The sequence below is a fragment of the Gryllotalpicola kribbensis genome (genome assembly GCF_039538245.1).
GTDB classification, from domain to species: domain Bacteria; phylum Actinomycetota; class Actinomycetes; order Actinomycetales; family Microbacteriaceae; genus Gryllotalpicola; species Gryllotalpicola kribbensis.
In genome coordinates, this window is the sequence record NZ_BAABBX010000002.1 from 1 (window position 1) to 54,504 (window position 54,504).

The following is a 54,504-nucleotide window of genomic DNA, read 5'->3' on the forward strand; positions in this document are numbered from 1 at the left end:
GTGCCAGGGAAATTGGCATTGACAATGTGCACGCTGTTGAGTTCTCAAGGACCGTACGCACCCGGCCTAGACCTTGCGGCCGTCGCACCGGGGCAACTTTCCAAAGCTACCACACTCGATGCTCTTCGCTGGCCGCGTGACGCGGTCGGGAGCCGGTGTGGGCTTCCCATCTTAGGCACTCAACTCAGGTCAGACAAGTGACCTTCGAAGTGCTGTGATGAGGTCCCGCTTGAGGCCGGCGAGCTGAGCAGCTCAGCCGCACCTTTGGGGTGACAAGTAAGTAATTTACGTGGATGCGGGCGACTGCTCAAATCAGGCCCGCATCCCGGGCGTGTCGTCCGCTACCCGGGGACGACCACGCCCGCGAGGGTCTTCTTTCCACGCCGAAGAACAGCCAGACGACCGGCGATCAGCCGGGCGCCGATCGTCGCCTGGTCGTCATCGATCTTCACGTTGTTCACGTAGACGCCGCCCTGCGCGATGGCACGTCGCGACTCGGACAGACTCGTGGTGAGCCCCGTGTCGACGAGCAGCTGCGCGACGAGGGAGGACGGCTGGGCGGCAGCGGTCGGCAGCTCGCGGAGCGCCGCTTCGAGCGTGGCGAGGTCGAGAGCGCCGAGATCGCCGTTGCCGAAGAGAGCCTGGGAGGCGAGGATCGCGGCGTTCGCGGCATCCGGACCGTGCACCAGCGTCGTCACCTCGAGGGCGAGCGCTCGCTGGGCTTCGCGGCGGAACGGCGCATCGGCGACCGCCTGCTCCAGCCGCTCGATCTCGGCGCGCGACAGGAACGTGAAGATCTTCAGCCGCTCGATCACGTCGGCATCCTCGGTGTTGAGCCAGAACTGGTAGAACGCGTAAGGGCTCGTGAGATTCTCGTCGAGCCAGATCGCGTTGCCCTCGCTCTTGCCGAACTTGGTGCCGTCGCTGTTGGTGATCAGGGGCGTGCCGATGGCATGCGCGGCCACTCCCTCGACACGGCGGATCAAATCGGTGCCGCTCGTGAGGTTGCCCCACTGGTCGCTGCCCCCGGTCTGCAGGACGCACCCGTACTGCCGGTAGAGCTCGAGGAAGTCCAGCCCCTGGAGGATCTGGTAGCTGAACTCGGTGTACGAGATGCCGGCGTCCGAATTGAGCCGAGCCGCCACGGCGTCCTTCTTGAGCATCGCGCCGACGCGGTAGTGCTTTCCGATGTCGCGCAGGAAGTCGATGGCGCTCAGCTGCCCGAACCAGTCGAGGTTGTTCACCAGGCTCGCGGCGTTGTCGCCCTCGAAGCTCAGGAATTTGGAGACCTGCGCCTGGAGGTAGCCGACCCATTCGGCCACGGTCTCTTTGGTGTTCAGCGTGCGCTCGGCCGTCGGGCGCGGGTCGCCGATCAGCCCCGTTGATCCGCCGACGAGGCCGAGTGGCCTGTGGCCTGCGAGCTGCAGGCGGCGCAGCAGCAGGAGCTGAACCAGGTTCCCGAGATGTAGGCTCGGCGCCGTGGGATCGAAGCCGCAGTAATACGTGATCGGTTCGCCTGACAGCAGCTGCTTCAGCTCGCTCTGGTCGGTGGAGACATGAATGAGCCCGCGCCAGACGATCTCGTCCCAAATGGTTTCGAACGACGGATCGTTGTGCTGCGCGGCCAGGATCTCAGGCGTTGACACGCGGTCAACGGTACCAGCGGCATGCCGGAGGAATTCCGGCCTGAGCCTAGATTCGCACTTGGTTAAGGATATAGGCTTTATGCAATATCGATTAGGCCTGTGGCCTTAAGGGGTGCGATGTTCGTGATCACCGCGGATCAAGTGGATTCCCGCACCAGTGACGACCTCGTACGCGCCGCGCGTGAGCGCATCGACGCCGTCTACGGCGAGCGCCTTGCGCTGCCGGCCGATCGGACCGCCGGGGACGAGCTGCAGGTGCTGACGGCGGACGCGGATGCGGCGCTCGCGATCACCCTCGACCTCACGCGGTCGCGCGAGTTCCACGTCGGGATCGGGATCGGGCCGGTGCGCACGCCCCTGCCCGAGGCCACTCGTGAGGCGAGCGGGCCGGCGTTCTTCGCGGCGCGGGATGCCGCGACGAGGGCGAAGCGGGCAGGCATCCGGCTCGCCGTCCAATCGCAGCGCGAGCCGAGCGGCGACAGCGAGCGGGCCGACGACGCCGAGGCGCTGCTCGGCCTGCTGCTCATCGTTCGCGAGCGTCGCTCGGAGGCCGGGTGGGAGCTCTTCGACCTTCTCGCGGCCGGACTGAACCAAGCGGAGGCCGCGGCGAAGCTCGGGATCTCGGCGCCCGCGGCGAGCGCGCGAGCCAAAGCGGCCAACATCAAGGCCGAGCTGGCGGCGATTCCTGCGCTCACTAGGCTCTTGGAGCAGACCGACCTCATGACGAGACAGGAGCCGTGAGCAGTGAGCTACGCCGGACCGGGACTCATTCTGACCGTGCTGTTCTGGGCGGTTCTCACCCTCGTCGTCGCCGGCGGCGTCGTCTTCTCGGCGCTCGCCGTCAAGGGCAGCCGTTGGGCCGTGATCGCCGCGGCCGCGTTCCTCCTGGTGGCGGTCGTGATGGTCGGACTGCCGCACCCGCACGGGCCGTCGCTGCTCGGCGCCGTGATCGCGCTCGGCGCCGTGGCCATCTCGGCATTCGGCGGGTCGCCCGCGGTCAAGACCGTGCTGGCGCTCGCGACCCGTCAGGTCGAGGGCGAGGCCGGCGGCATCCTGATCTCTCCGCGCGACGCGGCGGCCGGCGAGGGGAAGCGCGAGGTCCTGCGCGGCGGCCTCACCATCGGCATCCTCGAAAGGGTCGCCACGACGGCCGCGCTGCTCGCCGGGGTGCCAGAGGCGATCGCCGTCGTGATCGCGATCAAGGGCGTCGGCCGATTCAGCGAGCTCGGCGCCTCGGAGGCGCAGGAGCGCTTCATCATCGGAACGTTCGTCAGCCTCGGCTGGGCGGCGGTGTGCGGGGCGCTCGCCCATCTCGTCTGGTAACCGGACGTCGCTGCGCGGCTCGGTAGACCGAGACGCTCGGATCGCCGGCCACCCAGAAGCGCCACGGGTACGCCTCTCCGCCGCCATCGCCGGAGACACCGACGCGCGGCCCGGCGAGAGAGGCCGGCGGATGCGGCTCGAGCTCGAGGCCGAAGGGCGGTGCCAGAGCGTCCGAGCCGTTCTCGTCGAGCCGGATGCCTGCCGCGACGGTGAGCCGGGCCGGCCCGCGGGCGAGATCCCGCGGAGGGACCGTGCCACGTCTCGCCTGCGCCAGGGGCTCGCCTTCGACGACCTCGGCCGCGCGCAGGAGGACCGCTGACGCGGAGCCTTCCGGCGAGCACACGATGTTCGCGCACACGTGCATGCCGTAGGTGAAGTACACGTACACGAAGCCGGGAGGCCCGTACATGACGCCGTTGCGGCGGGTGCGGCCGCGGAAAGCGTGCGAGCCGGGGTCGGCCTCGTCGCCGAGGTACGCCTCGACCTCGGTGAGGCGAAGCACCACCTTCCCGGCATCCGATTCGTGTGTCAGCCGTGCACCCAGCAGCAGGGGCGCGATCTCGGTCGCGGGGCGCGCGAAGAAGTCGCGGTCGGGCGCGAATCGGCCTGCGTCCACCACGTCAGAAGACGCTGCCGCCGACGGCATAGGTCACGATGACCCCCGCGACGATGATCGCGACGGCGACGCTGAGGATCGTGTACCAGAGCCACGGCCGCATGGCCTTCTTGGGGCGCGGGGTGTTGTCGAGCGTGAAGCGGGCCATCACAGCGCCTCCTGCGTCGCCCCGATGCGCGCGGTGACCTGACGCACCCGGTCGGCGAGCAGCGCGCGCTGCTCGGCGACGCGCGCCGGCGCCGTGCCGGCGATGCCGTCACGGCTCGCGACCGAGCCCTCGACCGTCAGCACCTCGCGCACCGCGGGGGTGAGGTGCGGCGAGATGCGGGCGAGCGCGTCGTCGTCGACCTCTTCCAGGCCGATGCCGCGCGACTCCGCGAAGGAGACCAGCAGCCCCGTGATCTCGTGGGCGTCACGGAACGGCACGTGCTGCTTCACGAGCCATTCGGCGACATCGGTCGCGAGCGAGTACCCCTCGGGGGCGAGCTCGCGCATGCGGTCGGTGTGGAAGTGCAGCGTCGCCACCATGCCGGTGAACGCGGGCAGAAGGATCTCGAGGGTCTCGATCGAGTCGAAGACGGGCTCCTTGTCCTCCTGCAGGTCGCGGTTGTAGGCGAGCGGCAGGCCCTTCAGCGTCGTGAGCAGCCCCGCCAGGTTGCCGATGAGCCGCCCCGCCTTGCCGCGCGCGAGCTCGGCGATGTCGGGGTTCTTCTTCTGCGGCATGATCGACGAGCCGGTCGAATAGCCGTCGTCGAGCGTGACGAAACCGAACTCGCGCGTGTTCCAGAGGATGATCTCCTCGGCAATGCGGGAGAGGTCGATGCCGACCTGCGCCGTGACGAAGGCGAACTCGGCCACGATGTCGCGTGCTGCCGTCGCATCGATGGAGTTCGGCGCGACGGCCGCGAAGCCCAGCTCGTCGGCGATGAGCTTCGCGTCGAGCCCCAGGGTGTTGCCCGCGAGGGCGCCGGAGCCGTAGGGCGAGGCGTCCGCACGCCTGCGCCAATCGTCGAGACGCTCGAGGTCGCGCACCAGCGGCCAGCAGTGGGCCAGCAGGTGGTGCGCCAGCAGAACGGGCTGCGCATGCTGCAGGTGCGTGCGCCCCGGCATGATCGCCGTCGAGTTCGCCTCGGCCTGCGCGGCGAGTGCGTCGATGAGGTCGACGAGCAGGCGCGCGAGCTCGGCCGAGTGGTCGCGCAGCAGCATCCTGATCAGCGTCGCGATCTGGTCGTTGCGGCTGCGGCCCGCTCGCAGCTTGCCGCCGAGCTCGGAGCCCGCGATCTCGATCAGGCCGCGCTCGAGCGCCGAATGCACGTCTTCGTCGGATGCCGCCGGCAGGAACTCGCCCGCATCGACGCGGCGCTGCAGCTCGTCGATGGCGGCGATCATGCCGTCGAGCTCGCCGTCGTCGAGGTACCCGGCCCGATGCAGGGCACGTGCGTGCGCCCGGGAGCCGGCCAGGTCGTAGCCCGCGAGCTGCCAGTCGAAGTGCGTCGACCTGCTCAGCCGCGCGAGCTCAGGCGAAGGACCGCCCGCGAATCGGCCGCCCCAGAGCGCGCCGGCCTCCCCCGCGCGGTTGACGTCGTCAGACATCCGCTCGCTCCTTCTCGTTCTGTGCAAGCAGCCAGGCGAGCAGCGCCTTCTGCGCGTGAAGGCGGTTCTCCGCCTCGTCCCAGATGACGGATTGCGGACCGTCGATGACGTCGGCGGTGACCTCGTAGCCGCGGTAGGCCGGCAGGCAGTGCAGGAAGATCGCGTCAGGCTTGGCCGTGGCCATCAGCGCCGCGTCGATCGTGAAACCGGAGAACGCCTCGACGCGTGCTGCCTTCTCGTCCTCCTGCCCCATCGAGACCCAGGTGTCGGTGACCAGCACGTCCGCGCCGCCCGCCGCCGCCGCGGGGTCGTCGGTGACGGCCACGGAGCCGCCCGTCGTCGCGGCAATGCGCTCGGCGTCCGCGAGGATGTCGGCGCGCGGCGGGAAGCCGGCTGGGGTCGCCACGCGCACGTGCATTCCGGCGGTCGCACCGCCGAGCAGGTACGAGTGCGCCATGTTGTTTGCGCCGTCGCCGATGTAGCTCATGGTCAGCCCCGCCAGCGCGCCCTTGTGCTCTCGGATCGTCTGCAGGTCGGCGAGGATCTGGCAGGGGTGGAAGTCATCTGAGAGCGAGTTGATGACGGGAACGCGCGTGCCCTCCGCCATCTCCTCGAGCCCGGACTGGGCGTAGGTGCGCCAGACGATCGCGGCGACCTGGCGCTCGAGAACGCGCGCGGAGTCGGCGATCGACTCCTTCGCGCCGAGCTGCGCCTCGCCGGGATTGATGATGAGCGGATTCCCGCCGAGATCGGCGATGCCGGTGGCGAAGCTGACGCGCGTGCGGGTCGATGTCTTGTCGAAGATCACGGCGACCGTCTGCGGCCCCTCAAGCGGCTTGCGACTGAAGCGGTCGGCCTTGAGCGCCGCGGCGAGGTCGAGCACTTCGGCCTGCTCGGCCGGTGACAGGTCATCGTCGCGGAGGAAGTGGCGGGTCATGCGTTCACCTTCTCGGTCGGGGCGGTGGTCGAGGGCGCGGCGGCGACGTCGGCGAGCGCGGCGCCGAAGCGCTCGCGGAATGCAGTGAGCTCGGCGTCGCCGACGATGAGCGGAGGGGCAAGCCGGATGCTGTCGGGGCGGGTCGCATTGATGAGGAGGCCGTGTTCCCGCGCGGCGCGGACGAGCTGCTCGGCGACGGGCTCTGCGAGCGCGATGCCGACGAGCAGACCGCGCCCCCTGGTGCCTGCGACCAACGGCGAGTCGAGCCCCGCGATGAGCTGCTTCAGCTGCTCGCCGCGAACTCGCGCGTTGCCGACGAGATCGGCGTTCTCGATCTCGCCGAGCACCGCACCGGCTGCCGCGGTCGCCAGCGGGTTGCCGCCGAATGTCGACCCGTGCTGGCCCGTGTGGAAGAGCTGCGACGCTGCTCCGAAGGTGACGAGTGCGCCGATCGGCACGCCGCCGGCCATGCCCTTCGCGAGGGTGATCGCGTCGGGCGTGATGCCCTCGTGCTGGAACGCGAACCAGTCACCCGTGCGGCCCGCACCCGTCTGAACCTCATCGATGATGAGCAGTGCGCCGTGACGCTGTGTCACCTCGCGTGCTCTGCTGAGGAATCCCTCTGGGAGCTCGATCACGCCGGCCTCGCCCTGGATCGGCTCGACGAAGAGCGCCGCGACCGCGTCGTCGATCGCCGCCTCCAGCGCCTCGAGCGTCGCGGGGATGTGCTCGACGCCGGGAACCATCGGCAGGAAGGGCTCGCGCATGTATGCCTTGCCCGTCAGCGCGAGCGCGCCCATCGAGCGGCCGTGGAAGGCGTTCTCCAGCGCGATGATGCGCGACCTCGAGCCGTCGCCGCGGTTGAGGCGGGCGAGCTTGAATGCCGCCTCGTTCGCCTCGGTGCCGGAATTGGCGAAGAAGACGCGCCCGGCGTCGCCTGCGCCCGTCAGTCGCTTGAGCCGTTCGGCGAGCTCGAGCTGGGGCGCGGAGGCGAACAGGTTGGAGATGTGCGCGGCCCGCGACACCTGGCGGGTGACCGCTTCGATGAGCACGGGGTGCGCGTGGCCGAGCGAGTTGACGGCGATACCGCCGAGGAAGTCGAGGTACCTCTCCCCCTCGGCATCCCACACCCAGGCGCCCTCGCCGCGCTCAATGAGCAGCGGAGGCGTCGAGAAGGTGGGAACGAGGTCGTGCTCGTAGCGGCCCTGCCAGGGCTGGGCGGTGGGCGTGGTCGCGTTCTGGTCGCTCACGGGGTGACCTCCGTTCCGATCCCCTGCTGCGTGAAGATCTCGAGCAGGATCGAGTGCGGGATGCGGCCGTCGATGATGGCCGCTTTGGGGACTCCCCCGTCGACCGCGTCCAGGCAGGCCGACATCTTGGGGATCATGCCCGACTCGAGGCCGGGCAGCAGCTCGCGCAGCTCGTCGGCCGGGATGCTCGTGAGCATCGATGACCGATCGGGCCAGTCGCGGTAGAGGCCCGCGACATCGGTGAGGATGACCAGCTTCTCGGCGCCGAGGGCCGCGGCCAGGGCCGCGGCTGCGGCATCCGCGTTCACGTTCAGCGACTGGCCAGGCACGTCGACATCGGGCGCAACGGATGACACGACCGGAATGCGGCCCGCGTCGAGCTGGGTCAGGATCGCCTCGGGGTCGACGGCGATCACATCGCCGACGAGCCCGAGGTCGACCTCGACGCCGTCGACGATCGCTCCGCGCTTGCGGCCGGTGAACAGGCCCGCGTCCTCGCCGGACATGCCGAGCGCAAGGGTCGGATTGAGGTCGTTGATCGAGCGCACGATGCCGCGGTTGATGTGGCCGGTCAGGACCATGCGCACGACTTCCATCGCTTCGGGGGTCGTCACCCGGTAGCCGCCCTTGAACTCGCTCTCGATGCCGAGCCTGTCGAGCATCGCCGAGATCTGCGGGCCGCCGCCGTGCACGACGACCGGGCGCAGGCCCGCGTAGCGCAGGTAGACGAGGTCTTCCGCGAAAGTGCGCTGCAGCTCGGGGCGCACCATCGCATTGCCGCCGAACTTGATGACGACGATCTTGTCGCGGAACTTGCCGAGCCAGGGAAGGGACTCGATGAGGATCGCGGTCTTCTCGAGCGCTTCCTCGCGTGCGGCGACGATCTCGTCGTCGTCTGGATCGATCGTGGTGAGGGTGTCGTCTGCCATGGCCTCAGCTCGAATACGCGCTGTTCTCATGCACATAGTCGTGCGTGAGGTCGTTGGTCAGGATCGTCGCGGCGGCACCGCCGACCTTGAGGTCGATGCGGATGTCGACCTTGCGCGGTGTCAGATCGACGAGATCGCGCGGCTGGTCTGGTTGGCCCGCCGCGCAGACGCGGATGCCGTTGAACCAGACGTCGACGTCGTAGGGGTCGAACTCGGCCGAGGTCGTGCCGACGGCCGCGAGGACGCGGCCCCAATTGGGGTCGTTGCCGAAGACGGCCGCCTTGAAGAGGTTGTTGCGGGCGACTGCACGGCCGACCTGGACCGCGTCGCTCTCGCTGGCCGCGTTCTCGACCCGGATCGCGATGTCGTGGGATGCCCCCTCGGCATCGCTCTGCAGCTGCTCGGCCAGGCTCTGGCAGACCTCGGTGAGCGCCGCGGCGAACTCTGCTTCGTCGGCCTCGACGCCACTCGCGCCCGAGCCGAGCAGGGCGACCGTGTCATTGGTCGACATCGCGCCGTCGGAGTCGAGCCGGTCGAACGTCACGGCGGTCGCCGCGCGCAGGGCGCGGTCGAGCTGGGCGCTCGTGAGCACTGCGTCGGTCGTGATCACGACGAGCATCGTCGCGAGGCCGGGAGCGAGCATGCCGGCTCCCTTGGCCATGCCCCCGATCGTCCAGCCGGCGGGCGAGGTGCGCACGGCCTGCTTGGCGACCGTGTCTGTCGTCATGATCGCCTCGGCCGCAGCCTGACCGCCCTCTGCCGTGCCGGAAAGCGCAGCCGCGGCATCCGTCACACCGGACGTCACCTTCGCGAGGTCGAGCTGCTCGCCGATGAGCCCGGTCGAGCACACGAGCACGTCGCCTGCGGAGACGTCGAGCAGCTCGGCGACGCGTTCGGCCGTGGCATGCGTGGTCTGGAAGCCCTGCGCCCCCGTGTAGCAGTTCGCGCCCCCCGAGTTCAGGACGATCGCCGACACCGTGCCGTCTTTGATCACCTCTTTGCTCCACAGCACGGGGTTCGCGAGGCAGCGGTTGCTCGTGAACACGGTCGCCGCGTTCTGGAGCGGGCCGAGGTTGCGCACGAGCGCGACGTCGGGCTTGCCCGTCGACTTGAGGCCGGCTGGGACGCCCGCGGCGAGGAATCCTGCGGCGGCTGTGACGCTCACGGGGCGACTCCGTTCGTGGTCAGGGCCGTGCCCTCCGGCAGGCCGAGCGCGATGTTGGCGGATTGGATCGCGGCGCCGGCCGTGCCCTTGACGAGGTTGTCGACGGCGATGATCGCGACGACCTTGCCCGCCGCCTCGTCGACGGTGACGCCGATGAGGGCCGTGTTGGCGCCGAGCACGTCGGCGGTGCGCGGCCACACGCCCTCAGGCAGCACCTGTACGAAGGCCTCGCCCGCATATGCGGCTTCCCAGGCTTCGCGCACCTGCGCCGCCGTGACTCCCGGCTTGAGGGGCGCGGTCACGGTCGCGAGGATGCCCCGCGCCATCGGCACGAGCACGGGGGTGAACGACACCCTCGGCTCGGTCGCGCCCGCCAGCTTGAGGTTCTGCACGATCTCGGGAATGTGCCGGTGACCGCCGCCCACGCCATAGGGGTTCGCCGAGCCGAGCAGCTCGCTCGCGAGGTACGGCACCTTGAGGTTCTTGCCCGCGCCGGAAGGGCCGACGGCGAGGACCGCGACCACGTCCTCTTCGACGAGGCCGGCCGTGAAGCCGGGCGCGATGGCGAGGGACACGGCGCTCGCGTTGCAGCCGGGGGCCGCGATCTTCTTCGCGCCGACGAGCCGGTCGCGCAGCTTGCCGTCACCCGCCGCGAGCTCGGGAACGCCGTAGGCCCACGGCTCGTTGAACTCGCCGCCGTAGAACTTCGCCCACGCCGCCTCGTCGGTGAGGCGGTGGTCGGCGCCGCAGTCGATGACGACGACGTCGTCGGGCAGTTGCGCCGTGATCGCGCCGGATGCCCCGTGCGGCAGCGCGAGGAAGACGACGTCGTGGCCCGCGAGGACCTCGGCCGTGGTCTCCTGCAGGGTGAGGTGCGCATAGGAGCGCAGGTGCGGCTGCAGCTCGACGAGCTTCTTTCCCGCGTTCGAGGAGGCGGTGACGGTCGTCACCTCGAGTTCCGGGTGACCCGCGAGCAGCCGCAGGACCTCCCCGCCGGCGTAGCCGGATGCTCCGGCGACGGCGACCGTGTACGTCATGGTTGGTTCCACCTTGTTCTATCTGGACGGCGACGGAATCGTTGTCACGGCGACGCCTGCGTGGAACCGACAGTGGTGACGGTTACGCGAGCGCCGCCGAGATTCGGCCGGCCAGAAGACGTCGACGCAGCACGCGTCGCGCACCCTGAGGCGCAACGGCGGTGCGGCGGACGGAAGTCATGCGGTCAGCATATCGGGCGCCCGGGCTCACTCGCGAACCGTCGCCCCGAAGCGCTCCCCCGCGAGGGCCGCGCCGTCGAGCTTCGCCTCGCTCGCCTCGGCCGCCGTGAGGGTGCGGTCGGCTGCACGGAAGCGCAGCGCGAAGGTGAGGCTCTTCGCGTCGGCCGGTACGCCCTGGCCGCGGTAGTCGTCGACCAGCTGGGCGTGCTCGAGCAGCGCGCCCGCGCCCTCGACGACGGCTCGCAGCACATCGGCCGCGGGCAGATCGCGGGGCACGACGAGCGACAGGTCCTGCGTCGCCGCCGGGAACGACGAGATGGGGGCGACCTCGAGCTGCTCGGGCGACGCCGCGATCAGCTTGCCGAGATCGGCCTCGAAGACCGCGACCACGCGCGGCAGGTCGAGCTCGGCTGCGAGCGCGGGCAGCAGTTCGCCGGCGTAGCCGACGTTCTCCTCGCCCCCGGCCGTCTGCACGAAGAGCTCTGCGGTGCGGCCCGGGTGCAGGCTCGCGTGCGCACCCTGGCGCACGTGGATCTCGACGCCGACCGAGGCGCCGAGCGTGCGCACCGCGGCGAGCGCGTCGGACAGTCCGGCCGCAACGGCCGCGTGGCCCGGCTGCTTCGGCGACGCGTTGCCGAGGAACAGGCCGGCGGCGTAACGGGGCTGCGGGGGGATGCTGGCGTTCAGCGCCGCGAGGGTCGCCTCGTCGGGCCGCGCGTTGCCGATGGGCAGGCCGTCGACGCCGTAGCGCACGCCCGCCACCGGCCGGAACACGAGGCCGAGCTCGTAGATCGCGAGGTCGGTGAGGCCGCGCGACAGGTTGCGCTGGGCGATATCGAGCAGCCCCGGCAGCAGCGAGGTGCGCAGGAACGGAACACGCGCGTCGAGCGCATTCGCGAGCTTCACCGCGGGCACCGGCTCGCCCGTCGGCGACCCGAATGCGTTGTTCTGCGCGGCGGTGACGAAGGGCATCGCGACGACCTCGGTGAGCCCGCTGCCCGCAAGTGCCCACGCCGCCTGGCGGCGCAGCTGCTGCTCGCGCGTGAGGCCGCGCCCCGGAGGCGCCACGGGGATGACGCTCGGGATGCGGTCATAGCCGCCGACGCGCGCCACCTCTTCCGCGAGCGTCGCCGCGTCGATCAGGTCGGGGCGCCAGCTCGGCGGAGTCACGGAGAACCCGGCATCCGTCTTCGCCACATCGGCGCCGATCGCGGTCAGCGTGCGCTCGACCTCGGCCTCGCCGTAATCGACGCCGATCAGGCGTGCAACGTAGCCCTCGGCGAGCGCGATCGGCTGCGGCGCGACCTCGTTGTGGATGCGCGCGCCGAGCGGCACCGCGTGGCCGCCGGCGAGCCGCTCGAGCAGCTGCACCACGCGGGCCGCGGCCGCCTCGGCGACAGCCGGGTCGACGCCGCGCTCGAAGCGCCGCGACGCCTCCGACGGCAGCTTGTGCCGGCGCGCCGTGCGGGCGATCGACACGGGGTCGAAATTCGCCGCCTCGACGAGCACGCGCGTCGTCGTTCCCGACATCTCGGTCTCGGCGCCGCCCATCACACCGGCGAGGCCGATGGCACCCGAGTCGTCCGTGATGAGCAGGTCCTCAGGGTGCAGTTCGCGCTCGACCCCGTCGAGCGTCGTCAGCTTCTCGCCCGGCTGGGCGCGGCGCACCGTGATGCCGCCGCTCAGCTTGTCGAGGTCGTAGCCGTGGATCGGCTGGCCGAACTCGAGCATCACGTAGTTCGTGATGTCGACGGGCAGCGAGAGCGAGCGGATGCCGGCGAGCCGCAGCCGCGCCGCCAGCCACGGCGGCGTCGGGCGGGTCGCGTCGACGCCCTCGACGGCACGCGCCACGAACACGGAGGCGCCGACGTTCCCGCGCACCGGGGCGTCGTCGCTGATCACCAGCGGGAAACCGTCGGCCAGGGCATCCGCGTCGACCTGCGAAACCGGGTCGCGGAACGCCGCGCCGGTCGCATGCGCATACTCGCGCGCGATGCCCCGAATCGAGAACGCGTAACCGCGATCGGGCGTGACGTTGACCTCGACGGCCGCGTCGTCGAGCCCGAGCAGCGTGATCGCGTCGGAGCCGACCTCGGGGTCGAGGCCGAGCGTCGACAGCACCAGGATGCCGGCGTGCTCGTCGTTCAGCCCGAGCTCGCGGCCCGAGGCGATCATGCCGTCGCTCACGTGGCCGTAGGTCTTGCGCGCCGCGATGGGGAACGGCCCGGGCAGCACCGCGCCGGGCAGCGTCACGACGACCTTGTCGCCGGGGGCGAAGTTGTGGGCGCCGCAGACGATGCCGCGCACTCCCCCGTTCGCCTCGCCGACGTCGACCTGGCACCAGCGGATGGTCTTGCCGTTGCTCTGCGGCTCTTCGACGAACTCGAGCACCTGGCCGACCACGATCGGGCCGGACAGCTCGAAGCGGTGGATCGCCTCTTCCTCAAGGCCGACCTTGACGAGCGCCGCATGGACGTCTTCAGGGGTAGAGCCGGGAAGCAGATCGACGTACTCGGCGAGCCAGCTGAGTGGGACGCGCATCAGACCACCATTCCGAAAGCGTGCGAGAAGCGGAGGTCGCCCTCGAGGAAGTCGCGCATGTCGCTCAGCTCGTTGCGGAACTGCAGCGTGCGCTCGAGGCCCATGCCGAAGGCGAAGCCGGTGTACACCTCGGGGTCGACGCCGGCGGCGCGCAGCACGTTGGCGTTGATCATGCCGCAGCCGCCCCACTCGATCCAGCGCGCGCCGCCCTTGGCGGACGGGTGCCAGACGTCGAGCTCGGCGGAGGGCTCGGTGAACGGGAAGTAGTTGGGGCGCAGGCGGATCTTCGCCTCGTCGCCGAACATCACGCGCGCGAAGTGCTCGAGCGTTCCCCTGAGGTGCGCCATCGTCAGGCCCTTGTCGACGGCGAGGCCCTCGATCTGGCTGAAGACGGGCAGGTGGGTCGCGTCGATCTCGTCGGTGCGGAACACCCGGCCGGGCGCCACGATGTAGACCGGCAGCTCGCGCTCGAGCAGCGAGCGCACCTGGACGGGGCTCGTGTGCGTGCGCAGCACGAGGTGACTGTCGACGGGCTCGACGAAGAACGTGTCCTGCATGGCACGCGCCGGGTGATCCTCGTCGAAGTTGAGCGCGTCGAAGTTGAACCACTCGTTCTCGAGCTCTGGTCCTTCCGCGATCTCCCACCCCATGCCGATGAAGATGTCGCTCACCTTCTCTTGGATGAGCGAGAGCGGATGCCGCGCGCCGACGCGCCCCGGAACAGCCACAGCCGTCACGTCGACGGCTTCGGCCGCGAGCTGCGCGCGCTCTTCCGCGGCGGAGATCTCGGCCTCCTTCGCGGCGAACGCCTGGTTCACCTGACCGCGGGCTGCGCCGACCAGCTTGCCGAGCGTGGCCTTCTGATCGTTCGGCACACTGCGCAGCTGGCCGTTCAGGCGGGCGAGCGGCGAGTGCTCGCCGAGATGCTGCGCGCGCACGTCTTTCAAGGCGGCGGAGTCGTCGGCTGCGGCAACGGCCGCCAGGGCGGCGGCGACGGCGGCGCGGACGGACTCTTCGTTGAGCTCGGGAGAGTCTGACACGAGTAACAAGCCTACCGGCGCGCTCGAGGCCCCCTGCCCAGTCGGCGAGCGAGCCACGACAGGCTCAGGTTCATCACGAGATAGATGATGACCGTGACGAGCCAGAGCGGGAACAGGAAGCGGCTGCCGTAGTAGGCGTTCATCTGGTTGAGCATCACGCGCAGCAGCTCGGGGTAGCCGACGATGTAGCCGAGCGAGGTGTCCTTGAGCAGCACGACGAGCTGCGCCACGATCACCGGCAGCATCTGCCGGAACGCCTGCGGGAACTCGATGAGCAGCCGTGTCTGCAACGGTGGCAGCCCCAGGCTGAGCCCGGCCTCGCGCTGGCCGGCCGGCAGCGCGGCGAGGCCCGAGCGGAGGATCTCGCCGATGAGGGTGCCGTTGTAGAGCGCAAGCGCGGCGACCACCGCCCAGTACTCCCCCGTGCTGCCGGCGAGCAGGATGAACAGCATCAGCAGCAGCACCGGCATGCCGCGGAAGAACTCGATGAAGACGATCGTCGGCACGCGCACCCATGCGGTGCGCGCGCTGCGCAGCAGCGAGAGGGCCATACCCAGTACGACGGCGATCGCCGCGGCGAGGAAGGCGGCACGCAGCGTGTTCCAGACGCCCTGCCCCACCGAGCGCCAGAGCTGCAGATCTCGGAAGATGTCCCAGCGGCTCGCGTCGAACATTCCCGGCTGCGAGACACCGGCGCTCGACTCGCGAGGCAGCGCGAGCGTGTAGATCACCCAGCCGAGCACGGCCGCGATCAGCACGCCGCCCACGATCGACAGCGTCCGAGAGCGGGCCCGCGCCTTGGGGCCGGGGGCGTCGAAGAGCACGTCGGTCATCGGCGGATCGCCCATTTCTTCTCAAGCCGCCCGGCGACGAGGCCGAGCGGCACGGTGATCACGAGATAGCAGACGGCGATGCCGAGGAGCACGGGGATCACCGCATCGCCGCGGGCGTTCGCCAGCTGCTTGCCGAAGGTGAGCAGCTCGGCGACGAAGAACCCGCTCGCCACGGAGGTGTTCTTGACGAGCGCGATCAGCACGTTGAGCACCGGCGGCACCGTCGTGCGGAACGCCTGCGGCAGGATGATCAGCCCGACGGTCTGGCCGAAGCCGAGCCCGAGGCTGCGCGCGGCCTCGGCCTGGCCGACCGGCACACCGTTCACCCCGCTGCGCAGCGCCTCGGCGATGAACGGCGAGGTGTACACGGCGAGGGCAAGGAACGCCGCGACGAGGTACGGCAGCCGGGAGCCGAGGTACGGAAGCACGAAGGCGCAGAACGCGAACACCAGGGGCAGCGGCACGTTGCGGATCAGCTCGGTGTAGACCGTCGCGAAGCCGCGCGCCGATGCCACCGGGCTGATCCGCAGCATGGCGATGATCGTGCCCAGGATGAGGGCGGCGACCCCCGAGACCACGAACAGGAGCAGCGTCTGACCGAAGCCCTGCGCGTAGCCGGGGAGGTTGCCGAAGACCGCGTCCAGGACAGCCCCTAGTACCGGTCGACCGCGGGCGGGTCGACATAGGGCAGCTCTTTGCCCGCCGTGTCCTGCCACGCCTTCTTGTAGCTGCCGTCCTTGTACGAGTCCTCGAGCACGTCGTTGATGAAGTTGCGGAAGTCGGCGTCGTCCTTCTTCACGCCGATGCCGTAGGGCTCCTGGGTGAACGGTTTGCCCACGATCTTGAACTCGCCCTCGTTCTGCGCCGAGAGGCCCGCGAGGATGACGTTGTCGGTCGAGACGGCGACGACCTGCCCGCTGCGCAGCGGCTCGAGGCAGTTCGTGTACTCGTCGGTGAGCTTCGGAACGGCGCCGATCTCGGCAAGCTTCTGCGCCGGGGTCGAGCCGGTGACCGAGCAGACCGGCTTGCCCTTGAGGTCGTCCGAGCTCGTGATGGAGTCGTCATCGGCCTTCACGAGGATCGACTGGCCCGCCATGAAGTACGGGCCGGCGAAGGAGATCACCTTCTTGCGCTCGTCGTTGATCGTGTAGGTCGCGACCACGAGATCGACGGTGCCGTTCTCGATGAACGGCTCTCGGTTCGCGCTCACCGTCTCTTTCCACGTGATACCGGATGCCGGGATGCCGAGCTTGGCCGCGATCAGCTTCCCGATCTCGACATCGAAGCCTTCGGGGTCCCCGGTGCCTTTCAGCCCGAAGAGGGGCTGGTCGAACTTCGTGCCGATGGTGATCTCGCCGGCGTCGTGCAGCTTGGCCATGGTCGAGCCGGCCGGGAAGTCCGCGGACTTCGCGACGGACGGCCCGTCGGAGCTCTGCGTGGCGCTGTCGGTGCAGCCGCTCAGCGTCAGTGCCGCGGCCACGGCTACGGTGAGAACCGCATACCTGATGTGTTTCATTTCACTCTCCTTGTGCGAGGTCGTGTGAATCAGTGCGTCAGGATCTTGGACAGGAAGTCTTTGGCACGCGCGGACCGCGGGTCGTCGAAGAACTCCGCAGGAGGCGCCTGCTCGACGATCGCGCCGTCGGCCATGAAGACGACGCGGTCGGCGGCGCGGCGCGCGAAGCCCATCTCGTGAGTGACGACGATCATCGTCATGCCGTCTTTCGCGAGCCCGACCATGACATCGAGGACCTCGTTGATCATCTCGGGGTCGAGCGCGCTCGTCGGCTCGTCCATGAGGATCAGCTTCGGGCTCATCGCGAGCGACCGCGCGATCGCCACCCGCTGCTGCTGGCCCCCGGAGAGCTGCGCTGGAAGCTTCCGCGCCTGATCGGCCACCCCGACCCGCTGCAGAAGCTCCATCGCCTTCGCCTCCGCGTCTCGGCGGGGCATCCGCTTCACCCGCATCGGCGCCAACGTGACGTTCTCGAGCACGCTCTTGTGCGCGAACAGGTTGAACTGCTGGAAGACCATCCCCACGTCGGCGCGCAGTCTCGCCAGCGCCGCGCCCTCTTCCGGCAGCTGGACGCCGTCGATCGAGATGGTGCCGGAGTCGATGGTCTCGAGCCGGTTGATCGCGCGGCACAGCGTCGACTTGCCCGAGCCGCTCGGCCCGATCACGACCACGACCTCGCCCCGGTTCACCGTCAGTTCGATGTCTTTGAGGACGTGCAGCTCGCCGAAGTGCTTGTCGACGTGGTCGAGCACCACGAGCGGCTCGCCGCGGCGCACTGCGATGTTCGAGGTGACGGGTGCGGCAATGCTGTCGGACGCCATTGCCCCAATGTAGCCATGAGCCAGCTATGTGCCAACCATGGGTCGGGAATGTCAGCTGCGCTGTGCGAAGGCCGATTCGTAGAGGCAGACGGAAGCCGCCGTCGCGAGGTTCATCGACTCGGCGTGGCCGTAGATCGGAACCGTGATGACGCGATCGACGAGCTCGAGATCCTCGTCCGCGAGGCCCCGCGCCTCGTTGCCGAACACCCAGGCCGTCGGCGCCGCGAGCAGGTCGTCGCGGCGCGCGATCAGAAGGTCCTCGCCCTTCACGTCTGCCGCGAGCACCTGCAGGCCTGCTGCGCGAGCACGGGCGACAACGTCGCCGAGGCTCGCGCCCACGGCGACCGGCAGGTGGAAGATCGACCCCGTCGTCGACCGCACGACCTTCGGGTTGTAGAGGTCCACAGTGCGACCGGTGAAGATCACGGCATCCGCCCCGGCCGAGTCGGCCGCGCGCACGATGGTGCCCGCATTGCCAGGATCGCGCACCTCTTCGAGCACGGCGATGAGCTTCGGCTCAGCGGCGAAGATGTCCTTCACCGAGGTCGGGAACTGGTGCACGACGCCCACGAAGCCCTGCGGGGTCACGGTGTCGGACATCGCGTTCAGGACCTCTTCGGTGACGAACTCGACGTCCACCCCCGCGTCCACGGCGGTCTGGGCGATATCGGTGTAGCGCTCGAGCGCGGTCGGGGTCGCGTACAGCTCGACGATCAGTTCGGGCCGGTAGCTGAGCACCTCGCTCGCCGCCTGCGGGCCCTCGAGCAGGAACATGCCCGTCTCCGCACGCGCGGACTTCTTCGCGAGCTTGGCTACGCCGCGCACACGCGGAGAGCGGGGATTGTCGAGCACGGCTTCAAGTCTAGGTACTGCACGAAAAAGGCCCGGTCACCACGTGGGTGACCGGGCCTCTTGTGCGAACGGATGCTTACGCAGCCTTCGGAGCCGACGTGTCGGCCGGGAGCGCCTTCTTGGCAGCCTCGACGAGGCCCGCGAAGGTGGCGGGCTCGTTGACGGCGAGGTCGGCGAGGATGCGGCGGTCGACCTCGATGCCGGCCAGGTTCAGACCCTGGATGAGGCGGTTGTAGGTCAGGCCGTTCTGGCGGGCCGCAGCGTTGATGCGCTGGATCCACAGGCGACGGAACTCGCCCTTGCGAGCGTGACGGTCGCGGTAGGCGTAGACGAGCGAGTGGGTGACCTGCTCCTTCGCCTTGCGGTAGAGGCGCGACCGCTGGCCGCGGTAGCCCTCTGCACGCTCGAGGATGGTCCGACGCTTCTTGTGGGCGTTTACTGCGCGCTTGACACGAGCCATTTCTTTACTTCCTTAGACGTTCGGGCCGGACTCAGCTGGCGAGCAGGCGCTTGATGATCTTGGCGTCGCTCTTCGGGAGGACCTGGTCCTCGTTGAGGCGACGGGTACGGCGGCTCGACTTGAGCTCGAGGTTGTGGCGCATGCCGGCCTGCTGCTTCATGATCTTGCCGCTGCCGGTGACCTTGAAGCGCTTCTTGGCGCCCGAGTGGGACTTCTGCTTGGGCATCTTCTTATTCCTTCTCGTTCGTCGCCTCGGGCTGAGCTGCCTCAGCCGGCGAGTCGTTCGTGTCCTGCGCACGCGATTCGGCTTTCGCCTCTGCGCGACGCGCGTTGGCCTCGGCCTTCGCCTCCGCCTTGTTCTTCAGCGGGCCGATGACCATGACCATGTTTCGACCGTCGATGGTCGGGTTCGATTCGACGGAACCGAACTCGGCGACATCTTCGGCAAATCTCTGGAGCAGACGGACGCCCTGCTCGGGGCGGGACTGCTCGCGACCACGGAAGAGGATCATCGCCTTGACCTTGTCCCCCGCCTGGAGGAAGCCGACGGCGCGCTTCATCTTGGTCTCGTAGTCGTGCTTGTCGATCTTGAGGCGGAAACGAACCTCCTTGAGGATCGTGTTCGCCTGGTTGCGCCTGGCCTCTTTGGCCTTCTGCGCAGCCTCGTACTTGAACTTGCCGTAGTCCATGATCTTCACCACGGGCGGCTTGGAGTTCGGGGCGACCTCAACGAGGTCGAGATCGGCTTCCTGCGCCAGGCGCAGAGCGACCTCGATCTTCACGACACCGATCTGCTCGCCACTGGGGCCGACGAGTCGCACTTCGGGGACGCGGATGCGGTCATTGGTACGGGGATCGCTGATGCGTAGCTCCTCTGTTAGAGAGTTTTCCGGCTGCCTGGGCAACGAGAGGAGAACGACTTTCACCGCGACGCCCGCGCACTCACGCGTGCAATCACTCGGCACACCCCCAAGAGCCCGTGGCCCTGTAACCGGCAAGCCGGCCGACCGGAGAACCGGCGGAGGGTATCGACCCGGTAACCTGATGAGGCGGTCAACGCGGGTGGGAAAGAATTCCACTTTCGTTCCGGCGCACTGAGACACCGGAGCCAGTGAACGAGTCTACCAGACCCCACGGCTCCCATGAAGCACGCACGAAAGCAGGGACATGAGCGACGACGTCGAGGATGCCACCCGGGACATCGCAGAAGTGCCCGCCGCGGAACTGATCACGACGGTCTCGGTTCATCTCATGAGTGCCGCGGCCGTGAAGCTCGGCCTCGCCGAGAACGGCGCGGACGATCTCGATCTCGACGAGGCGCGCAAACTGATCGACGCGCTGGCAGGCCTCGTCACGGCATCCGCCCCGCACATCGGCGATCAGCATGCGCGACCGCTGCGCGACGGACTGCGCACCCTGCAGCTCGCCTTCCGCGAGGCATCCCCGATCCCCGATGAGCCGGGCAAGGGCCCCGGTGAGAAGCTGACCGGTTCGGTCGTCTGAGACTCGCCGGGTTCCCCTGGGCGATATCTAGGCGCTTCGGCGCTCGCGTCCGGGTTCTGCCCAGACGCCGCCATTAGCGTCGGGAACGTGGGTAGGCGGCAGGCATTGGGGTGGCTCGGCGCCGCCGTCTGCTCCGTCGCCCTCGTGATCGCCGGCGGCCTCGTGCTGAGCACTGTCGCGGTCCACCGCTACCTGCAGGCATCCGCTTCGCAGTTGGAGCGCGGCGAGTCCCCCGACGCGGCGGCGACGCCCGTGCCCGGCGAGCTGGCGAGCCTCCAGCGCGTCGTGTCCGCGCTGAACGCCATGCCCGGCGTCGCCACCGCGACCAGCACCGTCGCCACCGAGACCGCACCGAAGACCGTCAGCTACGACGTCGCGGTCGGTATGACCCCGGAGTCCACCGCCGACGAGGGCGCCGACGTCGTCTACGCGATGACCCAGGAGCTGCAGAACGGGCGCGTCAACCTCGAGCTGTCCCTTCCGGCGAACGGCGCCCATGCGGCATCCGTCATCGAGTACCGGAACGCCTTCGATACGCCCGTTCCGCGCTCGACGGTGGAAGCGGTGTCGCATGCGGTGATGGTCGCCTCCTCCGTTCCCGGCGTGACCTCGGTGCGCGTGACCGTGCCCTACACCTGGAATCTCGCGTCGGGCGATCTCGATGTCGTGATGTCGACGGATGACTCGAAGCACAGCGCCGCCCTGAGGCAGGCTCTCGCGCGCACCGCGCTCGCGGGGGTGGACTGGTCCGCGCCGTCGCGCTCCTCCGAGCCGCGATCGTCCGCGCCCGTGCCGTCGCCCTCGAGCGCACCGCGCGCTTTGTCGCCGATTCTGCCGAGCGGCTCCGCCCCGTCGAGCCGCGCGGCGAGCCCGTCCGCCTCCCCCGCACCGACGCTCTCGGCCAGTCCGACCGGCTCACCGAGCTCGCCGACGCCCGCACCGACCACGTCCGCGTCGGCGCACGCACGGCACTAGGCGCACCGACTCAGCCGCGCAGCAGCTGCAGGGCGAGCGAGTCGACCCCGTTGGCGATGGCCTCGGTGGCAGCCCATCGTGCCGAGACCCGAGCGGCCAGCTCCCCCAGCTGCTGCTGGCTCAATCCGTCGCGCAGGCGCAGGCGCACGACGAGTTCGGCGGCGGCAAGACGCTGCGCCGGGTCTCCCGCCACAAGCTCGACGCCCAGGGCGTCGGGCTCTCCGGAAAGCGCCTGTTCGAACGCCTGCCGCACCGCCGGATCGCGGTCGGGCTGCGTCCAGTCACCGCCGCTCGCCAGCGCATAGACGGCGGGGCGGCGCAACACGAACTCGGTCGGGCTCGCCGGATCGATGACGATCAGCTCGGTCTGCTCGCTCGCCGCCGCCAGGGCGATGCGCGGACCGGCCGCGGGCACGGGGCGCGCCTTGGGGTCCCACGCGGCGAGGGTCTGCACCGAGGTGAAGGCGGGCAGCACCTTGCGGCCGTCCGGGCCCGCAACGGTCACGATCGAGAGCTCCTGCGTCTTGTCGACGAGGTGGCCATCGGGCGCCGTGCCGACGTCTCCGGCGTGCGCCAGCAGCGGAATGAGCAGTCGCGCCGAGCGGAAAGCCTCGACGACGGCTTCCGGCCCGGCTGTTCCGCCGCGGAATCCGCTCAACGCGGCCAGGAGCGCCGGGTCTGCGGACCCGTCATCGCCTGCCGCGGTGTTGGGGGTGAAGCTGCGGCCCGCCCACGGCTGGCCCGCGGAGTCAGAGGCGCCGCGCGGTGTGTGCGCCTCAGGCCCCTGCGACACGCAGCGCCTCGGTCAGAGTGAAGCGGCCCGAATACAGCGCCTTGCCCACGATCGCCCCCTCGACGCCATTCGGCACGAGTGCGCGCAGCGCCGCGATGTCGTCCAAACTCGAGATGCCGCCCGACGCGACGACTGGCTTGTCGGTCTTCGCCGCAAGCTCAGCGAGGAGCTCGACGTTCGGCCCGCGCAGAGTGCCGTCCTTGGTGACGTCGGTGACGACATAGCGGCGGCAGCCGGCCGCCTCGAGGCGGTCCAGCACCTCCCACAGATCGCCGCCCTCGCGCGTCCAGCCGCGAGCAGCGAGGGTCGTGCCGCGCACGTCCAGCCCCACCGCGATCGCCTCACCGTATGAGGCGATCACGGAGTCGGCCCACTCCGGGTTCTCGAGAGCGGCCGTGCCGAGGTTCACGCGCGTTGCACCGAGTTCGAGCGCGTGCTCGAGCGAGGCGTCGTCGCGGATGCCGCCCGACAGCTCGATCTTGACCCCGTGGACCTCGCGAAGCACCTCGCGCATGACGCCGCGGTTCTCACCGCGCCCGAAGGCAGCATCCAGATCGACGAGGTGGATCCACTCGGCACCCTGCTGCGCCCAGTCGAGCGCCGCCTCGATCGGGCTGCCGTAACTCGTCTCGCTGCCCGCCGCGCCCTGCGTGAGGCGCACGGCCTGACCGCCGGCCACATCGACGGCTGGTAGAAGGACGAGGGCGGGCGCGGGGGCGGAGTCGGTCATTCAGGGTCTCTCTCGGTGCGGTGCAGAAGATGCGGGCGCGGGTCAGCTGCGCAGCGACTCGACCCAGTTGGCGAGCAGGCGGATGCCCGCCTGACCCGACTTCTCGGGGTGGAACTGCGTCGCGCTCAGCGGACCGTTCTCGACGGCGGCGACGAACCGGGTGCCGTGCTCGGCCCAGGTCACCCGCGGTGCGGGGAACGGGGGCTGGGTCTCAAGCGTCCAGCCCTGCGCGGCGTACGAGTGCACGAAGTAGAAGCGCTCGTCTTCGAGACCTGCGAAGAGCACCGAGCCCTCAGGTGCATCGACGGTGTTCCAGCCGATGTGGGGCAGAACCGGGGCGTCGAGCTCGGTGACCTCGCCCGGCCACTCGCCCAGCCCATCGGTCTCGGTGCCGCGCTCGTCGCCGTGCTCGAACATCACCTGCATGCCGACGCAGATGCCGAGCACGGGGCGGCCGCCCGCGAGTCGCCGCTCGATGAGCTCGTCACCGCGCACCGCCTTCAGCTGCTCGACGACCGCCCGGAATGCACCCACGCCCGGAACGAGCAGCCCGTCGGCATCCATCACGGCCTGTCGCTCACGCGTAACCGTGACCTCGGCGCCGGCAGCCTCGAGTGCCTTCGCCGCGGAGTGGACGTTGCCGCTGCCGTAGTCGAGAACGACGACGGTCGGGCGCCCGCCGGGGCGACTCACAGTGCGCCCTTGGTGGACGGGATGCCCTTCACGGCCGCGTCGAACGCCTTCGCCTGCCGGAAGGCGCGGGCGAACGCCTTGAACTCGGCCTCGGCGATGTGATGAGGGTCGCGCCCGTCGAGGACGCGGACGTGCACGGTCAGCGCTGCGTTGAACGCGATCGCCTCGAAGACGTGGCGCACCATCGACCCGGTGAAGTGGCCGCCGATGAGATGCAGCTCGAACCCGGCGGGCTCGCCGGAGTGGACGAGGTACGGACGGCCGGAAACGTCGACCACCGCCTGCACGAGCGCGTCATCAAGCGGGACGACCGCGTCGCCGAACCGGCCGATGCCGCTCTTGTCGCCCAGCGCCTGTCGAATCGCCTGCCCGAGGACGATGCCGGTGTCTTCGACGGTGTGGTGCACATCGATGTCGGTGTCGCCGCTCGCCCGCACCGTGAGGTCGGTCAGGGAATGCTTCGCGAACGCGGTGAGCAGGTGGTCGTAGAACGGCACCGACGTCTGGATGTCGCTGTGCCCGGAACCGTCGAGATCGAGGCTCAGCTCGATGCGCGACTCGCTCGTCTCGCGTGTGATGGAGGCGGTGCGGGGGCCTGCGGTCATGGCGTCAGCCTACCGGGGACTGCTCGGACGCCGCCGTGTGTGGCCTGCCGTGACGCTCGACGTAGCGCGCCATCGCAGCGAGGAACTCGCCGGTCTCGGCTTCGGTGCCGGCGGAGACGCGCAAGCTGTGCGGGATTCCCATCTCGCGGATGATGATGCCCTCGGCCAGCAGCTCGTCGAACACCTCGCGTGGATTCTCCACCCGGTCGAAGAGCACGAAGTTGCTCCAGGTGCGATAGGGCCGGTAGCCGAGGGCCGACAGCCCGTCGACGATCCGGTCGCGCTGCACCTTGATCTCATCGACCATGGCCAGCATCTCGCCCGAGTGGGCCAGGGCTCCGAGCGCGGCCGCCTGCGTGAGGGCCGACAGGTGGTACGGCAGGCGCACGAGGCGCAGCGCATCGGCGATCGCCGGATCCGCCGCGAGGTAGCCGAGCCGGACGCCCGCGAATGCGAAGGCCTTGCTCATGGTGCGCGAGACCACCAGGCGCTCACGGCCCGGCAACAGCGTCAGAGCGCTCGGCTCGCCGGCCGGGAAGAACTCGGCGTACGCCTCGTCGACGATCACGATCCCGCCGGCGACGTCGTACACCGACTCGATGACGTCGAGCGAGAGCGGAGTCCCGGTCGGGTTGTTCGGCGAGCAGAGAATGACGACGTCGGGCTGCACTCGCCGCACCCAGTCGGCCGCGCGCGCTGCGGACAGTTCGTAATCGGCATCGCGGTCGCCCGCCACCCATTCGGTTCCGGTTCCGGATGCCAGCAGCGGGTACATGGAGTAGGTCGGGGCGAAGCCGAGCGCCCTGCGCCCCGGGCCTCCGAACGCCTGCAGCAGCTGCTGCAGGATCTCGTTCGAGCCGTTCGCCGCCCACAGGTGATCGCGTGTCAGGCCGTGCCCGAGGTAGGCGGCGAGAGCCGACCGCAGCTCGACGAACTCACGGTCGGGGTATCGATTCGCGCCCGCGACCGCCTCGGCCAACCGGGCGAGCACATCTGCCTGGACATCGCCGGGGATCGGGTGGGTGTTCTCGTTCACGTTGAGCTCGACGCGCACGTGCCTCTGCGGCGCACCATAGGGCTCGCGCCCGCGCAGGTCGTCTCGAATCGGCAGCTCGGAGAGTGACGTCACTCATCCATCGTAGGCGGGCGCATCACGCGCTCTGGGTCGCCTGGGCCGCCGGCTGGGGCGCGTTACTTCGAGTACTGCGAGGGAATCGCGAGCGTCTGCCCCGGGGTCAGGACGGAACTCTGCAGGCCGTTCATGTCGACGATCGCCGCGACGACGTCACGCGGATCGTCGTGAGGTGCGACCTCGACCGCGATCTGCCACAGCGACTGCCCTTGCGCCACCGTCACCTGCTCGACCGCTGCGGGACGGGCGGCGGAGTGACCGTCGGCTGCCGCGCCGCCCCCGTTCAGCCCGAACCACACCGTCACGGCAAGCACGGGAGCGGCGACGACAGCGACAAGCAGCGCGCGACCGCGGCGGGTGAGGCGCAGGTGGGAACGGGCGACCCCAGCCGACGGAGCGGGACGGCGCCCTGCCGCGCCGGACATCTGCACAGTGATGGTGCTCATCGTAGACCTCTACCTTCGTCACCAGGTTCGGAACGCATATTCGAGTTTTCGAACCATTCCGAAGCTATCTTCGATCTGTCTATGGCGCAAGTCCCACGTCTCTAGCGAAGTTATCCACCGGTTTCGGCGAGTCGCTCGAACAAATCCCCTATACAGAGGGGGATTGCCGCTAATGTGTGGCTCACTGGTCGAAATGCAACCAGGGACCACCGACATTGGGGATTCACGTGACCACAGATGCAGTCGCCAAAGACACTGGCGCTTCGCCCAAACGGCGCACCAGGCGCCGCAAGAACCTCAGCGACAAGCAGCTCGCCATCCTCGACGTCATCAAAAAGTCGTTGGCTGCCCGCGGGTACCCGCCGAGCATGCGTGAGATCGGCGACGCGGTCGGCCTCGCCTCACTGTCGAGCGTCACGCACCAGCTCAACCAGCTCGAGCTCTCGGGCTATCTGCGCCGTGACCCGAACCGGCCGCGAGCGCTCGAGATCCTGATCGACCCGCCGTCACCGACCGAGCAGACCGACGACTTCGAGACCAAGGCGCTTGTGGGCGACGCGATGCTGGTGCCCCTCGTCGGCCGCATCGCCGCCGGCGTACCGATCACGGCCGACCAGCAGGTCGAAGAGGTCTTCCCGCTCCCGCGCCGGCTCGTCGGCAACGGCGACCTGTTCATGCTCAAGGTCGCGGGCGAGTCGATGATCGACGCAGCGATCTGCGATGGCGACTGGGTGGTCGTGCGCCAGCAGCAGGACGCGGTCAACGGCGACATCGTCGCCGCGATGCTCGACGGCGAAGCCACCGTCAAGGTGTTCCGGCAGCGCGATGGTCACACGTGGCTGCTTCCGCGCAACTCGGCGTTCGAGCCGATCATGGGCGACCAGGCCGTGGTGCTGGGCAAGGTCGTGGCCGTTCTGCGCGCCGTCTGACGCATGGGGCCCGAAGAGTCCGCTCAGGCGGGCTCTTCGACCGGTGTCGCACCGGTGAAATCGGGAGCGATGAGCTGGGCGAAGCGCGCCTCATCGATGAGGCCGACGCGCGCGAGCACCGCCAGCGGCACCTCGTGCATGTTGCGCGTGTAGAGGTGGATTCCCGGCGCGCCGCCGTCGAGCAGCCGGCGCGTCAGGTCCGCGGCGAAGTCCACTCCGATCTCACGACGTCTCGCTTCGTTCTGCTCGGCGGCGAGGGCGGCGGCGAACGCCTCGGGCGCACGCTCGCCTGAGAGCTCGAGATTGCGAGCGAGTCCGGCCGGGGTCGTCACCGGCGTGATCGCTGGAAGGATGGGGAACTCGACGCCGGCGGCACGGGCGGCGTCGACCATGCGGAAGTAGTCGTCGGCATGGAAGATCATCTGCGAGATCCCGAGATTCGCGCCTGCCGCCTGCTTCGCGAGCAGAGTGTCGATGTCCTGCTGCCACGAGCGCGACGACGGATGCCCGTTGGGGAACGCCGCCACGGCGATCGCGATGCGCTCGCGCCCGTCACGATCGAGCATGATGCCCGGCGTGCCGGGGATCGCCACTTCGCGCCAGGGGCGTCGCTCGCTCTGCACGGCGTGGATCAGCTGCACGAGCTCCGCCGCCGAGCGGATGTCGCCGGGGAACGCGTCAGGTGGCGAGCCGGCCGGCAGATCGCCTCGTACGGCGAGGAAGCTGTGCACCCCGGCATCCATGAACGTCCGCACCGTGTCGTGAGCGGCCTGCACCGTCGAGCCCACGCACGTGAGGTGCGCCATCGTGCGCACCTGCGGGTGGTGCTCGATCACGTGCTTGAGAACGTCCAGCGAGGCATCCTGCGACGAGCCGCCCGCGCCGTAGGTGACCGACACGAACTCAGGGCCGGCGGCCACCAGGCGAGCGATGCGGTCGGGCAGCTGCCGGGCGATCTGCGGGGAGCGCGCAGGGTGCAGCTCGAACGAGAACGGCACGCGCCTCACTCGTGGCCCACCGCCTGCAGCCGATACGGCTCGAACGGCGCCAGCCTGCTCGGGTCGATGAGTGCGGAGACACGCGTTCCCTGCTCGGTGTACTCGAGCGCCGTCACCCGGCCATGATCGTGCAGGGCGGCGACGACCTCACCGTGGTCGTAGGGCACGAGGAGTTCGACAGGGACGGAGCGGTCGGGGATGAGGTAGGCGATGCGCGCGAGCACCTCGTCGATGCCCTCCCCTGTGCGAGCGCTCGCGAAGACGGCACCGGGTACGAGGCCACGCAGCACGAGCCGAGTGTCGCCGTCGACGAGGTCGGCCTTGTTGAACACGACGAGCTCGGGGATGTCGCCGGCGCCGACCTCACCGATGACGTCGCGCACCGTCTGGAGCTGGCTTGCGGGATCGGGATGCGATGCGTCGACCACATGGACGATGACGTCGGCGTCCTGCACCTCTTCCAACGTCGACCGGAATGCCTCGACGAGCTGGTGCGGCAGGTTGCGCACGAATCCGACGGTGTCGGCCAGCGTGTAGGGGCGCCCGTCGGCCGTCTGAGAACGACGCACGGTGGAATCGAGCGTCGCGAAGAGCGCGTTCTCGACCAGGACTCCCGCGCGCGTGATGCGGTTGAGCAGGCTCGACTTCCCCGCGTTCGTGTAGCCGGCGATGGCCACGGACGGCACCTCGTTGCGCCGGCGGTTCGCGCGCTTCGCCTCGCGCGCGGGCTTCATCTCCTTGATCTGCCGGCGCAGCTTGGCCATGCGCGAGTGGATGCGCCGCCGATCGAGCTCGATCTTCGTCTCGCCGGGTCCGCGGCTTCCCATGCCGTTGCCCGCGCCGCCGACCTGGCCGCCCGCCTGGCGGCTCATCGACTCGCCCCAGCCGCGCAGTCGGGGCAAGAGGTACTCGAGCTGTGCCAGCTCGACCTGTGCCTTGCCCTCACGGCTCTTGGCATGCTGGCTGAAGATGTCGAGGATGACCGCCGTGCGGTCGATGACCTTGACCTTCACCACGTCCTCGAGCGCACGACGCTGGCTCGGGGCCAGTTCGGTGTCGGCGATCACCGTGTCGGCGCCGAGGTGGGCGACGACCGCGGCGAGCTCCTCAGCCTTGCCACGGCCCAGATACGTGCTGGGGTCGGGGTGCGGGCGCCGCTGCAGGAGCCCGTCGAGCACGACCGCGCCGGCGGTCTCCGCGAGTGCTGCGAGCTCGCGCAACGAGTTCTCGGCGTCTTCGAGCGAACCGCCCGAATAGACGCCGATGAGGACGACGTTCTCGAGCCGCAGCTGACGGTATTCGACCTCGGTGACGTCTTCGAGCTCGGTCGAGAGGCCGCCGACACGGCGCAGCGCCGCGCGCTCGTCGCGGTCGAACTGCTCGCCGTCGGTGTCGCCGAAGCCTGCGGCATCCCCCGTCTGCAATGCCTGCGCTCGCTGGCCGAAGAGGGAGTACCCGGCCGCCTTGGAGTCGGCGTTCGCGAGCACCCGTGCGACGACGTCGTCGTCGGCGTGCGTCTCGGTGCCGGAGGAGGCGGTGTGATCTGAGGTCATATGTGAGGATTAACTCTACTTCTGTCGGTGCTGTACGTTTCTGACATGTCTTCCGGTGACCACTACTTCAGCGCGTCACCGGGAAGCGACCCGAAGCTGAGGCCCATCGAGGTGCGACTCGCCGGGCGCGAGCTGACGGTCACCACCGGCGCCGGGGTGTTCAGCCCCGACCACGTCGACACCGGCACCGCCGTGCTGCTCGCCAACACGCCGACACCGCCGCCGGGGGGCGATCTTCTGGATCTGGGGTGCGGGTGGGGTCCGATCGCGCTGTCACTCGCGCTCGCCTCGCCGCACGCCACGGTCTGGGCCGTGGACGTCAACGAGCGCGCCCTCGACCTGGTGCGCCGCAACGCGGCCGAACTCGGACTCAGCAACGTCAACGCCGTGCGCCCCGAGGATGTTCCCGCAGCAGTGTCGTTCATGACCATCTGGTCGAACCCGCCGATCCGGGTCGGCAAGAACGAGCTGCACAGCCTCCTGCAGACGTGGCTGCCGCGACTCGAGCCGGGGTCGGATGCCTGGCTCGTCGTCGCGCGGAACCTCGGCTCCGACTCTCTGCAGCGCTGGCTCGAGTCGTCGCTCCCCACGCCGTTCGGCACCACCCGCGCAGCCACCAGCAAGGGCTTCCGCGTGCTGCGCGTGCGACATCACGCCGACTGAGCGGTCAGGCGAGCGTCACCTCGCCGTCGAACACGAGCTCGGCCGGACCCGAGAGCGAGGCATGCTCGCCGTCCTCGCCGGGGAACATCCGCACCGCAACCGTGCCGCCCGGAACCGACACGCGCCAGTCGTCAGGGGCGCGGTCGCCTGCCCAGTGCCGGATCGCGAGAGCGGCGGCGACGGTTCCGGTGCCGCACGAGAGCGTCTCGCCCACACCGCGCTCGTGCACCCGCATACTGATGTGCCCCACGCCGTCTCTGATGAGCGGGTCGCCCGGCACCACGAACTCGACGTTCGCCCCGTACACCGGCTCGGGGTCGATGACCGGAACATAGGCCAGGTCGAGGCCGTCGAGCTCGTCGTCGTCGGAGAGCGCCACGACCACGTGCGGGTTCCCCACGTCGATGCTGAGGCCGGGCCGCGGCACCTTGAGCCCCTTCGCGCTGACCAGCGGCTCGTCGTCGTCGGTCGACCAGAGCCCCATGTCGACCTGATAGCCGAGCGCTGAGCGCTGCACGTCGCGCACGCCCGCGCGCGTTCCGATTGCGAGGATCTCGCCATGGGCGAGCTCGGCAAGGCCGCTGCGCGTCAGGAACTCGGTGTACACGCGGATGCCGTTGCCGCACATCTCGGCGACGGAGCCGTCGGCGTTGTAGTAGTCCATGAACCACTCGGCGCCCGGGTTCTCGACCAGTGCGGCAGCGCCGGCGTCGAGGTTCGCGGAGCGAACGGCGCGGATGACACCGTCTGCGCCGATCCCGAAGTGCCGATCGCAGAGCACCCGGATCTGGTCGGTCGTCAGGTCGAGCGAGCCATCGGGGTCGGCGAAGAGGATGAAGTCGTTCCCGGTGCCGTGACCCTTGCTGAAGTGGAGCTTGACCGCCATTCGATCAGCCTATCGACGGCGAGGCGGGCCCTGCTCGCGGCATCCCCCGCCTCGGTGTCGATCCACGTCACGTGCTCGTAGCGCTTGAACCAGCTGACCTGGCGCCTCGCGTAGCGGCGGGTCAGCGCCTGCGTCTGGGCGATCGCCTCGGCCTCGGTGAGCTCGCCGCGCAGCTGCGCGAGCGCCTGTGCATAGCCGATCGCGCGGGATGCCGTCACGCCGCGCTCGATGCCGGCGCTTCGCAGCCGGTCCGCCTCGGCGACGAGGCCCGCGCGCCACATCTGCTCGACGCGGCGGTCGAGCCTGCCGACCAGCAGCTCGCGCGGCGTCGACAGGCCGATCAGGACCGAGGGACGCCACAGCCTCGGCGACGCCGGAAGGGCGGCGCCGTGCCCGCGCTCGGCGAGCTCGAGGATCTCGAGCGCGCGCACGATACGGCGGCCGTTGGCCGGGTCGATCTTCGCCGCGGTTTCGGCGTCGGCGGCCTTGAGCCGTGCGAACAGGAGGCCGGGCCCGTGCTCGTCGAGCTCTGCTTCGAGGCGCGCCCGCAGCTTGCGATCGCGGCCGGGGAAGCGGAAGTCGTAGATCACGCTCGAGACGTAGAGTCCCGAGCCGCCGACGAGGATCGGAACAGCGCCGCGCGCCGCGATCGCCTCGACTTCGGCGCGGGCGTCGCGCTGGTACGCCGCAACACTCGCCTCGTCGGTGACGTCGAGAACGTCGAAGAGGTGGTGTGGGATGCCCCGCCGGTCGGCCTCCGGCACTTTCGCCGTGCCGATGTCCATACCGCGATAGAGCTGCATCGCGTCGGCGTTGACGATCTCGGCCGTCTCGCCGCGTGCGCGCAACAGCTCGGCGGTGCGGATCGCCGATTCGGACTTGCCGGTGCCGGTCGCGCCGACGATGACGAGGAGCGGCGCGCCGGTCACGTTCAGCGCAACTCGTCGTTCGGGTCGTAGATCGGCGAGGTCGCCACTGCGATCGTCGATTCGCCCAGGGGGCGCAGGGTCGGCATGCCGAGGGAGACGGCGCCCGCCGCCCCGCCGTGGCTGTGACCGGAGGGGATGCCGCAGGCCTCGGCCTGATCGCGATCCCACGCGTCGCCGGCCCGCGTGCGGCGGATCGCGAGCGGTGCCCCGCCCGGCGCATCGGCCAGCAGATGGAACGGTGCGGCGTGCGTGATCTCGACCGTCACCACGTCGCCGGGGCGCGGCGTCGGCGAGCCCGCCGGAACCTCGAAGTGCACGAGCCGGCTGTCTTCGGCGCGGCCGCTCATGCGGTGCGTCTCGCCGTCCTTCTTGCCCTCGCCCGTGGAGACGAGCACCTCGACCGTGCGACCGAGCTGCTTCTGGTTCTCCTCCAAAGAGATGCGCTCTTGCAGGGCGACCAGTCGGTCGTAGCGGTCCTGCACGACGGCCTTCGGCACCTGGGCGGCCATGGTCGCGGCCGGGGTACCCGGGCGAATCGAATACTGGAAGGTGAACGCCGACGCGAAACGCGCCTGCTCGACGACGCGCAAGGTCTCTTGGAAGTCCTCTTCGGTCTCGCCGGGGAAGCCGACGATGATGTCGGTGGAGATGGCGGCGTGCGGGATCTTGGCGCGCACCCGGTCGAGGATGCCGAGGAACTTCTCGGACCGGTAGGACCGGCGCATTGCGCGCAGGACACGGTCGGAGCCGGACTGCAGCGGCATGTGGAGCTGCGGCATCACATTCGGGGTCTCGGCCATGGCGTCGATGACGTCGTCGGTGAAGGCAGCCGGGTGCGGGCTCGTGAAACGCACTCGCTCGAGCCCCTCGATCTGCCCGGCAGCACGCAGCAGCTTGCCGAACGCCTGACGGTCGCCGAACTCGACGCCGTAGGAGTTCACGTTCTGACCGAGCAGCGTGACCTCGACCGCGCCCTGGTCGACGAGCGACTGGATCTCGGCGAGGATCTCGCCGGGGCGACGGTCGCGTTCCTTCCCACGCAGAGACGGCACGATGCAGAACGTGCAGGTGTTGTTGCAGCCGACCGAGATCGACACCCAGCCGCTGTAGCTCGAGTCGCGCTTCGTCGGCAGCGTGGACGGGAACGTCTCGAGCGCTTCGAGGATCTCGATCTCTGCGGCGTCGTTCTGCCGGGCCCGCTCGAGCAGGCTGGGCAGCGCCCCCATGTTGTGCGTGCCGAAGACGACGTCGACCCAGGGCGCCTTCTCGAGGATGACGTTCTTGTCCTTCTGGGCGAGGCAGCCACCGACGGCGATCTGCATACCGGCGTGACGGCGCTTGACGGATGCGAGGTGACCCAGGTTCCCGTAGAGCTTGTTGTCGGCGTTCTCGCGCACGGCGCAGGTGTTGATGACGACGATGTCGGCCTCTTCGCCGGCCGCCGGAACATAGCCCGCCGCCTCGAGTGAGCCGGCGAGGCGCTCGGAGTCGTGCACGTTCATCTGGCACCCGTAGGTGCGCACTTCGTAGGTGCGTCGACGCCCCGCTTCGTCGACAGCGGCGTCGGACATTGCGATCACGGTCGGCGCCTCACTCGGCCGACCCGCCTCACGGCTGGGGGTGACGGTGCTCATGGTTCGTCAAGTCTACGTTTTGCGCGGGCGATGTGAGCGCCGCCGCCCAGCGTCGAGCTCAACACGCGCCGACTGATGCGCCGCGCGTCGGAACCAGGGCGCGTCAGCGCCGCGTGGCCATCGCGTCACCGACCGCGATGCCGATCACATCGCCGGAGTAGCCACGACGCTGCAGATAGCCCCACAGGCGCCGCTTGGCAGTCTGGTCGTCGAGCTCACGCAGTTGCGTGACGCGCTTCAATGCGACCTCGGTCGCACGCTCGAGCTCGTCCTCCTGGTCGTAATCGGCCAGTGCCGTCTCGATGGCGCTCTCACCGATGTGCCGCCGCCGCAACTCGCTCTCGATCGCCTGACGCCCCTGCCCCTTGCGGGCACGGGCCGCGTACACGAGCGAGACGGCCAGAGCGGCGTCGTCGAGCAGACCCACGCTCTCGAGCCGGTCGAGCTCGGCAGCCGCGGCGGCCTCATCGACCTCGCGCTTGCGCAGCACCTGCTCGAGTTCCCAGCGGGACATGCCACGACGGGCGAGCTGGTGCAGCGAGACGTTGGCCGCCCGCCTGCCCGCCTTCTCGCGACTCTTCTCGAGGGCGCGCTCGTCGCCATGGCCGGCCGCGGCAGCCGCGTCGGCCTCGGCCACTGACCGGACTGCAGCCACGGCCGCCTGGGCGCGCTCGCTCGGCGCGGCCCCCGGCAGGTAGGCGATCTCTGCCTCGCCTGCCGGGCGCCGTGGCACACGCGGTGCCCCGTTGCGGCGCTCACGACCGGAATCGCCTGAGCGCTCGTTCTCGGACGGGAAGAACCGGACGACCATGGTCGACGCCGCCTGCTAGGCGCCCTTGCGCTGCGGCAGCTTCGCCACGTTCTCGGCTTCGGGGATCTCGGCCACCGCGTTCGGGTCCTTCACGACACCGAGCTTGACCAGGATCTTCTGCTCGATCTCGGCGGCGACTTCGGCGTGCTGGATCAGGAAGTTGCGCGAGTTCTCTTTGCCCTGGCCGAGCTGATCGCCCTCGTAGGTGTACCAGGCGCCGGACTTCTTCACGATGCCGTGCTCGACGCCGAAGTCGAGCAGGCTGCCCTCGCGCGAGATGCCGACACCGTAGAGGATGTCGAACTCGGCCTGCTTGAAGGGCGGCGCCATCTTGTTCTTGACGACCTTGACGCGCGTGCGGTTGCCGACCGCGTCGGCGCCGTCTTTCAGAGTCTCGATACGGCGGATGTCGAGGCGGACGGAGGCGTAGAACTTGAGCGCCTTGCCGCCGGAGGTCGTCTCGGGGCTGCCGAAGAAGACGCCGACCTTCTCGCGCAGCTGGTTGATGAAGATCATCGTGGTGTTGGTCTGGTTGAGCGCACCCGTGAGCTTGCGCAGTGCCTGCGACATGAGGCGCGCCTGAAGCCCGACGTGCGAGTCGCCCATCTCACCCTCGATCTCGGCGCGCGGCACAAGCGCGGCCACCGAGTCGATCACGATCAGGTCGATGGACCCGGAGCGCACCAGCATGTCGGCGATCTCGAGGGCCTGCTCACCGGTGTCGGGCTGCGACACGAGCAGCGAGTCGATGTCGACGCCGAGCTTCTTCGCGTATTCGGGGTCGAGCGCGTGCTCGGCGTCGATGAACGCCGCGATGCCGCCGTTCTTCTGCGCGTTGGCGATCGCGTGCAGCGTGAGGGTCGTCTTACCCGACGACTCGGGGCCGTAGATCTCGATGATGCGGCCACGAGGCAGGCCGCCGATGCCGAGCGCCACATCGAGGGCGATGGAGCCGGTGGGGACGACCTCGACGGGGGCGCGCTCATCGCTTCCGAGGCGCATGACGGAGCCCTTGCCGAACTGGCGATCGATCTGGGCGAGCGCGGTTTCGAGCGCTTTCTCGCGATCGGCTGGAGTAGGCATTTCGTTCCCTTCAAAAAGGACAGCTGCGGTGACGTCTGCGACAGTACGCGCAGCGTCCGACATCGGCCGTCCGTGCACGCGCATCGGTGTGAAACTCGGCACCGCCTCGGCCTGTGCTGACCAAGTCGGCGCTGAACACACGATAGCAACGGTCGAATCCGTGTTCGACATCGACACGGCGTGTCACGGAGCGAATTTCGTATCAGCCCGTGCGCTTAGCCGGATCGACGAGCCCTGCGCCGTGGCGGCGGGCCATCGGCACGTCCATCGCCTCGCAGAGCGCGAACCACGCGTCTCGAGGCGGCACGCCGGCTGCGAGGGCCTGCTCGACCGTGCGTGACCCGAGCTCGACGATGACGAGCTCGCGCACGAGCTGGCCGCCGTACGCCGCGCCGAACTCGTTCTCGACGGCCCGGTTGAATTCACTCAGTCGCATCGCTCTCCAGGGTAGACAGACGGATGCCCCGGGCCGAAGCCCGGGGCATCCGCAACGAAGATGATGAGATCAGCGCTGGCTGACCAGCTCGCCGTCGAGGCCCGCACCGAAGTCGTCGGGCAGAGCGTCGGGCACCATCGACTCGATGCCCTCGAGCACGGCCAAGCGATCGCCGACCTCGCGCATGATGACCGAGATCGGGGTGTCGAGCGCTTCGGCGACGGACGCGAGGATCTCGCTCGACGCCTCCTTCTGGCCGCGCTCGACCTCGCTGAGGTAACCGAGGGCGACACTCGCCTTGCTGGCGACCTGGCGCAGAGTGCGGCCCTTCTGAAGACGGAAGTCCCGAAGAACGTCACCGATCTCCTGACGTACCAGGATCATGGGCGCCCCCTTCTTGATCGGTCGGCCGACCATTCGGCCGTGGGTGGAAGCGCCCGACCGGAGCGCTTCTTGCGTTGCACTGTAGTTCACGTTCCCTGCAATCCGCTGGCTAATCGTATGAAAAGTAACGTGAGCGAAACGGCGGCTATTCCGCGAGCGCCGCAACGAGGCTGCGCACCGCCGCGGCGACCGTCTCGGCGCGGATTCCCGCCCGGTCGCCGCCCAGCTGAAGAGCCTCGACCCGCGTCTCGGGCCCGATGGCGAGACCGACGAAGACGGTGCCCACCGGCTGCCCGCCCTGCGCATCGGGGCCGGCGACACCCGTCGTCGAGACGCCGATGTCGGCTGCCTTGCCGTCGACAGCGAGCACGACGCGCACGCGCTCGGCGAGCTGCCGCGCGACGTCGGGATGCACCGGCCCGTGCTCGCTGAGCAGGGTCTCGTCGACCCCGACGACGCTGTGCTTGAGCTCGGTCGCGTACACGACCACTCCCCCGCTGACGACCGCGGAGGCGCCCGCCGGGCGCGTGAGCTCGCCCGTCAGCTGACCCCCCGTGAGCGACTCGGCGACCGCGACGGTGAGCCCGCGCGCCGCGAGCGTCGCGATGAGCGCCGCGGTCTGATCGACCCCTGCAGCAGCCTGCGCGTCAGGCATCCGTCCCCTCCCCCTGCTGGCGGTGCAGCTTGACCGCATTCCACGCGTAATCGAGCCCCGAGACGATCGTGAGCACGAGCGCGATGCCCATGAAGACCCAGTTGACCCAGTGCACCCAGTCGCCGAGCAGCGCCCACAGCGGCACCAGCGCCAGTGAGATGGCGATCGCCTGCGCGACCGTCTTCAGCTTGCCGCCGCGACTCGCGGGGATGACGCCGCCGCGGATCACGGCGAAGCGGTACACGGTGATGCCGACCTCGCGCACGAGGATCACGATCGTGACCCACCACCACAGCTCGCCGATGATCGACAACCCGATCAGGGCGGCCCCCGTCAGTACCTTGTCCGCGATGGGGTCGAGCAGCTTGCCGAGCTCGGTCACGAGGCCGCGGCTGCGGGCGATGTGCCCGTCGATGCCGTCGGTCGCGATGCCGACGATGAACAGCACCGCCGCCCACCAGCGCAGCGCGCCGTCGGCGCCCCCATCCGCGAGGAGCATCCAGAAGAAGACCGGCGCGAAGAAGATGCGCACGATCGTGATCGCGTTGGGCAGATTCCAGTTGCTGGGCCGTGGTGGCTGCTCGGTCACACCCCAAGCCTAGGCAACAACACGGCGCTCAGTCGCGGCCGGTGAGCCCCCACGCGTCCTCATCGGACGACGCCTCGACCTCTTCGAGCCCGTCGTGGTTCTCGGCGAGCGGGTCGGCGCCGTAGCGGTCGTCGGAGGTGGATCCCCCGTCGGCCGCCGGGGATGCCTGGGCCGCAGCACTCGGCGCAGAAGGCGCCGCCGGCGCATCCTCGCCGCGGATCTTCGCGAGCACTGCAGGCAGCTGCTCGGCCGTGACGAGGACGTCGCGCGCTTTCGAGCCCTCTGAGGGCCCGACGATCTCACGCGACTCGAGCAGGTCCATCAGGCGGCCGGCCTTCGCGAAGCCGACGCGCAGCTTGCGCTGCAGCATCGAGGTCGACCCGAACTGCGTCGAGACCACGAGCTCGGCCGCGGCGAGCAGCAGCTCGAGATCGTCGCCGATGTCGGAGTCGATCTGCTTCTTCTGCTCGACGGGCACGACGTCTTGGCGGTAGTCGGGCCGCGCCTGGCGCGTGACGTGGTCGACGACCTTCTGGATCTCGGACTCGTTCACCCACGCGCCCTGCACCCGCAGCGGCTTGCCCGCGCCCATCGGCAGGAAGAGGGCGTCGCCCTGGCCGATGAGCTTGTCGGCGCCCGGCTGGTCGAGGATGACGCGGGAGTCGGTGACCGATGTCACGGCGAAGGCGAGGCGCGACGGCACGTTCGCCTTGATGAGGCCCGTCACCACGTCGACCGAGGGTCGCTGCGTCGCGAGGACGAGGTGGATGCCCGAGGCGCGCGCCAGCTGCGTGATGCGCACGATCGAGTCCTCGACGTCGCGGGGCGCCACCATCATCAGGTCGGCGAGCTCGTCGACCACGACCAGCAGGTACGGGTACGGCTTGAGCTGGCGCTCGCTGCCAGGGGGCAGCACGATCTCGTTGTTGACGACGGCCTTGTTGAAGTCGTCGATGTGGCGGAAGCCGAACGACGCGAGGTCGTCGTACCGCATGTCCATCTCCTTCACGACCCACTGCAGCGCCTCTGCGGCCTTCTTGGGGTTCGTGATGATGGGGGTGATCAGGTGCGGCACGCCGCCGTAGATCGTGAGCTCGACGCGCTTCGGGTCGATGAGCACCATGCGCACTTCCGAGGGCTTCGCGCGCATCAGCAGCGAGGTGATCATCGAGTTCACGAAGCTCGACTTGCCGGAGCCCGTCGAGCCGGCGACCAGCAGGTGCGGCATCTTGGCGAGGTTGGCGACGACGTAGCCCCCGCCCACGTCCTTGCCGACGCCGATCGTCATCGGGTGCTTGCTGTTGGTGGCGGCGGCGGAGCGCAGCACGTCGCCGAGCGAGACCGTCTCGCGGTCGGTGTTGGGGATCTCGATGCCGATCGCGCTCTTCCCGGGGATCGGCGACAGGATCCGCACCTCGTTCGACGCCACGGCGTACGAGAGGTTCTTCGACAGGGCGGTGACCCGCTCGACCTTGACGCCCGGGCCGAGCTCGATCTCGTACTGGGTGACCGTCGGGCCGCGCGAGAAGCCCGTGACCTTCGCGTCGACTCCGAACTGATCGAGCACCTCGGTGATCGCGCGGACGACCTCGTCGTTCGCGGCCGAGCGCGTCTTCGGCGGGGGGCCCGCCGACAGCGTGTTGGCCGAGGGCAGCACGTAGGGCCGGGCGGGCTCGGCCGGCTTGATGACCGGTGCGACCTCTCCGCTCTCGCTGAGCGGCAGCAGCTCGTCGACGGGGACGACCTCGGTCATGTTGTCGCTGCGCAGCGCGGCGGCGCCCGCCGGCACCTCTCCCGTGAAGCGCTTCACGGCCTCTTCCGCGTTCTCGAGCTCGGCGAAGACGTCGAGGCCGCTCGGCTCGGGGTCGGGCTCGAGCGCGGTGGAGAAGCCGCCCTTCGCAGGCTCGCCCTCGCCGAAGACGTCGGTCAAGCCGTTCGCGTCGTGCTCGAAGTCGGGGTCCTCTTCCCGCCCGCTCTTGTTGCGGCGCCACCACGGCAGCTTGTCGGCGTCCTCAGACGGCTCGTCGTCAGCGCCGTCCTCGCGCGTGCCGTCGAGTTCGACGGGCCGGCTCTTCTCGGCCTTGCTCGCCTTCGCGGCCTCGCGCTCCTCCTCCGTGGGCAGGCTCGCGCCGAAGAGGTAGGCGTAGAGCTCGTGCAGGCGGCGCCCGATGCGATTCGGCGGCGTCTTCGTGATGATGAGCAGACTGAGCGCGAGCAGCGCGATCATGATCACCGTCGCGCCGTACTGCGTGGTGACGTGGATGAGCGACGCCCCGATCATCCAGCCGATGACACCGCCCGCGTGCGCCAGCACCGGCATTCCGTCGACGGCCTGCGGCCGGTTGCTGAAGATGTGGCAGAGGCCGGACACGCTGATCAGCGCGAGGACGAGCCCGATGCCGATGCGGGTGTTGTCGTGCACCGACGAGGGATGCCGGAACAGCCACACCGCGAAGACGAAGAGCACCACCGGCAGCACGAACGCGACGCGGCCCAGCAGACCCCCGAACGACCACGCGTCGAGCGCGTGCGCCCACGACGCGTTGATGAAGAACCACTCGACACCGGCACCCGCCACGGCGAGCAGCACGAGGAAGAAGGGCAGGCCGTCTCGCCGCTCCTCTTTGGCGAGCGTCTCAGGGCCGAGCGCGCGCGCGGCGCCGCCGACGAGGTGCGCGAGCCCCATCCACGCCTTGGCGATCAGGGCATGCTCGCTCGTCTCGATCACGACGGTCTGGTTCGCCGGGAGCTTCTTGGTGGGGGCGGTCTTCTGCCGGGTCGACTGACCGCGCGTGCCGCCGCCTCCCGCACCGCGGGCGCGCGCTGACGACTTGGTGCTCGTGGCCATGATTGCGAACCTAGCCGCAAGCTATGACATCACCCCGGAATGGGGCCGGAGAGTCTCGCTCTACGCCTCGATGACCAGCGGCACGATCATGGGGCGGCGGCGGTAGCTCGTGTTCACCCAGCGGCCGACAGTGCGCCTGACGAGCTGGGTGAGCGCGTGGTTGTCGCGCACGCCGTTGCCCGCCGCCTCCTTCAGCGCGGCGGCGATCTTCGGCTTGACGTCGTTGAACACCGCGTCGTCCTCGGCGAAACCGCGGGCGTGGATCTCGGGGCCCGCGACGATGCGCCCGGTCGCCGCCTCGACGACGACGATGACCGAGATGAACCCCTCTTCGCCGAGGATCCGGCGGTCCTTGAGGTCGGCATCCGTGATCTCGCCGACGCTCGACCCGTCGACGTAGACGTAGCCGATGTCGAGCTGGCCGACGACCCGCGCCACGCCCTCGTGCAGATCGACCACCGTGCCGTTCGAGGCGAGGATCGTGTTCTCGGCGGGGATGCCCGTCTGGCGGGCGAGCTTGGCGCTGGCATCCAGATGCCGGTACTCGCCGTGCACCGGCATGACGAACGACGGCTTCAGGATGTTGTAGCAGTACAGCAGCTCGCCGGCCGAGGCGTGGCCGGAGACGTGCACCTTGGCATTGCCCTTGTGCACGACCGTCGCGCCCAGCTTCGTGAGGCCGTCGATCACCCGGTAGACCGAGTTCTCGTTGCCGGGGATCAGGCTCGAGGCGAGGATCACGGTGTCCCCGGGGCCGAGCTCGATCTGGTGATCGAGGTTCGCCATGCGGGCGAGGACCGCCATGGGCTCGCCCTGCGAACCCGTCGACATGTAGACGATCTTGTTCTCGGGGAGGTCTGCGGCCTTCTTGTAGTCGATCAGCACGCCGTCGGGGACCTTGAGATAGCCGAGCTCGGCGGCGATGCCCATGTTGCGCACCATGGAGCGGCCGAGCAGAGCGACGCGGCGGCCGTGCTGAGCGGCCGCGTCGAGCACCTGCTGCACGCGGTGCACGTGGCTCGAGAAGCTCGCGACCACGACGCGGCGCGGCGCGTTGGCGATGACGTTGGCGAGCACGGGGCCGATCTCGCGCTCGATCGGCGTGAAGCCGGGCACATCGGCATTCGTCGAGTCGGGCAGGAACAGGTCGACGCCGTTCTCGCCGAGCCGCGAGAACGCGCGCAGGTCGGTGAGGCGCCCGTCGAGCGGCAGCTGGTCCATCTTGAAGTCGCCGGTGTGCAGCACGACGCCGGCCCATGTCGTGACGGCGACGGCCAATGCGTCGGGAATGGAGTGGTTGACCGCGATGAACTCGAGGGTGAACGGGCCGAGCGTCTCGACGTCGCCCTCTCTGACCTGGAGCGTGTAGGGCTTGATGCGGTGCTCTTTGAGCTTCGCCTCGACGAGCGCGAGCGTGAGACCCGAGCCGATCAGCGGGATGTCGCCGCGCAGCTTGAGCAGATAGGGCACGGCGCCGATGTGGTCCTCGTGCCCGTGCGTGAGCACGATGCCGATGACATCATCGAGCCGGTTCCGGATCGGCCCGAAGTCGGGGAGGATCAGGTCGACGCCCAGCTGGTCCGGCTCGGGGAAGAGCACGCCGCAGTCGACGATGAGGATCTTGCCGTCGATCTCGAAGACCGTCATGTTGCGCCCGACCTCGCCGAGGCCGCCGGTCGGGAAGACCCGCAGCGTGTGCGGCTCAAGTGCGGGCGGGTCGAAGACGGCTTCTGCCATGGGTCCTTCTCTTCTGTATACGGATGCCTGACCCGACGGTGCGCTCAGCGTGTGGCGCCGGCGACCTTGGGCAGGGCGCCCCCTGCGGCCGCATTGCGGTCGGGGCGGAAGTTGTGGAAGTCGACGCCCTCGACGTCGCGGACGAGGCTGAGCTCGTTCTCGATGATCGCCGCCTCGGCGTCTTCGGGCCCGACGAGCGGCAGCCGCACGCGAGGCGACTGGATGCGGCCGAGGCCGTGCAGGATGTACTTCGCCGACACCGTGCCCGGGATGTGCGTCATGACGGCGCGCACCAGCGGCTCGAGCTTCTTGTGCTGCTCGGTCGCGGTCGCCAGATCGCCGCGGTTCACGGCGTCGACGATGGTGCGGTACGGCCGGGCCGTGATGTTGGCCGTCACGCCGATGAGGCCGACGGCCCCGATGGAGAGGTGCGGCAGGACATTGCTGTCGTCGCCCGAGAAGTAGAGCAGCTCGGTGTTGTTGAGCACGCGGCTCACCTCGGCGAAGTCGCCCTTGGCGTCCTTGACGGCGACGATGTTGGGGTGCTTGGCGGCCGCGAGCAGGGTCTCGTACTTGATGGGAACGCCCGTGCGACCGGGGATGTCGTAGAGGATGACCGGAAGGTCGGTCGCGTCGGCGATGTAGCGGAAGTGCGTGAGGATGCCCGCCTGGGTCGGCTTGTTGTAGTACGGCGTCACGATCATGACGCCGTCGATGCCGAGCTTCTCGCTCTTGGTGTAGAGCTCGATGGCGTGCGCGGTCTCGTTCGAGCCGCCCGCCTGGATGATCTTGGCGCGCCCCGCTGCCACGTCCTTCGCGACCTCGATCGCGCGCAGCTTCTCGGCGTCCGTCAGGGTCGAGGTCTCACCCGTCGTGCCCGAGACCACGATGCCGTCGGAGCCACCCGCGATGACGGCGTCGACGTGCTTCTCGAACCCGGCCCAGTCGACCTCGCCATCGGCGGTCATCGGGGTGACCAGGGCGGTGAGCACCTGGCCGAACGGGTTCTCGGGCGTCGACATGCAACTCAGGTTACCGGGTCGCCCCACGTGGGACTCCGTCATGATTCGTCACCTCCCACCCCAGCTCGCAGCGGCGAACGTAGCGTTGAGGGTGATATGTCCCCTCTCGCAGCAGTCCTCGCCGTCGTCGGCCTCGTCGCCGTCACGACCGTCGTCGGCCTCGTCTGGAAGGCGCGCACCGGGCGCGTCACGACGCGCGGGCGCGACGACGCAGAGGTCGTGACGCCTGCGGATGTCGGCGCCGACGGCTCCTTCGGCGAGAAGGCGACCCTGCTGCAGTTCTCCACGGAGTTCTGCGCGTACTGCCCGGCGACGCGCCGCCTGCTCGGCGGCCTCGCCGACCGCACGGAGGGCGTCGAGCACGTCGACGTCGACCTGACGCACTCCCCGGAGCTCGCGCAGCGGTTCAACGTGCTGCAGACGCCGACGACTCTGCTGCTCGACGGCCGCGGAGCCGTGCGGGCGCGGATCGGCGGCGCTCCGCGGCCGGCCGAGCTCGAAGCATCCCTCGCCGAAATCCTGAACACACCTGGAGACGACCGTGTCGCAGCCTGACCTCCGCCCTCTGCCGGGAACGCAGGGCATCGACCCGCGCGGCCCGCGCTTCTCGGCCGGCATCACCGCCGTCCTGCTCGCCGTCGACATCGTGCTGGGGCTCGTCGGCCTGCAGCTGGCCGCCTGGATCCTGCTCGTCGTGATCGCGGTGCTGTTCCTGTGGGGCGCAGTCGCCGGCGTGCAGCGGCACCCCTACGGCGCTCTCTACCGCGCGGCGCTGCGACCGCGGCTCGCACCGCCGGCCGAGCTCGAGGACCCCGCTCCCCCGACCTTCGCCCAGCTCGTCGGGCTCATCATCACGGGCCTCGGGGTCGTCCTCGGAATCTGGTTCCCGGTCATCGTGGTGGTCGCCGCCGCGCTTGCGTTCGTCGCCGCGTTCCTCAACTCCGTCTTCGGCTACTGCCTCGGCTGCCAGATGTACCTGCTGCTCGTGCGCGCAGGCGTCATCCGCCGCGGAACGGGATCTGCCGCATAGCCCGTTGCCGCTCCTAGGCTGAACAGGGACCGCCCCGACGACGGGCGCGGCCGACGAACCAAGGAGGCAACCATGGCTCTCACGAGCAACGCATCGGCCGTATGGAACGGCGATCTGCCGAGCGGCAGCGGAAGCATCACCCTCGACTCGTCGGGGCTCGCGACCTTCTCATACAACTGGAAGGCCCGGTCGGAAGGCGAGAACGGCGTCTCGACGCCCGAGGAGCTGCTCGCCGCCGCCCACGCCGGCTGCTTCGCGATGGCGTTCTCGAACGAGCTCGCCACCGCGGGTCACACCGCCACCCGCGTGTCGGCCAGGGCCGCCGTGACCTTCGACATCTCGCAGGGCGGCATCACCGGCAGCCACCTCGTGGTCGATGCCGAGGTGCCCGGCATCTCGGAGGACGAGTTCCAGCAGATCGCGCAGGCGGCGAAGGCCGGATGCCCCGTCTCGAAGGCGCTCGCGGGGGTGCCCATCACCCTCGAGGCGACGCTCGCCTAGCGGGCTGAGGGATCCGGCTCTACGGGAAGGCGATCAGGATCTTCCCGTGGGCGTGCCCGGCGGCCTGCATTGCGACGGCGTCCTGAATGCTCTCGATCGGGAACCTCTCGGCGATAGGGACGGCTATGTGGCCGTCGAGGATGGCCGCTTCGATCCGCTGAAGGGCGTCGGGGCCGGCGGCGTGCGCCCCCGTGGACTGAACGGTGGGGAGGCGGGCGCCGGCTGCGACGGTCACGACGCGCCGCGGGTCGACGCCGAGTTCGAGGGCGGCCTCGGCCGCCTCTACGCCGTGCACGTCGATCGCCGCGGTAACCCTGTGGGGCCCGAGCGCCCGCACGCGGTCGGACAGACCCGGGCCGTACGCGATCGGGAGGGCACCCAGTCGCTGAAGGAACGGAAAGGTGGCCTCCGACGACGTGCCGATCACAGTGGCTCCCGACAGTCGTGCCAACTGAACGGCGAGCACACCGACACCGCCGGCAGCGCCCCCGACGAGGATCGTGTCGGAGGCCCTCGGCGCGACGGCGTCCACCGCTGCGACTGCGGTGAGGCCCGGCGTCGGCAGGGCAGCCGCCGAGTCCTCATCGACGCCATCGGGTATGAGCCGAAGCAGGTTCGGGGCCGCGACCGGGACAGCGACGACGACGGCATCGGCCACCGCCCGGCCCATGAGGCCGCCGTAGACGCGGTCGCCGACGCGGAACCCGGCGTGCTCGGCACCCGGGCCCACCTCATCCACCACTCCGGCCAGATCGCTGCCAAAACCTGCGCGAGCGCCGAGGCCGAATCGGCCGGCCAGAGCGGGCATCGCGGCGAGCTGCCAATCCAGTGGATTCAACCCGGCCGCGTGCACGCTGATCCGGATCTCTCCGCGCCCCGCGTGAGGCTCGGGGACATGGCGCACGCGGAGCACCTCGGGGCCGCCGAACCCTTCACGGACGACGACCCTGCTCATGCCTCGCTCCGCGCCTCGTCGGTCAGGGCGCGGCCGATGATCGAGCCGTACATCCGCGCCGCGGCGCCGCGCGTCATGAGGTGCTTGCTCAACGCGTCTGCCACCTTGTTCATCGCGCCGGGGATCACGACGGCACGCCTGCCGAGCGCGTGCAGGGCCGCGCTCACCGCCTTTGCAGGCGACATCTTGGCCCCACCCGGCATCTTGTCGAAGTCGATCCCGCGGATCTTCCCCAACCCCTCCGTCTCGGTCTGGCCAGGGGCGAGCACGAGAACGTCGACGCCCGTGCTCTTCAACTCGTAGTGCAGCGCCTGGCCGAGCGAGAGCACGTAGGCCTTCACGGCCGCGTAATTGGCTTGGAACGGCACGGCGCCCGCCGCGATGCTTGAGGAGATCAGAACGAGCGCGCCCCGACCACGTGCAGCGAAGGCTTGCCCGAAGCCGTGTGCCAGCCGCAGGGTCACTGCGCCGTGAAGCGTGAACACATCGAGTTCGTCGTCGACGGCGTGCTCGACCAGCGGGCCCGCGAGGGCGACGCCTGCGCTGGCGATCAGCATGCCCACGTCGAGATGCGCGGTTCGGCGCATGAGTTCGTCCACGGCGCCGGGCTCCAGCAGATCGAGGGCGACGACCTCATTGAGGGTGCCGTGGCTTCGCGTGAGTTCGGCTGAGAGGCGTTCCAGTCGCGCGGCCCGCCGTGCCACGAGGATGAGGTTGACGCCGGCGGCGGCCAACTGACGGGCGAACTCCTCGCCGAGACCCGATGATGCGCCCGTGACGATCGCGTACTGCCCGTATTCCTGTCGGAAATCCTTCACGCCGACTCCTGTCCATGTCGTTCGTCGCGCACACAGAGACTTCCGTGCATGCGTTCCATATATCTCGACTCAGGCTATACGACTTCCGGAACGCTTGTGCAAGAAGTCATAGAGTGGACATATGCCCCGAACCGGACGCCCCCGCGCCTTTGACACCGCGGCCGCGCTGCGGCGCGCGCGCGACATCTTCTGGAATGCCGGCTATGGCGGCACCTCGATCCAGGATCTCGTCGACGGCCTCGCGGTGGAGCGAGGCAGCCTCTACGCCGCGTTCGGGGACAAGCGCCGCCTGTACCTGCAGGCCGTACAGCTGTACTGGAGCGAGTACGAGGCACAGCTGACCGAGGCACTCGGCTCGGTGCCTCTGCTACCGGCATTGAGGGAAGTCCTCGTTCTGCCGGCGCAGCTGGGAGCGATCGCGACAGAGCCGGGCAGCCCGCACGGCTGCATGATGGGCAACACCGTCGTCGAGCTCGTGCCCCAGGATCCGGAAGCCACTGCGCTCGCACACGACTCGTTCACTCGCTTCCGGAGTCTCGTGGAAGACGCGTTGCGCGAGGCTCAAAAGCGCGGCGAGGTGTCCGATGCCGCGCCGGCAGACGTGCAAGCGCAGCTCCTTCTCACCCTCGCCCAGGGCACCTCCCTGCTGTCCCGATCCGATGCCGATTCGGAGCGGGCGATCGCGGCCATCGATCTGGCACTCGACGGCCTGCGCGCCGTGCCGGCCGAGAGACGGGCCAGCGGCGTCCGACGACGCTGAGACCCGCCGGAATGCGTGGCAGGGAGAAGTCGGCTACGCGCCCGCACCGCCGTCGACGGGCAGGATCGCGCCGGTGACCATGGCGGCGCGGTCACTGAGCAGCCAGGCCGCGGCCTCGGCGACTTCCCGAGGCTCGGCCATGCGCCCGAGGGGCGTGGCCGCAATGTTCGATTCGATCACGCCCGGTGTGGCCTTGTCCCACTCCAGCATCATCTCCGTGGCCGTGCCGCCAGGGGTGATGCCGTTCACGCGGATGCCCTCCGCTGCCCAGCTGACGGCAGCAGACTCGGTGAGGCTGTTCAGCGCCCGCTTCATCGCCCCGTAGGCAGGCAGGAACGGGTTCGCTCGGCGGCTGCCGATGCTCGAGGTGTTCACGATCGCCCCTCCGCCGGAGGCGCGCATCAGTCCTGCTTCGGCGTTCATCGCGACCCAGTGCGCACGGAAGTTCACGGCGAACTGGTCGTCGATGTCAGCGTCGGACGTCGTGTCCAGCGGACCCGGCCGCTGTGCGATCCCCGCGTTGTTGAACGCCCCGTCGAGGCGGCCGAGCAGCCGCCCAGCCTGCTCGACACCGTCGCGGATGCTGTCGCGGTCGGCAAGGTCCATGGTCACGGCGTCGGCGGTGCCGCCGTGCTGCCGGATCTCGGAGACGAGCGCCTCGAGGGTGTCCGTGCTGCGGGCCGCCAGGACAACGGCGGCGCCTTCCGCGGCGAACAGGCGCCCGGCCGCGGCGCCGATGCCACGGCTTGCCCCGGTGATGAGGATGGCCTTCCCTGCGAGGAGGCCGATCGGCGCGTTGGTGTTCTGATCTGTCATACGGTCAGCGTCGAACATTCCCGCGCGCCGTATTCAGGCACCGTCTGTACCACCCTCGTCAACAGCCATGAGCGCAGACTGGAGCTATGGACAAGCAGGAGCTCGGCGCGTTCCTCCGCTCCCGACGCGAACGCGTGAGCCCGGAAGACGTCGGCCTGCCGGCCGGGACTCGCCGCCGCACAGCGGGGCTTCGCCGCGAAGAGGTCGCCGTCCTGGCGCACATCTCGACCGAGTACTACGTTCGGCTCGAACAGGGGCGGGCGCCCCGTCCGTCGTCGGATGTTCTCGCGGGGATCGCCGGTGCGCTGCGGCTCTCGGTCGACGAGTCCGATCATCTGCATCTGCTGGCCGGCACCGCCCCGAACCGTCGCCGCCTCCACGAACGCCAGGTTCGCCCCAGCATCCTCGCGTTGCTCGAGCGGATTCCGCTGACTGCCGGTTTCGTGATGTCGGCAGCGTTCGACGTTCTCGCCTGGAACCCGCTCGCGGCCATGCTGATGGAGGACTTCGGGGCGAGCGCGCCGGAGGACCGGAACCTCGCGCGCCGGGCGTTTCTTCCCGAGTATTCGTTCGACGGCCCGCCCTACGGCATCTCCGACGCGGCGCAGTTTCGGGAGCAGACCGTCGTCGAACTGCGTACGGCCCTCGCCCGATACCCGGAGGACCCCGCGATCGCGGCCCTTGTCGCAGAGCTCCGCGATCGCAGCCCGCTGTTCTCGCGGTTGTGGCAGCGACACGGCGATGTGCAGTCCGTTCCCACGCTGACGAAGACGTTCGACCACCCCGTCGTCGGCCCGATCACCGTCGACTGCGACACCCTTTACCTCGCCGACCGTGACCAGCGCCTCGTTCTCTACACCGCACCGCACGGCTCACGCGCCGCCGAGAGCCTCGCGTTCCTCGCCGCCGTCGGCAACGACCTCACGCAACAGGACGGAGACGCCGAGCAGCGGCGCCTCGCCGGCTGATACGCGACTGCGCCGCCGGCATGGCGTCTCGAGCCCGCGCGGGTCAGTAGCAGAGCAGCGAGAAGGTCTCGACGCCGCGGGCCTCGAGCTTTGCGCGGCCGCCGAGGCCGTCGAGCTCGAGGGCCGCGCCGAAGCCGGCCACGTGCCAGCCCGCGCGCTCGATGAGGTTCACCGCGGCGAGGGCCGTGCCGCCCGTCGCGAGGACGTCGTCGACGATCAGCACGCGGCTGCCCTTCGGCAGCTGGTCGACGTGCACCTCGAGGGCGGCGGTGCCGTACTCGAGCGTGTACTCCTGGCTGAGGACCGCGCGCGGCAGCTTGCCCGCCTTGCGCACGCTCAGCACGCCGGCGCCGGACACGATGGAGGCGGCGCCTGCGATCAGGAATCCGCGCGCCTCGAGCCCGCCGATCGAGTCGAACCGCCCCTCGAAGGGTGCGGTGACCGCCGTGGCGAGCGCCTTGAGCGCCGGGCCGTCCGCGAAGACGGGGGTCAGATCGCGGAACACGATACCGGGCTCGGGGAAATCGGGGATCGCCTCGATCAGGCCGTCGACGAGCGCTGCTTCAGGGGAAGAGGTCACCTGAAGAAGCCTACGGTTTCGCGGGAGCCGAGCGGGACAGTCTGATGGCTTCGCGCAGAGCCCACCGGGCCCGCCGGCGGTCGCCGGACGCGTCATAGGCGAGCCCCAGCCGGAACCACGCACGCCAGCTGCCCGGCTCGGCCTCCACCTCGGCCTTGTAACGCGGGAACTCCTCGTCGGCGACGGCGCGCACGGGACGGCCGGATGCCGTGACGGCACTCTCGACGGGAAGGCCGCCCTCTGCCGCGAGCAGCTTCACGAGCTTCTCGGTCTGGAATCCGAACCACAGCTCACGCCCGAGCGCCCAGATCGCGATCAGCGGGAACACGATTAGTGCACAGCCGGCGACGACGCCCAGCACGGTGCCCGCCTCGAAGAGCAGAACCGCGCGCTGCCCCGCGATCACGATGTAGAGCAGCAGCAGCAGCGCCATGAACAGCGCGGCGAGCCGATTCCTCATCGCTCGCCGGGGGCGATGCCGAGGTCGACCAGGGCGTCGAGGCCGACCGTCAGCCCGGTGCGCTCCGCCGCCGCCCGCAGCGCGAGCAGGATGCCCGCGGAGTACGCGCTCGCCCCGATGACGTTGTGGCTGATCACGAGGGTCTCACCCTCGGCGCCGAAGGTGACCTCCTGCCGGGCGGAGACGCCCGGCAGGCGCAGGCTGTGGATCGGCACGCTGCCCACCTGCTGACCGCGGGCGCGCTGGTCGATGTGCGGGGCGGAGACGGGGCCGAGATCGCCGCGCGCCGCCTGGATCAGCTCGGCCGTGCGCACAGCGGTTCCCGACGGGGAGTCGACCTTCCCGGCGCCGTGCGTCTCGACGATCTCGATCGCGTCGAAGAAGCGGCTCGCCGCCGCCGCGAAGGCGGTGCCCAGGGCGCTGCCGAGAGAGAAGTTCGGGATCACGACGACGCCCCGCTCGGGGTGCCGCGCGAGCAGCGTGGTGAGGCCCGCGAGCCGCTCGGCCGACCAGCCGGACGTGCCCACGACGACGTTGCGCCCGTGCGTGACCGCGTACTCGACCACGGTCGGGCTCACCTGGGGCAGTGTCACGTCGAGGACGACATCGCTCGCGGCATCCCCCGCGCCCAGCATCTCGGCGAGCTCGCTCGTCGAGCCGAGCCGCGCGACCACCTCGAAGCCGTCCGTGCGCTCGAGAAGAGCGGTCGCCGCCGAGCCCAGCTTGCCGGTCGCGCCGACCACGGCCACGCGGATCGTCATGTCGTCGAGTTTAGTGTTGGGTGCCATGCCCTTCGAATCCGTGCCCGTGACCGATGCGCGCGCCCAGGAGCTCCTTACGGAGTACTTCGAGTACCGCTCCGCAACCTTCCCCGTCGCCGACGGCTACGTCGTGAAGCTCCCCGACCCGGCCGTGTTCACTCCGCCGCTCGGCGAGTTCGTGCTGGCGCTCGACGACGACGGGCGGGCGATCGGCTGCGGCGGCATCCGCCGGCTCGCCGACGACGTGCTCGGCAGCCCCCGCGTCGTGTGGGAGGTGAAGCACCTGTGGGTGCGGGATGCCGGGCGGGGGCGCGGCACCGGGCGCGCCCTGCTCGCCGAGCTGGAACACCGCGCAGCGCGCAGCGGCGCCACGACGGTCGTGCTCGACACGAACGCGAGCCTCGTGGCCGCGAACCGGCTCTACACGTCGAGCGGCTACGTCTCGATCCCCGCGTACAACGACAACGGCAACGCGACGACGTGGTTCCGGAAGGACCTCGGCTGACCGCTCAGAACGGCAGCGGCTCGGGCAGACCCGTGCGCAACTCGGCGGGCAGGTGGCCGAGGTCGTTGAAGACGAGCAGCTCGGGCTTCTTCGCGGGGCGATGGCGGATGACCGTGAGCGACGCGTTCGCCGCGTTGAGCCCGAGCCACCGCCAGGTCGGCGCATCGAGCACCTCGCGCACGAACCATGCGATCACGAAGTTGTGGGTGATCAGAAGGTCGTGACGCTCGGCCCGGGAGGGCGACAGGAACTCGGCGACGGCGTCGTCCATCTGCGCGTGCCCCGCCTCGATCTGCGCTTCGCTGACGCCGTGGAAGAACGGTTCGAACGACTTCGGCGTGCCGGGCTCGGGGCCAGAGGGAATGCAGTCGAAGAGCAGGTTGGACGGCTCGGGCTCGATGGCGGGCAGTCGCTCAGCGAGGACTCGGGCCGTCTGCTCTCCGCGCGTCAGGGGCGAGTGGTAGGCGCCGGTGAACGGCACTCCCCCGAGGCGATCAGCCAGCATCCGGACCTGGCGAATGCCACGTGGCGACAGCGGGCCGTCCTGCATGCCGTGCTCGGCGTCCTGCTGCTCGCCGTGTCGGACGAGGTACAGATAATGCGTCATCGCAGCCCCACCCCCGCGAAGTCGTCGGCAGCCACATCACCGACCGCGGCGAGCGTCGGCGTTACGGCGGCGAATTCCGCCGCGAGAGCCTGAACGTCGGCGGCGCTGACCAGCGCGAGGCGGCGCAGGGTCTCGTCGAGATCGGCGAACTCGCCCATCGTGATCTCGGCGCGGCCGAGCCGGGTCATGCGCGTGTCGGAGTCCTCGAGCGCGAGCGCGCTGCCGCCCGAGAGCTGGCCGACGGCGCGGCGCAGCTCCTCGCCCGTGATGCCGTACTCGGCGATGCGCGCGAGCTCGTCGCGGGCGAGCTCAACGACCTGCGGCGCCTTGTGCGGGGCGCAGCCGGCGTAAACGCCGAACAGTCCGGCGTCGGCGAATCCCGCTGCGAACGAGTACACGGAGTAGGCGAGCCCGCGCTTCTCGCGGATCTCCTGGAAGAGCCGGCTCGACATGCCGCCGCCCAGCACCGAGTTGAGAACGGCGAGGGCCGTGCGCCGCTCGTCGGTCGCGACGAGCCCGGGCACGCCGAGGAACAGATTCACCTGCTCGACGGGGCGCTGGATCGTCACCACAGCCGGTCGGTACCCGAGTTCGGCGGGCGCCACCGGGCGGCGCGGAGCCGGTGCGGCCTCATCGGCGAAGCCGCCGCGGGCGAGCGCCGCCGTGACGTCGGCGACGAGACGGTCGTGGTCGACGGCGCCGGCGGCCGCGATCACCAGGTGCTCGGGGCGGTGCGTGGCGCGGTAGTGCTGCCAGACCCCGTCACGCGTGGCTGCGCGGATCGCCGCCGGATCGCCGCCGATCGGGCGGCCGAGCGGATGCCCCGACAGCACGGACCGGTAGAGCTGCTCACTCGCGGCGTCGGCCGGGTCGTCGTCGGCCATCGCCAGCTCTTCCAGGATGACCTGGCGCTCGTTGTCGAACTCGTCAGGATCGATCAGGCTCGACGTGATCATGTCGCCGATGACCTCGACCGCCATCGGCAGGTCCTTGTCCTGCACCTTGGCGTAGTAGCAGGTGTACTCCTTGCTCGTGGCGGCGTTGTGCTCACCGCCCACGGCATCGAACGAGACCGCGATCTCGAGGGTGGAGCGCGACGGCGTGCCCTTGAACAGCAGATGCTCGAGGAAGTGCGTCGAGCCGAAGCTCGCGCTGTGCGCGGCGTCGGCGCCGGTCTCGTCGCGTGAGCCGACTGTGACCCAGAAGCCCACCGTCGCGCTGCGGGCGCCCGGTACGCGCTCGCTGAGGACGCGGGCGCCGTTCGGCAGCACCGTGCGACGCACCAGCGCGTCACCGGATGCGGCGAACGCCAGCTCCGTCAGGTCGAGAGGAAGAGACACAGCGCCGTTCATCACCTGCCACTCTAGGGTGAGGCCGACGCACGCCGCACCGCGGCGGTCGGCCGTCGGACTTTGTGACACGCGGAGACGCGCTGTCCCCCGGAAAGAGGACTCTAGGCCGTTGGTCTAGATATACTGGCGCCCTGCACTTCCCCCGCGCACCCCGCTGGATCTCATGCGCGACCAGCACTTTTTACAGCCCGTCAGAAGGACTCGCTGCATGACTTCGACAGCCGTCGCCCCCCGGCCGCCCGCCCCGGCGAAGCTCAAGATCCTCGAGGTGGCCGATCGGCTGTTCTACACAGAGGGCATCCACACGGTCGGCGTCGATCGCATCATCAACGAGGCGCACGTCACCAAGGCCACGTTCTACAAGCACTACCGCTCGAAGGACCTGCTCATCGTCGCCTATGTCGAGGGCCGGCATCTGCGCGCCAAGCACCTCATCGACGAGGCGCGCGCGAGCCTCACCGACCCGGCCGATGTGCTGCGCGCCCTCGCGACGCTGATCGGGCAGATCGCCACGCGCCCGGGCTTCCACGGCTGCCCGTTCATCAACGCCGCCGCGCAGTTCGGCGACCCCGCCCACCCGGTGCGCCAGGCGGTCTCACGCCACCGCGCCTGGGAGCGCGCCCTCGTCACCGAACTCGTCACGGAGCTCGGCAACGCGTCACGCGAGGACGCCGTCGACGATCTGATCCTCTTCCGCGACGGCGCGCTCTCGGGCAGCAACGTCGGTGACCCCGAACGCGCCTATCGGGCGCTCGCCCGCGCGGTCGAGCGGATCATCGCCGAGCGCGACGCCGGTGCGGGCTCGCAGCGCCTGACGGCGTAGCACCGCCGCGGCGCTCGCGCCGTGACCGCGCCGGGTCATGCGACCCGCCTGCGCGGCCTGCTCGTCAGCGGCCGGCCTCGACGGCCCGGTCGAGCTCGAGCATCTGGGCGCGCGTGAGGCGGACCACGGCCGCATCCATCAACGTGTCGACCTGCTCGGGCCTGGTCACGCGCACGATCGGCGCGACCACACCGCGCTTGGCGAGCAGCCACGCCAGCTGCGAGGTGGCGGGAGCCACCCCCAGCTCACCGGAGACGCGGTCGAGTGCGAGACCGATGCGGTGCTCGCGGCCGCGCCCCGCGAACACGTCGGCCGCACGCTCCGGGGCGGGAGCAATGACCCGCGCGTTGACCGCCTGGGTCGCCTTCCCGCTACGCGCCCGGCCCGCGAGCACCTTCTGCGGCAGCGAGGGGCTCGCCAGCGCCGACGACACCCTGGTGGCATCGGGCAGAAGCGCGAGCTGCTGAGCCGCGGCGGCCATGCGCAACTCGGCCTCGTGGCTCGTGCGATCGGTGATGCTCCATTCGAGCCGCACGGCCGCAATGGGCGGCAGACCGCCGCCCGCGAGCACCCGCGCCTCGAGGAGCTCTGCGCCGGTCACGCCGCTGGCGCCGAGCCGGCCGACCGTGCCCGCCGTGATGAGCTCGCCGCCCGCGCTGAGCAGCTCACCTGCCGCGATGCCGAGGCCGGCCGCCTCACGGAAGTCGAGCATGAGCAGATCGACGCGGTCGCGCCCGAGCCGCGCCAGCGCCGCGTGGACGGCGCGCACCAGCCGGTGCGCGCCGCTGGCCCGGC

Annotated in this window: 61 protein-coding genes (1 of these 61 only partly in view); 13 read left to right on the forward strand and 48 right to left on the reverse strand. The window is 69.7% G+C overall.

Annotated elements, in window-relative coordinates:
- Nucleotides 1-341: 341 nt before the first annotated feature.
- Complete coding sequence (gene tyrS, locus ABD716_RS01210; RefSeq protein WP_344772960.1) at nt 342-1,646, reverse strand: tyrosine--tRNA ligase; 1,305 nt, start codon at nt 1,644-1,646, stop codon at nt 342-344.
- A 117-nt stretch (nt 1,647-1,763) separates the two neighbouring features.
- Here tyrS and ABD716_RS01215 point away from each other — a divergent pair, with 117 nt between their 5' ends.
- Together ABD716_RS01215 and ABD716_RS01220 are read left to right on the forward strand one after the other, a co-directional pair.
- Nucleotides 1,764-2,387 carry a DNA-binding protein gene (locus ABD716_RS01215; RefSeq protein WP_344772962.1) on the forward strand — a complete coding sequence of 208 codons (624 nt, stop codon included), beginning with the start codon at nt 1,764-1,766 and terminating at the stop codon, nt 2,385-2,387.
- 3 nt (nt 2,388-2,390) lie between these two features.
- Nucleotides 2,391-2,969, forward strand: a complete 579-nt coding sequence (locus ABD716_RS01220; protein WP_344772964.1) for a hypothetical protein — start codon at nt 2,391-2,393, stop codon at nt 2,967-2,969.
- On the opposite strand, the gene ABD716_RS01225 is transcribed toward ABD716_RS01220, so the two are convergent.
- The 18 genes from ABD716_RS01225 to infC all read right to left on the reverse strand — a co-directional run bounded on the left by ABD716_RS01225 (nt 2,917) and on the right by infC (nt 19,560).
- Nucleotides 2,917-3,615: a DNA-3-methyladenine glycosylase gene (locus tag ABD716_RS01225; RefSeq protein ID WP_425553365.1), complete on the reverse strand. Its 699-nt coding sequence runs from the start codon at nt 3,613-3,615 to the stop codon at nt 2,917-2,919. The two genes, ABD716_RS01220 and ABD716_RS01225, sit on opposite strands and share 53 nt — an antisense overlap.
- Nucleotides 3,590-3,733 carry a hypothetical protein gene (locus tag ABD716_RS01230; protein WP_344772968.1) on the reverse strand — a complete coding sequence of 48 codons (144 nt, stop codon included), beginning with the start codon at nt 3,731-3,733 and terminating at the stop codon, nt 3,590-3,592. The genes ABD716_RS01225 and ABD716_RS01230 overlap by 26 nt, the downstream gene beginning before the upstream one ends.
- Nucleotides 3,733-5,178: an argininosuccinate lyase gene (argH, locus tag ABD716_RS01235; RefSeq protein WP_344772970.1), complete on the reverse strand. Its 1,446-nt coding sequence runs from the start codon at nt 5,176-5,178 to the stop codon at nt 3,733-3,735. The genes ABD716_RS01230 and argH overlap by 1 nt, the downstream gene beginning before the upstream one ends.
- Nucleotides 5,171-6,115, reverse strand: a complete 945-nt coding sequence (gene argF / locus ABD716_RS01240) for an ornithine carbamoyltransferase (protein WP_344772972.1) — start codon at nt 6,113-6,115, stop codon at nt 5,171-5,173. The genes argH and argF overlap by 8 nt, the downstream gene beginning before the upstream one ends.
- Nucleotides 6,112-7,365 (reverse strand): acetylornithine transaminase, encoded by a 1,254-nt coding sequence (locus tag ABD716_RS01245; RefSeq protein WP_344772974.1) that lies wholly within the window; start codon nt 7,363-7,365, stop codon nt 6,112-6,114. The genes argF and ABD716_RS01245 overlap by 4 nt, the downstream gene beginning before the upstream one ends.
- Entirely contained in the window at nt 7,362-8,294 is a 933-nt protein-coding gene (argB, locus tag ABD716_RS01250; RefSeq protein ID WP_344772976.1) for an acetylglutamate kinase, read from the reverse strand. Before argB ends, ABD716_RS01245 begins: the two co-directional genes overlap by 4 nt.
- 4 nt (nt 8,295-8,298) lie before the next feature.
- Complete coding sequence (gene argJ / locus ABD716_RS01255; protein ID WP_344772978.1) at nt 8,299-9,459, reverse strand: bifunctional glutamate N-acetyltransferase/amino-acid acetyltransferase ArgJ; 1,161 nt, start codon at nt 9,457-9,459, stop codon at nt 8,299-8,301.
- Nucleotides 9,456-10,496 carry an N-acetyl-gamma-glutamyl-phosphate reductase gene (argC, locus tag ABD716_RS01260; protein ID WP_344772980.1) on the reverse strand — a complete coding sequence of 347 codons (1,041 nt, stop codon included), beginning with the start codon at nt 10,494-10,496 and terminating at the stop codon, nt 9,456-9,458. Before argC ends, argJ begins: the two co-directional genes overlap by 4 nt.
- Before the next feature lie 207 nt (nt 10,497-10,703).
- Nucleotides 10,704-13,217 (reverse strand): phenylalanine--tRNA ligase subunit beta, encoded by a 2,514-nt coding sequence (gene pheT / locus ABD716_RS01265; RefSeq protein ID WP_344772982.1) that lies wholly within the window; start codon nt 13,215-13,217, stop codon nt 10,704-10,706.
- A complete protein-coding gene (gene pheS / locus ABD716_RS01270) occupies nt 13,217-14,257 on the reverse strand; it encodes a phenylalanine--tRNA ligase subunit alpha (protein WP_344772984.1) in 1,041 nt (346 codons plus the stop codon). Before pheS ends, pheT begins: the two co-directional genes overlap by 1 nt.
- 11 nt (nt 14,258-14,268) lie before the next feature.
- Nucleotides 14,269-15,090, reverse strand: a complete 822-nt coding sequence (locus ABD716_RS01275; RefSeq protein WP_344772986.1) for an amino acid ABC transporter permease — start codon at nt 15,088-15,090, stop codon at nt 14,269-14,271.
- The gene (locus tag ABD716_RS01280) at nt 15,087-15,734 is read right to left on the reverse strand and encodes an amino acid ABC transporter permease (RefSeq protein WP_344773301.1); all 648 of its coding nucleotides are present in this window, start codon (nt 15,732-15,734) and stop codon (nt 15,087-15,089) included. Before ABD716_RS01280 ends, ABD716_RS01275 begins: the two co-directional genes overlap by 4 nt.
- Before the next feature lie 8 nt (nt 15,735-15,742).
- Nucleotides 15,743-16,606, reverse strand: a complete 864-nt coding sequence (locus tag ABD716_RS01285) for a glutamate ABC transporter substrate-binding protein (protein WP_344772988.1) — start codon at nt 16,604-16,606, stop codon at nt 15,743-15,745.
- 29 nt (nt 16,607-16,635) lie between these two features.
- Complete coding sequence (locus tag ABD716_RS01290) at nt 16,636-17,427, reverse strand: amino acid ABC transporter ATP-binding protein (protein WP_344772990.1); 792 nt, start codon at nt 17,425-17,427, stop codon at nt 16,636-16,638.
- A gap of 51 nt (nt 17,428-17,478) precedes the next feature.
- The gene (locus tag ABD716_RS01295; protein ID WP_344772992.1) at nt 17,479-18,279 is read right to left on the reverse strand and encodes a TrmH family RNA methyltransferase; all 801 of its coding nucleotides are present in this window, start codon (nt 18,277-18,279) and stop codon (nt 17,479-17,481) included.
- 76 nt (nt 18,280-18,355) lie between these two features.
- Nucleotides 18,356-18,739: a 50S ribosomal protein L20 gene (rplT, locus tag ABD716_RS01300; protein WP_344772994.1), complete on the reverse strand. Its 384-nt coding sequence runs from the start codon at nt 18,737-18,739 to the stop codon at nt 18,356-18,358.
- Between the two features lie 31 nt (nt 18,740-18,770).
- On the reverse strand, nt 18,771-18,965 hold the full coding sequence (gene rpmI / locus ABD716_RS01305) for a 50S ribosomal protein L35 (protein ID WP_344772996.1): 195 nt from the start codon (nt 18,963-18,965) through the stop codon (nt 18,771-18,773).
- Nucleotides 18,966-18,969: 4 nt separating this feature from the next.
- On the reverse strand, nt 18,970-19,560 hold the full coding sequence (infC, locus tag ABD716_RS01310) for a translation initiation factor IF-3 (protein WP_425553366.1): 591 nt from the start codon (nt 19,558-19,560) through the stop codon (nt 18,970-18,972).
- Nucleotides 19,561-19,906: 346 nt separating this feature from the next.
- On the opposite strand from infC, the gene ABD716_RS01315 reads away from it, so the two are divergent.
- On the forward strand, nt 19,907-20,242 hold the full coding sequence (locus ABD716_RS01315; protein ID WP_344772998.1) for a DUF1844 domain-containing protein: 336 nt from the start codon (nt 19,907-19,909) through the stop codon (nt 20,240-20,242).
- A gap of 87 nt (nt 20,243-20,329) precedes the next feature.
- Nucleotides 20,330-21,217 (forward strand): hypothetical protein, encoded by an 888-nt coding sequence (locus tag ABD716_RS01320; protein ID WP_344773000.1) that lies wholly within the window; start codon nt 20,330-20,332, stop codon nt 21,215-21,217.
- Between the two features lie 10 nt (nt 21,218-21,227).
- Here ABD716_RS01320 and ABD716_RS01325 read toward each other — a convergent pair whose 3' ends face one another.
- The 6 genes from ABD716_RS01325 to ABD716_RS01350 all read right to left on the reverse strand — a co-directional run bounded on the left by ABD716_RS01325 (nt 21,228) and on the right by ABD716_RS01350 (nt 25,616).
- Nucleotides 21,228-22,010, reverse strand: a complete 783-nt coding sequence (locus ABD716_RS01325) for an SseB family protein (RefSeq protein ID WP_344773002.1) — start codon at nt 22,008-22,010, stop codon at nt 21,228-21,230.
- A complete protein-coding gene (gene priA, locus ABD716_RS01330; RefSeq protein WP_344773004.1) occupies nt 21,994-22,740 on the reverse strand; it encodes a bifunctional 1-(5-phosphoribosyl)-5-((5-phosphoribosylamino)methylideneamino)imidazole-4-carboxamide isomerase/phosphoribosylanthranilate isomerase PriA in 747 nt (248 codons plus the stop codon). The genes ABD716_RS01325 and priA overlap by 17 nt, the downstream gene beginning before the upstream one ends.
- 42 nt (nt 22,741-22,782) lie before the next feature.
- A complete protein-coding gene (gene hisH / locus ABD716_RS01335; protein ID WP_344773006.1) occupies nt 22,783-23,433 on the reverse strand; it encodes an imidazole glycerol phosphate synthase subunit HisH in 651 nt (216 codons plus the stop codon).
- On the reverse strand, nt 23,430-24,038 hold the full coding sequence (gene hisB / locus ABD716_RS01340; RefSeq protein ID WP_344773008.1) for an imidazoleglycerol-phosphate dehydratase HisB: 609 nt from the start codon (nt 24,036-24,038) through the stop codon (nt 23,430-23,432). The genes hisH and hisB overlap by 4 nt, the downstream gene beginning before the upstream one ends.
- A gap of 4 nt (nt 24,039-24,042) precedes the next feature.
- Entirely contained in the window at nt 24,043-25,167 is a 1,125-nt protein-coding gene (locus tag ABD716_RS01345; RefSeq protein WP_344773010.1) for a histidinol-phosphate transaminase, read from the reverse strand.
- Nucleotides 25,168-25,229: 62 nt separating this feature from the next.
- Entirely contained in the window at nt 25,230-25,616 is a 387-nt protein-coding gene (locus ABD716_RS01350; protein WP_344773012.1) for a LysM peptidoglycan-binding domain-containing protein, read from the reverse strand.
- A gap of 227 nt (nt 25,617-25,843) precedes the next feature.
- Between ABD716_RS01350 and lexA the strand changes: the two genes are divergently transcribed.
- A complete protein-coding gene (gene lexA, locus ABD716_RS01355) occupies nt 25,844-26,545 on the forward strand; it encodes a transcriptional repressor LexA (RefSeq protein WP_344773014.1) in 702 nt (233 codons plus the stop codon).
- 23 nt (nt 26,546-26,568) lie between these two features.
- On the opposite strand, the gene ABD716_RS01360 is transcribed toward lexA, so the two are convergent.
- Nucleotides 26,569-27,543 carry a methylenetetrahydrofolate reductase gene (locus tag ABD716_RS01360; RefSeq protein ID WP_344773016.1) on the reverse strand — a complete coding sequence of 325 codons (975 nt, stop codon included), beginning with the start codon at nt 27,541-27,543 and terminating at the stop codon, nt 26,569-26,571.
- Between the two features lie 5 nt (nt 27,544-27,548).
- Nucleotides 27,549-29,096, reverse strand: a complete 1,548-nt coding sequence (hflX, locus tag ABD716_RS01365; RefSeq protein WP_344773018.1) for a GTPase HflX — start codon at nt 29,094-29,096, stop codon at nt 27,549-27,551.
- Nucleotides 29,097-29,141: 45 nt separating this feature from the next.
- Between hflX and ABD716_RS01370 the strand changes: the two genes are divergently transcribed.
- The gene (locus ABD716_RS01370; RefSeq protein WP_344773020.1) at nt 29,142-29,759 is read left to right on the forward strand and encodes a class I SAM-dependent methyltransferase; all 618 of its coding nucleotides are present in this window, start codon (nt 29,142-29,144) and stop codon (nt 29,757-29,759) included.
- A 4-nt stretch (nt 29,760-29,763) separates the two neighbouring features.
- Here the strand turns inward: ABD716_RS01370 and dapF are convergent, their stop codons facing one another.
- The 12 genes from dapF to dapA form a co-directional block, all read right to left on the reverse strand.
- Nucleotides 29,764-30,645: a diaminopimelate epimerase gene (gene dapF / locus ABD716_RS01375; RefSeq protein WP_344773022.1), complete on the reverse strand. Its 882-nt coding sequence runs from the start codon at nt 30,643-30,645 to the stop codon at nt 29,764-29,766.
- Nucleotides 30,558-31,574, reverse strand: coding sequence for a tRNA (adenosine(37)-N6)-dimethylallyltransferase MiaA (gene miaA / locus ABD716_RS01380; protein WP_344773024.1), 1,017 nt, complete (start codon nt 31,572-31,574; stop codon nt 30,558-30,560). The genes dapF and miaA overlap by 88 nt, the downstream gene beginning before the upstream one ends.
- A gap of 2 nt (nt 31,575-31,576) precedes the next feature.
- Nucleotides 31,577-33,208 carry a tRNA (N6-isopentenyl adenosine(37)-C2)-methylthiotransferase MiaB gene (gene miaB / locus ABD716_RS01385; RefSeq protein WP_425553367.1) on the reverse strand — a complete coding sequence of 544 codons (1,632 nt, stop codon included), beginning with the start codon at nt 33,206-33,208 and terminating at the stop codon, nt 31,577-31,579.
- 103 nt (nt 33,209-33,311) lie between these two features.
- Nucleotides 33,312-34,019, reverse strand: a complete 708-nt coding sequence (locus tag ABD716_RS01390) for a regulatory protein RecX (RefSeq protein WP_344773026.1) — start codon at nt 34,017-34,019, stop codon at nt 33,312-33,314.
- A gap of 15 nt (nt 34,020-34,034) precedes the next feature.
- Complete coding sequence (gene recA / locus ABD716_RS01395) at nt 34,035-35,102, reverse strand: recombinase RecA (protein ID WP_344773028.1); 1,068 nt, start codon at nt 35,100-35,102, stop codon at nt 34,035-34,037.
- Nucleotides 35,103-35,304: 202 nt separating this feature from the next.
- On the reverse strand, nt 35,305-35,538 hold the full coding sequence (locus ABD716_RS01400; protein ID WP_344773030.1) for a DUF3046 domain-containing protein: 234 nt from the start codon (nt 35,536-35,538) through the stop codon (nt 35,305-35,307).
- 69 nt (nt 35,539-35,607) lie between these two features.
- Nucleotides 35,608-35,922: a helix-turn-helix domain-containing protein gene (locus ABD716_RS01405; protein WP_344773032.1), complete on the reverse strand. Its 315-nt coding sequence runs from the start codon at nt 35,920-35,922 to the stop codon at nt 35,608-35,610.
- Nucleotides 35,923-36,067: 145 nt separating this feature from the next.
- Nucleotides 36,068-36,577, reverse strand: a complete 510-nt coding sequence (locus ABD716_RS01410; RefSeq protein ID WP_344773034.1) for a CinA family protein — start codon at nt 36,575-36,577, stop codon at nt 36,068-36,070.
- On the reverse strand, nt 36,570-37,166 hold the full coding sequence (gene pgsA / locus ABD716_RS01415) for a CDP-diacylglycerol--glycerol-3-phosphate 3-phosphatidyltransferase (RefSeq protein WP_344773036.1): 597 nt from the start codon (nt 37,164-37,166) through the stop codon (nt 36,570-36,572). Before pgsA ends, ABD716_RS01410 begins: the two co-directional genes overlap by 8 nt.
- 28 nt (nt 37,167-37,194) lie before the next feature.
- Nucleotides 37,195-40,014: an FtsK/SpoIIIE family DNA translocase gene (locus tag ABD716_RS01420; protein WP_344773038.1), complete on the reverse strand. Its 2,820-nt coding sequence runs from the start codon at nt 40,012-40,014 to the stop codon at nt 37,195-37,197.
- 60 nt (nt 40,015-40,074) lie between these two features.
- A complete protein-coding gene (locus ABD716_RS01425; protein ID WP_344773040.1) occupies nt 40,075-41,751 on the reverse strand; it encodes a ribonuclease J in 1,677 nt (558 codons plus the stop codon).
- Between the two features lie 44 nt (nt 41,752-41,795).
- Entirely contained in the window at nt 41,796-42,773 is a 978-nt protein-coding gene (gene dapA, locus ABD716_RS01430) for a 4-hydroxy-tetrahydrodipicolinate synthase (protein ID WP_344773042.1), read from the reverse strand.
- A gap of 96 nt (nt 42,774-42,869) precedes the next feature.
- On the opposite strand from dapA, the gene ABD716_RS01435 reads away from it, so the two are divergent.
- From ABD716_RS01435 to ABD716_RS01445, 3 genes are all read left to right on the forward strand, one after another.
- A complete protein-coding gene (locus ABD716_RS01435; protein ID WP_344773044.1) occupies nt 42,870-43,328 on the forward strand; it encodes a TlpA family protein disulfide reductase in 459 nt (152 codons plus the stop codon).
- A complete protein-coding gene (locus ABD716_RS01440) occupies nt 43,315-43,803 on the forward strand; it encodes a DUF4395 domain-containing protein (protein ID WP_344773046.1) in 489 nt (162 codons plus the stop codon). The genes ABD716_RS01435 and ABD716_RS01440 overlap by 14 nt, the downstream gene beginning before the upstream one ends.
- 72 nt (nt 43,804-43,875) lie before the next feature.
- Entirely contained in the window at nt 43,876-44,304 is a 429-nt protein-coding gene (locus tag ABD716_RS01445) for an OsmC family protein (RefSeq protein WP_344773047.1), read from the forward strand.
- A gap of 19 nt (nt 44,305-44,323) precedes the next feature.
- Here the strand turns inward: ABD716_RS01445 and ABD716_RS01450 are convergent, their stop codons facing one another.
- Both ABD716_RS01450 and ABD716_RS01455 read right to left on the reverse strand, forming a co-directional pair.
- Complete coding sequence (locus ABD716_RS01450) at nt 44,324-45,259, reverse strand: alcohol dehydrogenase catalytic domain-containing protein (protein ID WP_344773048.1); 936 nt, start codon at nt 45,257-45,259, stop codon at nt 44,324-44,326.
- The gene (locus ABD716_RS01455; protein WP_344773049.1) at nt 45,256-46,077 is read right to left on the reverse strand and encodes an SDR family NAD(P)-dependent oxidoreductase; all 822 of its coding nucleotides are present in this window, start codon (nt 46,075-46,077) and stop codon (nt 45,256-45,258) included. The genes ABD716_RS01450 and ABD716_RS01455 overlap by 4 nt, the downstream gene beginning before the upstream one ends.
- A 121-nt stretch (nt 46,078-46,198) precedes the next feature.
- Between ABD716_RS01455 and ABD716_RS01460 the strand changes: the two genes are divergently transcribed.
- The gene (locus tag ABD716_RS01460; RefSeq protein WP_344773050.1) at nt 46,199-46,837 is read left to right on the forward strand and encodes a TetR/AcrR family transcriptional regulator; all 639 of its coding nucleotides are present in this window, start codon (nt 46,199-46,201) and stop codon (nt 46,835-46,837) included.
- Nucleotides 46,838-46,870: 33 nt separating this feature from the next.
- Here the strand turns inward: ABD716_RS01460 and ABD716_RS01465 are convergent, their stop codons facing one another.
- Nucleotides 46,871-47,653 carry an SDR family NAD(P)-dependent oxidoreductase gene (locus ABD716_RS01465; RefSeq protein ID WP_344773051.1) on the reverse strand — a complete coding sequence of 261 codons (783 nt, stop codon included), beginning with the start codon at nt 47,651-47,653 and terminating at the stop codon, nt 46,871-46,873.
- An 86-nt stretch (nt 47,654-47,739) separates the two neighbouring features.
- Between ABD716_RS01465 and ABD716_RS01470 the strand changes: the two genes are divergently transcribed.
- Complete coding sequence (locus tag ABD716_RS01470; protein WP_344773052.1) at nt 47,740-48,621, forward strand: helix-turn-helix transcriptional regulator; 882 nt, start codon at nt 47,740-47,742, stop codon at nt 48,619-48,621.
- Nucleotides 48,622-48,664: 43 nt separating this feature from the next.
- Here ABD716_RS01470 and ABD716_RS01475 read toward each other — a convergent pair whose 3' ends face one another.
- From ABD716_RS01475 to dapB, 3 genes are read right to left on the reverse strand one after another with little or no spacing between them, the layout of a single operon-like run.
- On the reverse strand, nt 48,665-49,201 hold the full coding sequence (locus tag ABD716_RS01475; protein ID WP_344773053.1) for an adenine phosphoribosyltransferase: 537 nt from the start codon (nt 49,199-49,201) through the stop codon (nt 48,665-48,667).
- A gap of 10 nt (nt 49,202-49,211) precedes the next feature.
- Nucleotides 49,212-49,661, reverse strand: a complete 450-nt coding sequence (locus tag ABD716_RS01480) for a hypothetical protein (RefSeq protein ID WP_344773055.1) — start codon at nt 49,659-49,661, stop codon at nt 49,212-49,214.
- On the reverse strand, nt 49,658-50,422 hold the full coding sequence (dapB, locus tag ABD716_RS01485; protein WP_344773057.1) for a 4-hydroxy-tetrahydrodipicolinate reductase: 765 nt from the start codon (nt 50,420-50,422) through the stop codon (nt 49,658-49,660). Before dapB ends, ABD716_RS01480 begins: the two co-directional genes overlap by 4 nt.
- 25 nt (nt 50,423-50,447) lie before the next feature.
- On the opposite strand from dapB, the gene ABD716_RS01490 reads away from it, so the two are divergent.
- Complete coding sequence (locus tag ABD716_RS01490) at nt 50,448-50,927, forward strand: GNAT family N-acetyltransferase (protein WP_344773059.1); 480 nt, start codon at nt 50,448-50,450, stop codon at nt 50,925-50,927.
- A 4-nt stretch (nt 50,928-50,931) separates the two neighbouring features.
- Here ABD716_RS01490 and ABD716_RS01495 read toward each other — a convergent pair whose 3' ends face one another.
- Nucleotides 50,932-51,534 (reverse strand): histidine phosphatase family protein, encoded by a 603-nt coding sequence (locus tag ABD716_RS01495; protein WP_344773061.1) that lies wholly within the window; start codon nt 51,532-51,534, stop codon nt 50,932-50,934.
- A complete protein-coding gene (locus ABD716_RS01500; protein ID WP_344773063.1) occupies nt 51,531-52,886 on the reverse strand; it encodes a M16 family metallopeptidase in 1,356 nt (451 codons plus the stop codon). Before ABD716_RS01500 ends, ABD716_RS01495 begins: the two co-directional genes overlap by 4 nt.
- Before the next feature lie 208 nt (nt 52,887-53,094).
- On the opposite strand from ABD716_RS01500, the gene ABD716_RS01505 reads away from it, so the two are divergent.
- Nucleotides 53,095-53,709: a TetR/AcrR family transcriptional regulator gene (locus ABD716_RS01505; RefSeq protein ID WP_344773065.1), complete on the forward strand. Its 615-nt coding sequence runs from the start codon at nt 53,095-53,097 to the stop codon at nt 53,707-53,709.
- A gap of 64 nt (nt 53,710-53,773) precedes the next feature.
- Here the strand turns inward: ABD716_RS01505 and ABD716_RS01510 are convergent, their stop codons facing one another.
- Nucleotides 53,774-54,504 carry the 3' portion of an aldo/keto reductase gene (locus ABD716_RS01510; protein ID WP_344773067.1) on the reverse strand. Its footprint extends 391 nt past the window's final position, so 731 of the gene's 1,122 nt are visible here — the last part of the coding sequence; its start codon lies off the right edge, out of view — the gene reads right to left on this strand; its stop codon occupies nt 53,774-53,776.

Excerpts from the sequence above, each read along its gene's own strand:
- ABD716_RS01460 (WP_344773050.1), top strand. The coding sequence starts at position 46,199 with ATGCCCCGAACCGGACGCCCCCGCGCCTTTGACACCGCGGCCGCGCTG.
- ABD716_RS01400 (WP_344773030.1), bottom strand. The coding sequence starts at position 35,538 with ATGCGACTGAGTGAATTCAACCGGGCCGTCGAGAACGAGTTCGGCGCG.
- dapF (WP_344773022.1), bottom strand. The coding sequence starts at position 30,645 with ATGGCGGTCAAGCTCCACTTCAGCAAGGGTCACGGCACCGGGAACGAC.
- hflX (WP_344773018.1), bottom strand. The coding sequence starts at position 29,096 with ATGACCTCAGATCACACCGCCTCCTCCGGCACCGAGACGCACGCCGAC.
- ABD716_RS01230 (WP_344772968.1), bottom strand. The coding sequence starts at position 3,733 with ATGGCCCGCTTCACGCTCGACAACACCCCGCGCCCCAAGAAGGCCATG.
- priA (WP_344773004.1), bottom strand. The coding sequence starts at position 22,740 with ATGACCGACTCCGCCCCCGCGCCCGCCCTCGTCCTTCTACCAGCCGTC.
- ABD716_RS01405 (WP_344773032.1), bottom strand. The coding sequence starts at position 35,922 with ATGATCCTGGTACGTCAGGAGATCGGTGACGTTCTTCGGGACTTCCGT.
- ABD716_RS01465 (WP_344773051.1), bottom strand. The coding sequence starts at position 47,653 with ATGACAGATCAGAACACCAACGCGCCGATCGGCCTCCTCGCAGGGAAG.
- ABD716_RS01490 (WP_344773059.1), top strand. The coding sequence starts at position 50,448 with ATGCCCTTCGAATCCGTGCCCGTGACCGATGCGCGCGCCCAGGAGCTC.
- ABD716_RS01350 (WP_344773012.1), bottom strand. The coding sequence starts at position 25,616 with ATGAGCACCATCACTGTGCAGATGTCCGGCGCGGCAGGGCGCCGTCCC.
- ABD716_RS01435 (WP_344773044.1), top strand. The coding sequence starts at position 42,870 with ATGTCCCCTCTCGCAGCAGTCCTCGCCGTCGTCGGCCTCGTCGCCGTC.
- ABD716_RS01285 (WP_344772988.1), bottom strand. The coding sequence starts at position 16,606 with ATGAAACACATCAGGTATGCGGTTCTCACCGTAGCCGTGGCCGCGGCA.
- rpmI (WP_344772996.1), bottom strand. The coding sequence starts at position 18,965 with ATGCCCAAGCAGAAGTCCCACTCGGGCGCCAAGAAGCGCTTCAAGGTC.
- argF (WP_344772972.1), bottom strand. The coding sequence starts at position 6,115 with ATGACCCGCCACTTCCTCCGCGACGATGACCTGTCACCGGCCGAGCAG.
- hisB (WP_344773008.1), bottom strand. The coding sequence starts at position 24,038 with ATGACCGCAGGCCCCCGCACCGCCTCCATCACACGCGAGACGAGCGAG.
- ABD716_RS01445 (WP_344773047.1), top strand. The coding sequence starts at position 43,876 with ATGGCTCTCACGAGCAACGCATCGGCCGTATGGAACGGCGATCTGCCG.
- ABD716_RS01505 (WP_344773065.1), top strand. The coding sequence starts at position 53,095 with ATGACTTCGACAGCCGTCGCCCCCCGGCCGCCCGCCCCGGCGAAGCTC.
- ABD716_RS01450 (WP_344773048.1), bottom strand. The coding sequence starts at position 45,259 with ATGAGCAGGGTCGTCGTCCGTGAAGGGTTCGGCGGCCCCGAGGTGCTC.
- ABD716_RS01315 (WP_344772998.1), top strand. The coding sequence starts at position 19,907 with ATGAGCGACGACGTCGAGGATGCCACCCGGGACATCGCAGAAGTGCCC.
- recA (WP_344773028.1), bottom strand. The coding sequence starts at position 35,102 with ATGCCTACTCCAGCCGATCGCGAGAAAGCGCTCGAAACCGCGCTCGCC.
- ABD716_RS01225 (WP_425553365.1), bottom strand. The coding sequence starts at position 3,615 with ATGCCGTCGGCGGCAGCGTCTTCTGACGTGGTGGACGCAGGCCGATTC.
- ABD716_RS01500 (WP_344773063.1), bottom strand. The coding sequence starts at position 52,886 with ATGAACGGCGCTGTGTCTCTTCCTCTCGACCTGACGGAGCTGGCGTTC.
- dapA (WP_344773042.1), bottom strand. The coding sequence starts at position 42,773 with ATGTCGACGCCCGAGAACCCGTTCGGCCAGGTGCTCACCGCCCTGGTC.
- ABD716_RS01495 (WP_344773061.1), bottom strand. The coding sequence starts at position 51,534 with ATGACGCATTATCTGTACCTCGTCCGACACGGCGAGCAGCAGGACGCC.
- argC (WP_344772980.1), bottom strand. The coding sequence starts at position 10,496 with ATGACGTACACGGTCGCCGTCGCCGGAGCATCCGGCTACGCCGGCGGG.
- ABD716_RS01470 (WP_344773052.1), top strand. The coding sequence starts at position 47,740 with ATGGACAAGCAGGAGCTCGGCGCGTTCCTCCGCTCCCGACGCGAACGC.
- argB (WP_344772976.1), bottom strand. The coding sequence starts at position 8,294 with ATGGCAGACGACACCCTCACCACGATCGATCCAGACGACGACGAGATC.
- pheT (WP_344772982.1), bottom strand. The coding sequence starts at position 13,217 with ATGCGCGTCCCACTCAGCTGGCTCGCCGAGTACGTCGATCTGCTTCCC.
- ABD716_RS01425 (WP_344773040.1), bottom strand. The coding sequence starts at position 41,751 with ATGGCAGAAGCCGTCTTCGACCCGCCCGCACTTGAGCCGCACACGCTG.
- ABD716_RS01480 (WP_344773055.1), bottom strand. The coding sequence starts at position 49,661 with ATGAGGAATCGGCTCGCCGCGCTGTTCATGGCGCTGCTGCTGCTGCTC.
- ABD716_RS01275 (WP_344772986.1), bottom strand. The coding sequence starts at position 15,090 with ATGACCGACGTGCTCTTCGACGCCCCCGGCCCCAAGGCGCGGGCCCGC.
- miaB (WP_425553367.1), bottom strand. The coding sequence starts at position 33,208 with ATGAGCACCGTCACCCCCAGCCGTGAGGCGGGTCGGCCGAGTGAGGCG.
- ABD716_RS01290 (WP_344772990.1), bottom strand. The coding sequence starts at position 17,427 with ATGGCGTCCGACAGCATTGCCGCACCCGTCACCTCGAACATCGCAGTG.
- dapB (WP_344773057.1), bottom strand. The coding sequence starts at position 50,422 with ATGACGATCCGCGTGGCCGTGGTCGGCGCGACCGGCAAGCTGGGCTCG.
- ABD716_RS01420 (WP_344773038.1), bottom strand. The coding sequence starts at position 40,014 with ATGGCCACGAGCACCAAGTCGTCAGCGCGCGCCCGCGGTGCGGGAGGC.
- ABD716_RS01215 (WP_344772962.1), top strand. The coding sequence starts at position 1,764 with ATGTTCGTGATCACCGCGGATCAAGTGGATTCCCGCACCAGTGACGAC.
- rplT (WP_344772994.1), bottom strand. The coding sequence starts at position 18,739 with ATGGCTCGTGTCAAGCGCGCAGTAAACGCCCACAAGAAGCGTCGGACC.
- argH (WP_344772970.1), bottom strand. The coding sequence starts at position 5,178 with ATGTCTGACGACGTCAACCGCGCGGGGGAGGCCGGCGCGCTCTGGGGC.
- ABD716_RS01370 (WP_344773020.1), top strand. The coding sequence starts at position 29,142 with ATGTCTTCCGGTGACCACTACTTCAGCGCGTCACCGGGAAGCGACCCG.
- ABD716_RS01390 (WP_344773026.1), bottom strand. The coding sequence starts at position 34,019 with ATGGTCGTCCGGTTCTTCCCGTCCGAGAACGAGCGCTCAGGCGATTCC.
- ABD716_RS01410 (WP_344773034.1), bottom strand. The coding sequence starts at position 36,577 with ATGCCTGACGCGCAGGCTGCTGCAGGGGTCGATCAGACCGCGGCGCTC.